The organism is Pseudomonas sp. NFACC02 (assembly GCF_900110765.1).
Lineage (GTDB): Bacteria > Pseudomonadota > Gammaproteobacteria > Pseudomonadales > Pseudomonadaceae > Aquipseudomonas.
The window spans coordinates 114,125-168,987 of record NZ_FOEO01000007.1 but is presented as its reverse complement, the minus strand read 5'-3'; the positions used below and the strand labels follow the sequence as shown (position 1 = coordinate 168,987).

General features: G+C 59.6%; 55 protein-coding genes, 1 tRNA gene, 1 pseudogene and 1 riboswitch (2 of these 58 running past the window's edge). Of the genes and pseudogenes, 25 read left to right on the top strand and 32 right to left on the bottom strand.

Annotated elements, in window-relative coordinates; all coding sequences use genetic code 11:
- Positions 1-432, top strand: the 3' portion of a protein-coding gene (locus BMY73_RS09165; RefSeq protein WP_092406605.1) for a glutathione S-transferase family protein. 273 nt of this gene lie to the left of the window's left edge; only the last 432 of its 705 coding nucleotides appear in the window; the start codon falls outside the window, past its left edge; it ends in the stop codon at positions 430-432.
- A gap of 101 nt (positions 433-533) precedes the next feature.
- Here the strand turns inward: BMY73_RS09165 and ychF are convergent, their stop codons facing one another.
- The 8 genes from ychF to BMY73_RS09125 all read right to left on the bottom strand — a co-directional run bounded on the left by ychF (position 534) and on the right by BMY73_RS09125 (position 7,361).
- Positions 534-1,634 (bottom strand): redox-regulated ATPase YchF, encoded by a 1,101-nt coding sequence (ychF, locus tag BMY73_RS09160; RefSeq protein ID WP_062387042.1) that lies wholly within the window; start codon positions 1,632-1,634, stop codon positions 534-536.
- Positions 1,635-1,655: 21 nt separating this feature from the next.
- The gene (gene pth, locus BMY73_RS09155; RefSeq protein ID WP_062387041.1) at positions 1,656-2,240 is read right to left on the bottom strand and encodes an aminoacyl-tRNA hydrolase; all 585 of its coding nucleotides are present in this window, start codon (positions 2,238-2,240) and stop codon (positions 1,656-1,658) included.
- 75 nt (positions 2,241-2,315) lie between these two features.
- A complete protein-coding gene (locus BMY73_RS09150; RefSeq protein WP_062387038.1) occupies positions 2,316-2,921 on the bottom strand; it encodes a 50S ribosomal protein L25/general stress protein Ctc in 606 nt (201 codons plus the stop codon).
- Positions 2,922-3,059: 138 nt separating this feature from the next.
- Positions 3,060-4,001: a ribose-phosphate pyrophosphokinase gene (locus BMY73_RS09145; RefSeq protein WP_037018241.1), complete on the bottom strand. Its 942-nt coding sequence runs from the start codon at positions 3,999-4,001 to the stop codon at positions 3,060-3,062.
- A 47-nt stretch (positions 4,002-4,048) separates the two neighbouring features.
- Positions 4,049-4,123, bottom strand: a tRNA-Gln gene (locus BMY73_RS09140).
- Between the two features lie 35 nt (positions 4,124-4,158).
- Positions 4,159-5,010 carry a 4-(cytidine 5'-diphospho)-2-C-methyl-D-erythritol kinase gene (ispE, locus tag BMY73_RS09135; protein WP_092406568.1) on the bottom strand — a complete coding sequence of 284 codons (852 nt, stop codon included), beginning with the start codon at positions 5,008-5,010 and terminating at the stop codon, positions 4,159-4,161.
- Between the two features lie 2 nt (positions 5,011-5,012).
- Complete coding sequence (gene lolB, locus BMY73_RS09130; protein WP_092406566.1) at positions 5,013-5,630, bottom strand: lipoprotein insertase outer membrane protein LolB; 618 nt, start codon at positions 5,628-5,630, stop codon at positions 5,013-5,015.
- Positions 5,631-5,633: 3 nt separating this feature from the next.
- Positions 5,634-7,361 (bottom strand): tetratricopeptide repeat protein, encoded by a 1,728-nt coding sequence (locus BMY73_RS09125; protein WP_062387031.1) that lies wholly within the window; start codon positions 7,359-7,361, stop codon positions 5,634-5,636.
- A 258-nt stretch (positions 7,362-7,619) separates the two neighbouring features.
- Here BMY73_RS09125 and hemA point away from each other — a divergent pair, with 258 nt between their 5' ends.
- From hemA to BMY73_RS09095, 6 genes are all read left to right on the top strand, one after another.
- Positions 7,620-8,897 (top strand): glutamyl-tRNA reductase, encoded by a 1,278-nt coding sequence (hemA, locus tag BMY73_RS09120; RefSeq protein WP_062387028.1) that lies wholly within the window; start codon positions 7,620-7,622, stop codon positions 8,895-8,897.
- A complete protein-coding gene (gene prfA / locus BMY73_RS09115; protein ID WP_062387026.1) occupies positions 8,894-9,976 on the top strand; it encodes a peptide chain release factor 1 in 1,083 nt (360 codons plus the stop codon). The genes hemA and prfA overlap by 4 nt, the downstream gene beginning before the upstream one ends.
- The gene (gene prmC / locus BMY73_RS09110) at positions 9,977-10,810 is read left to right on the top strand and encodes a peptide chain release factor N(5)-glutamine methyltransferase (RefSeq protein WP_092406564.1); all 834 of its coding nucleotides are present in this window, start codon (positions 9,977-9,979) and stop codon (positions 10,808-10,810) included.
- Positions 10,804-11,556, top strand: a complete 753-nt coding sequence (locus BMY73_RS09105) for a molybdopterin-synthase adenylyltransferase MoeB (RefSeq protein ID WP_092406562.1) — start codon at positions 10,804-10,806, stop codon at positions 11,554-11,556. The genes prmC and BMY73_RS09105 overlap by 7 nt, the downstream gene beginning before the upstream one ends.
- Positions 11,557-11,582: 26 nt before the next feature.
- Positions 11,583-12,383: a glutamate racemase gene (gene murI / locus BMY73_RS09100; RefSeq protein WP_092406561.1), complete on the top strand. Its 801-nt coding sequence runs from the start codon at positions 11,583-11,585 to the stop codon at positions 12,381-12,383.
- Positions 12,384-12,496: 113 nt separating this feature from the next.
- Entirely contained in the window at positions 12,497-13,015 is a 519-nt protein-coding gene (locus tag BMY73_RS09095) for an acyloxyacyl hydrolase (RefSeq protein WP_062387016.1), read from the top strand.
- Positions 13,016-13,123: 108 nt separating this feature from the next.
- On the opposite strand, the gene BMY73_RS09090 is transcribed toward BMY73_RS09095, so the two are convergent.
- The 12 genes from BMY73_RS09090 to BMY73_RS09035 all read right to left on the bottom strand — a co-directional run bounded on the left by BMY73_RS09090 (position 13,124) and on the right by BMY73_RS09035 (position 23,196).
- Positions 13,124-13,441, bottom strand: a complete 318-nt coding sequence (locus tag BMY73_RS09090; protein WP_092406559.1) for a YkgJ family cysteine cluster protein — start codon at positions 13,439-13,441, stop codon at positions 13,124-13,126.
- 58 nt (positions 13,442-13,499) lie between these two features.
- On the bottom strand, positions 13,500-14,015 hold the full coding sequence (locus tag BMY73_RS09085) for a DUF2878 domain-containing protein (protein ID WP_092406557.1): 516 nt from the start codon (positions 14,013-14,015) through the stop codon (positions 13,500-13,502).
- Positions 14,008-15,270 carry an SAM-dependent methyltransferase gene (locus tag BMY73_RS09080; RefSeq protein WP_092406555.1) on the bottom strand — a complete coding sequence of 421 codons (1,263 nt, stop codon included), beginning with the start codon at positions 15,268-15,270 and terminating at the stop codon, positions 14,008-14,010. Before BMY73_RS09080 ends, BMY73_RS09085 begins: the two co-directional genes overlap by 8 nt.
- Entirely contained in the window at positions 15,257-16,054 is a 798-nt protein-coding gene (locus BMY73_RS09075; protein WP_092406553.1) for a DUF1365 domain-containing protein, read from the bottom strand. The genes BMY73_RS09080 and BMY73_RS09075 overlap by 14 nt, the downstream gene beginning before the upstream one ends.
- Complete coding sequence (locus BMY73_RS09070) at positions 16,051-17,298, bottom strand: NAD(P)/FAD-dependent oxidoreductase (protein WP_092406551.1); 1,248 nt, start codon at positions 17,296-17,298, stop codon at positions 16,051-16,053. The genes BMY73_RS09075 and BMY73_RS09070 overlap by 4 nt, the downstream gene beginning before the upstream one ends.
- Complete coding sequence (locus BMY73_RS09065) at positions 17,295-18,071, bottom strand: SDR family NAD(P)-dependent oxidoreductase (RefSeq protein ID WP_092406549.1); 777 nt, start codon at positions 18,069-18,071, stop codon at positions 17,295-17,297. Before BMY73_RS09065 ends, BMY73_RS09070 begins: the two co-directional genes overlap by 4 nt.
- Positions 18,068-18,493 carry a nuclear transport factor 2 family protein gene (locus tag BMY73_RS09060; RefSeq protein WP_092406547.1) on the bottom strand — a complete coding sequence of 142 codons (426 nt, stop codon included), beginning with the start codon at positions 18,491-18,493 and terminating at the stop codon, positions 18,068-18,070. The genes BMY73_RS09065 and BMY73_RS09060 overlap by 4 nt, the downstream gene beginning before the upstream one ends.
- On the bottom strand, positions 18,486-19,931 hold the full coding sequence (gene phrB / locus BMY73_RS09055) for a deoxyribodipyrimidine photo-lyase (RefSeq protein ID WP_092406545.1): 1,446 nt from the start codon (positions 19,929-19,931) through the stop codon (positions 18,486-18,488). The genes BMY73_RS09060 and phrB overlap by 8 nt, the downstream gene beginning before the upstream one ends.
- 9 nt (positions 19,932-19,940) lie before the next feature.
- The gene (locus BMY73_RS09050) at positions 19,941-20,849 is read right to left on the bottom strand and encodes a MerR family transcriptional regulator (RefSeq protein ID WP_370588196.1); all 909 of its coding nucleotides are present in this window, start codon (positions 20,847-20,849) and stop codon (positions 19,941-19,943) included.
- Positions 20,850-20,877: 28 nt separating this feature from the next.
- Positions 20,878-21,858, bottom strand: a complete 981-nt coding sequence (locus BMY73_RS09045) for a YbgA family protein (protein ID WP_062386981.1) — start codon at positions 21,856-21,858, stop codon at positions 20,878-20,880.
- Positions 21,859-21,997: 139 nt separating this feature from the next.
- Entirely contained in the window at positions 21,998-22,213 is a 216-nt protein-coding gene (locus BMY73_RS09040; protein ID WP_092406543.1) for a TIGR02450 family Trp-rich protein, read from the bottom strand.
- Positions 22,210-23,196, bottom strand: coding sequence for an NAD(P)/FAD-dependent oxidoreductase (locus BMY73_RS09035; RefSeq protein WP_062386975.1), 987 nt, complete (start codon positions 23,194-23,196; stop codon positions 22,210-22,212). Before BMY73_RS09035 ends, BMY73_RS09040 begins: the two co-directional genes overlap by 4 nt.
- 301 nt (positions 23,197-23,497) lie before the next feature.
- On the opposite strand from BMY73_RS09035, the gene BMY73_RS09030 reads away from it, so the two are divergent.
- On the top strand, positions 23,498-24,400 hold the full coding sequence (locus BMY73_RS09030) for a TIGR01777 family oxidoreductase (RefSeq protein ID WP_092406541.1): 903 nt from the start codon (positions 23,498-23,500) through the stop codon (positions 24,398-24,400).
- 14 nt (positions 24,401-24,414) lie between these two features.
- Complete coding sequence (hemH, locus tag BMY73_RS09025) at positions 24,415-25,443, top strand: ferrochelatase (RefSeq protein WP_062386970.1); 1,029 nt, start codon at positions 24,415-24,417, stop codon at positions 25,441-25,443.
- 161 nt (positions 25,444-25,604) lie between these two features.
- On the opposite strand, the gene BMY73_RS09020 is transcribed toward hemH, so the two are convergent.
- Together BMY73_RS09020 and upp are read right to left on the bottom strand one after the other, a co-directional pair.
- Positions 25,605-26,885: a uracil-xanthine permease family protein gene (locus BMY73_RS09020; protein ID WP_062386967.1), complete on the bottom strand. Its 1,281-nt coding sequence runs from the start codon at positions 26,883-26,885 to the stop codon at positions 25,605-25,607.
- Positions 26,885-27,523, bottom strand: a complete 639-nt coding sequence (upp, locus tag BMY73_RS09015) for a uracil phosphoribosyltransferase (RefSeq protein WP_062386964.1) — start codon at positions 27,521-27,523, stop codon at positions 26,885-26,887. Before upp ends, BMY73_RS09020 begins: the two co-directional genes overlap by 1 nt.
- 352 nt (positions 27,524-27,875) lie before the next feature.
- On the opposite strand from upp, the gene BMY73_RS09010 reads away from it, so the two are divergent.
- The 4 genes from BMY73_RS09010 (at position 27,876) to BMY73_RS08995 (ending at position 30,077) form a co-directional block, all read left to right on the top strand.
- The gene (locus BMY73_RS09010) at positions 27,876-28,433 is read left to right on the top strand and encodes a hypoxanthine-guanine phosphoribosyltransferase (protein ID WP_062386961.1); all 558 of its coding nucleotides are present in this window, start codon (positions 27,876-27,878) and stop codon (positions 28,431-28,433) included.
- A gap of 141 nt (positions 28,434-28,574) precedes the next feature.
- On the top strand, positions 28,575-29,060 hold the full coding sequence (locus tag BMY73_RS09005) for a hypothetical protein (protein WP_092406539.1): 486 nt from the start codon (positions 28,575-28,577) through the stop codon (positions 29,058-29,060).
- A 67-nt stretch (positions 29,061-29,127) separates the two neighbouring features.
- Positions 29,128-29,415, top strand: coding sequence for a PA4642 family protein (locus tag BMY73_RS09000; protein WP_062386956.1), 288 nt, complete (start codon positions 29,128-29,130; stop codon positions 29,413-29,415).
- A gap of 197 nt (positions 29,416-29,612) precedes the next feature.
- Positions 29,613-30,077: a hypothetical protein gene (locus BMY73_RS08995; protein ID WP_092406537.1), complete on the top strand. Its 465-nt coding sequence runs from the start codon at positions 29,613-29,615 to the stop codon at positions 30,075-30,077.
- A 91-nt stretch (positions 30,078-30,168) separates the two neighbouring features.
- On the opposite strand, the gene mqo is transcribed toward BMY73_RS08995, so the two are convergent.
- A complete protein-coding gene (mqo, locus tag BMY73_RS08990) occupies positions 30,169-31,674 on the bottom strand; it encodes a malate dehydrogenase (quinone) (RefSeq protein ID WP_062386950.1) in 1,506 nt (501 codons plus the stop codon).
- 732 nt (positions 31,675-32,406) lie between these two features.
- A complete protein-coding gene (locus BMY73_RS08985; RefSeq protein WP_092406535.1) occupies positions 32,407-32,640 on the bottom strand; it encodes a hypothetical protein in 234 nt (77 codons plus the stop codon).
- A 243-nt stretch (positions 32,641-32,883) separates the two neighbouring features.
- Here BMY73_RS08985 and BMY73_RS08980 point away from each other — a divergent pair, with 243 nt between their 5' ends.
- Positions 32,884-33,465 carry a YajG family lipoprotein gene (locus BMY73_RS08980; RefSeq protein ID WP_062386944.1) on the top strand — a complete coding sequence of 194 codons (582 nt, stop codon included), beginning with the start codon at positions 32,884-32,886 and terminating at the stop codon, positions 33,463-33,465.
- A 91-nt stretch (positions 33,466-33,556) separates the two neighbouring features.
- Here the strand turns inward: BMY73_RS08980 and BMY73_RS08975 are convergent, their stop codons facing one another.
- Positions 33,557-33,760 carry a hypothetical protein gene (locus tag BMY73_RS08975; protein WP_092406533.1) on the bottom strand — a complete coding sequence of 68 codons (204 nt, stop codon included), beginning with the start codon at positions 33,758-33,760 and terminating at the stop codon, positions 33,557-33,559.
- A gap of 138 nt (positions 33,761-33,898) precedes the next feature.
- On the opposite strand from BMY73_RS08975, the gene BMY73_RS08970 reads away from it, so the two are divergent.
- Positions 33,899-34,168, top strand: a complete 270-nt coding sequence (locus BMY73_RS08970) for a hypothetical protein (protein ID WP_092406531.1) — start codon at positions 33,899-33,901, stop codon at positions 34,166-34,168.
- Between the two features lie 547 nt (positions 34,169-34,715).
- On the opposite strand, the gene BMY73_RS08965 is transcribed toward BMY73_RS08970, so the two are convergent.
- Complete coding sequence (locus BMY73_RS08965) at positions 34,716-35,879, bottom strand: 1-acyl-sn-glycerol-3-phosphate acyltransferase (protein WP_175500156.1); 1,164 nt, start codon at positions 35,877-35,879, stop codon at positions 34,716-34,718.
- 129 nt (positions 35,880-36,008) lie between these two features.
- On the opposite strand from BMY73_RS08965, the gene BMY73_RS08960 reads away from it, so the two are divergent.
- Genes BMY73_RS08960 through BMY73_RS08950 form a run of 3 tightly spaced genes read left to right on the top strand, consistent with a single transcriptional unit; the run spans position 36,009 to position 37,141 of the window.
- Complete coding sequence (locus tag BMY73_RS08960) at positions 36,009-36,200, top strand: CPXCG motif-containing cysteine-rich protein (protein ID WP_062386935.1); 192 nt, start codon at positions 36,009-36,011, stop codon at positions 36,198-36,200.
- Entirely contained in the window at positions 36,200-36,460 is a 261-nt protein-coding gene (locus BMY73_RS08955; RefSeq protein ID WP_062386932.1) for a putative signal transducing protein, read from the top strand. Before BMY73_RS08960 ends, BMY73_RS08955 begins: the two co-directional genes overlap by 1 nt.
- Before the next feature lie 51 nt (positions 36,461-36,511).
- On the top strand, positions 36,512-37,141 hold the full coding sequence (locus BMY73_RS08950; RefSeq protein WP_092406527.1) for an SOS response-associated peptidase: 630 nt from the start codon (positions 36,512-36,514) through the stop codon (positions 37,139-37,141).
- A 461-nt stretch (positions 37,142-37,602) separates the two neighbouring features.
- On the opposite strand, the gene BMY73_RS28795 is transcribed toward BMY73_RS08950, so the two are convergent.
- On the bottom strand, positions 37,603-38,346 hold the full coding sequence (locus BMY73_RS28795; protein WP_370588395.1) for a methyl-accepting chemotaxis protein: 744 nt from the start codon (positions 38,344-38,346) through the stop codon (positions 37,603-37,605).
- Positions 38,347-38,460: 114 nt separating this feature from the next.
- Positions 38,461-38,661: pseudogene (locus tag BMY73_RS28790) on the bottom strand (HAMP domain-containing protein); the annotation flags it as partial.
- A 1,376-nt stretch (positions 38,662-40,037) separates the two neighbouring features.
- Here BMY73_RS28790 and BMY73_RS08940 point away from each other — a divergent pair.
- A complete protein-coding gene (locus tag BMY73_RS08940) occupies positions 40,038-40,856 on the top strand; it encodes a M48 family metallopeptidase (RefSeq protein ID WP_062386923.1) in 819 nt (272 codons plus the stop codon).
- A gap of 153 nt (positions 40,857-41,009) precedes the next feature.
- Here the strand turns inward: BMY73_RS08940 and BMY73_RS08935 are convergent, their stop codons facing one another.
- The 3 genes from BMY73_RS08935 to BMY73_RS08925 form a co-directional block, all read right to left on the bottom strand.
- Positions 41,010-41,594: a TMEM165/GDT1 family protein gene (locus BMY73_RS08935; RefSeq protein WP_062386920.1), complete on the bottom strand. Its 585-nt coding sequence runs from the start codon at positions 41,592-41,594 to the stop codon at positions 41,010-41,012.
- Between the two features lie 90 nt (positions 41,595-41,684).
- Positions 41,685-41,804: riboswitch (yybP-ykoY riboswitch) on the bottom strand.
- A gap of 40 nt (positions 41,805-41,844) precedes the next feature.
- A complete protein-coding gene (locus BMY73_RS08930; RefSeq protein WP_092406525.1) occupies positions 41,845-42,843 on the bottom strand; it encodes a class I SAM-dependent methyltransferase in 999 nt (332 codons plus the stop codon).
- Positions 42,844-42,991: 148 nt separating this feature from the next.
- Positions 42,992-43,957 (bottom strand): 2-hydroxyacid dehydrogenase, encoded by a 966-nt coding sequence (locus BMY73_RS08925; protein ID WP_092406523.1) that lies wholly within the window; start codon positions 43,955-43,957, stop codon positions 42,992-42,994.
- Positions 43,958-44,045: 88 nt separating this feature from the next.
- Between BMY73_RS08925 and BMY73_RS08920 the strand changes: the two genes are divergently transcribed.
- Positions 44,046-44,675, top strand: a complete 630-nt coding sequence (locus tag BMY73_RS08920) for a LysE family translocator (RefSeq protein ID WP_062386907.1) — start codon at positions 44,046-44,048, stop codon at positions 44,673-44,675.
- 44 nt (positions 44,676-44,719) lie between these two features.
- On the opposite strand, the gene BMY73_RS08915 is transcribed toward BMY73_RS08920, so the two are convergent.
- A complete protein-coding gene (locus tag BMY73_RS08915; RefSeq protein WP_092406603.1) occupies positions 44,720-45,487 on the bottom strand; it encodes an AraC family transcriptional regulator in 768 nt (255 codons plus the stop codon).
- Between the two features lie 91 nt (positions 45,488-45,578).
- On the opposite strand from BMY73_RS08915, the gene BMY73_RS08910 reads away from it, so the two are divergent.
- The 5 genes from BMY73_RS08910 to BMY73_RS08890 form a co-directional block, all read left to right on the top strand.
- Positions 45,579-46,781 carry an MFS transporter gene (locus BMY73_RS08910; RefSeq protein ID WP_092406521.1) on the top strand — a complete coding sequence of 401 codons (1,203 nt, stop codon included), beginning with the start codon at positions 45,579-45,581 and terminating at the stop codon, positions 46,779-46,781.
- Between the two features lie 143 nt (positions 46,782-46,924).
- A complete protein-coding gene (locus BMY73_RS08905) occupies positions 46,925-48,601 on the top strand; it encodes a fatty acid--CoA ligase (protein ID WP_092406519.1) in 1,677 nt (558 codons plus the stop codon).
- Positions 48,602-48,967: 366 nt separating this feature from the next.
- Positions 48,968-50,827: a DUF1302 domain-containing protein gene (locus BMY73_RS08900; protein ID WP_092406517.1), complete on the top strand. Its 1,860-nt coding sequence runs from the start codon at positions 48,968-48,970 to the stop codon at positions 50,825-50,827.
- A gap of 15 nt (positions 50,828-50,842) precedes the next feature.
- Positions 50,843-52,207: a DUF1329 domain-containing protein gene (locus BMY73_RS08895; protein WP_175500155.1), complete on the top strand. Its 1,365-nt coding sequence runs from the start codon at positions 50,843-50,845 to the stop codon at positions 52,205-52,207.
- Positions 52,208-52,501: 294 nt separating this feature from the next.
- Positions 52,502-54,863: the 5' portion of a helix-turn-helix transcriptional regulator gene (locus BMY73_RS08890; RefSeq protein WP_092406513.1), read on the top strand. Its footprint extends 398 nt past the window's final position; 2,362 of the gene's 2,760 nt are visible here — the first part of the coding sequence; it begins with the start codon at positions 52,502-52,504; the stop codon falls past the right edge of the window.

The following is a 54,863-nucleotide window of genomic DNA, read 5'->3' as shown; positions in this document are numbered from 1 at the left end:
AAGCCTGAACTGCTGTCGTGGCTGTTCTTCATTGCTTCAGGCTTGGGGCCGTTCTCGGGGCAGGCGGTGCATTTCCAATACGCTGCGCCGGAAGGAAATGACTATGCGGTGAACCGCTACCGCCGCGAAATCGAGCGGCATTACGAAGTTCTGGACCAGCATCTGGCGGGGCGCGACTACATCGTCGGAAACGAATACACCCTCGCCGATATCTCCACCTGGGGCTGGCTGATCCGCGCGCCGCGCGTCATGAAAGGGGCCGAGGACGCACTGGCGGACTACCCGAACCTCAAACGCTGGTTCCAGAACGTAGACGCCCGTCCCGCGGCCTCTCGCGCGAAAGACGTGGGCAAGGATCACGTATTCAAGAAGGACATGGATGAACAGGCGAAGCGCGCGCTGTTTCCGTCGAATTATCCAAAGGCGAATTGAGGCGTTCCTGATGGCGGTTCGAAAAGCGACCGCTTAATAAAAAGCCCCCGAAGGGGGCTTTTTCGCGAGGCACTTTCTGGAGAACCAGACGCTGTCTCCGATTAGACGTTGAAGCGGAAGTGCAGCACGTCGCCGTCTTTGACAATGTAGTCCTTGCCTTCCAGGCGCCATTTTCCGGCTTCTTTCGCTCCGGCTTCGCCCTTGTACTGGATGAAGTCGTTGTAGGCGATGCACTCGGCGCGGATGAAGCCTTTTTCGAAGTCGGTGTGGATCACGCCAGCGGCTTGGGGGGCGGTAGCGCCGACGCGGACGGTCCAGGCGCGAACTTCTTCGACACCGGCGGTGAAGTAGGTTTGCAGGTGAAGCATTTCGTAACCGGCGCGGATAACGCGGTTCAGACCTGGTTCTTCGAGACCCAGCGCTTCGAGGAACATGTCTTTCTCTTCGCCGTCGTCGAGTTCGGCGATTTCGGCTTCGATCTTGTTGCAGACCGGCACCAGCATTGCGCCTTCTTCTTCGGCGATCGCACGAACCACGTCCAGGTGCGGGTTGTTCTCGAAACCGTCTTCGGCGACGTTGGCGATGTACATGACCGGCTTGGTGGTCAGCAAGTGGAAGCCTTTGATCACGGCTTTCTCGTCAGCGCCCATGCTCTTCATCAGGCTGCGCGCAGGCTTGCCTTCGGTGAAGTGCGCGATGAGTTTTTCCAGCAGGCCTTTCTGGACCACTGCGTCCTTGTCACCGCCTTTGGCGTTACGCGCCACTTTCTGCAGCTGTTTTTCGCAGCTGTCGAGGTCGGCGAAGATCAGCTCGAGGTCGATGATCTCGATGTCGCGTTTCGGGTCAACGCTGTTGGAGACGTGAATCACGTTGTCGTCTTCGAAGCAGCGAACCACATGCGCGATGGCGTCGGTTTCTCGGATGTTGGCCAGGAACTTGTTGCCCAGGCCTTCACCTTTGGAGGCACCCGCGACCAGACCCGCGATGTCGACGAACTCCATCGTGGTCGGCAGGATGCGTTTTGGATTGACGATGTCAGCCAGCGCCTTGAGGCGCGGATCGGGCATCGCCACGATGCCGCTGTTCGGTTCGATGGTGCAGAAGGGAAAGTTCTCCGCCGCGATACCAGATTTGGTCAGGGCGTTGAACAGGGTGGACTTGCCGACGTTGGGCAGGCCGACGATGCCGCAGTTGAATCCCATGGTGTTTCCCCTCGAGTGATGTCAGGCCTTCTGGCTGTGCAGGACGCGCATCGCCTTGGCGAAGTCGCCAGCGAGTACGTCCGGCAGCACGCCGAGGGCAAAGTCGATACTGGCGTCCAGCTTTTCCTGCTCGGCGCGCGGCGCGCGACCCAGGACAAAACTGGACACCATGCTGGCGTCGCCCGGATGGCCGATGCCGAGCCGCAGGCGATGGAAGCCGTTCTGGTTACCGAGCTGCGCGATGATGTCGCGCAGGCCGTTATGCCCGCCGTGTCCGCCACCCAGTTTGAGTTTGGCGACACCCGGAGGCAGGTCGAGTTCGTCGTGGGCCACCAGAATGGCTTGCGGAGGAATCCGGAAGAAACCCGCCAGCGCCGCAACGGACTGACCGCTACGGTTCATGTAGGTGGTGGGAATCAGCAGACGAACGTCTTGGCCCTGATGACTGAATTTAGCCGTCAGGCCGAAATATTTGCGGTCAGCGGTCAAATTGACGCGCTGCGCGCTGGCAATACGCTCAACGAAAAGAGCCCCTGCGTTATGCCGGGTCTGTTCGTATTCGGGGCCGGGGTTTCCCAGGCCGACGATCAGTTGGATGGCGGTCACGTCAGGGGCTCTTCCTTGGGTCGAGTGTGATGGCGCAGGGCGCCATCACGGGTTCAACCGGCTAGCGAGTAATGATTACTCTGCTTCGCCTTCTGCGGTGCCTTCTTCGTCCTGAACGACGCGAGGAGCGTGGACGTTTGCGATGTCCAGATCCTTGCCGTGCGCCAGAGCGACGAATTCAACACCTTTAGGTGCTTTAACGTCGGACAGGTGAACGTTGTCGCCGATTTCCAGCGCGCCCAGATCGACTTCGATGAACTCAGGCAGGTCTTTAGGCAGGCAGGACACTTCCAGCTCAGTGGTCGTGTGCGAGATTTCGCCGCCTTTCTTGACCGGTGCTTCTTCGTTGATGAAGTGCACAGGCACGGTAGCGGTCAGTTTCTGGCCAGCGACGACGCGGATGAAGTCGGCGTGCATGATGAACTGCTTGGCAGGGTGACGTTGCATCGCTTTAACGATTACGTTCTGCTTGGCGCCATCAACGCTCAGTTCGATAACGTGGCTGAAAGCCGCTTCGTTTTCGAACAGCTTGGCCATTTCCTTGGCTTCGATGGTGATCGAAGCGGCTTCTTTGTTGCCACCGTAAACAACGGCTGGAACTTGTTTCGCGTGACGCAGGCGGCGGCTCGCACCTTTCCCCAGGTCAGTACGCGCTTGGGCGTTCAGAGTAAAGTCAGTCATTTTGCATCTCCAAAATAGCCATTCCCGAGTGACGTTTGCGACCAGCGCCAACACGGTATGGGCAAAAAAGCCCCGCCCCAGCAATGATTGCTGGGGCGGGGCGCTTTTCGTCAACGGTGTCTGAAAAGGGCAAGGCCCTTAACGAAACATCGCGCTGATCGATTCTTCGTTGCTGATGCGACGCATCGCTTCAGCGACTACCGGTGCGATATCCAGTTGACGGATACGGTCACAGGCTTGTGCGGCTGCGGACAACGGGATGGTGTTGGTCACCACCAGTTCGTCCAGCACGGAATTTTCAATGTTCTCGATCGCACGGCCCGACAGCACAGGGTGTGTGCAGTAGGCAAAGACCTTGGCAGCGCCATGTTCTTTAAGGGCTTTGGCCGCGTGGCACAGGGTGCCGGCGGTATCGACCATGTCGTCGACGAGAATGCAGGTACGGCCTTCGACGTCACCGATGATGTGCATCACTTCGGAGTGATTGGCTTTCTCGCGGCGTTTGTCGATGATTCCGAGATCCACGCCCAGGGATTTGGCAACGGCACGTGCACGCACGACGCCGCCGATATCCGGGGAAACGATCATCAGGTTTTCGAAGCGTTGGTCTTCGATGTCATCCACCAGAACCGGGGAGCCGTAGATGTTATCTACCGGAATATCGAAGAAGCCTTGAATCTGGTCAGCGTGCAGGTCAACGGTCAGCACCCGGTCGATACCGACGACGGTGAGCATGTCCGCAACCACTTTAGCGCTGATCGCCACGCGAGCGGAACGCGGACGGCGATCCTGGCGGGCATAACCAAAGTAAGGGATAACAGCTGTGATACGAGTAGCCGAGGAGCGACGGAAGGCATCAGCCATCACGACGAGTTCCATCAGGTTATCGTTGGTCGGAGCGCAGGTCGGCTGAATAATGAATACGTCTTTACCGCGAACGTTTTCATTGATCTCAGCGGTAATTTCGCCGTCGGAAAACTTACCGACAGAAATGTCACCGAGAGGGATATGCAGCTGACGTACGACACGCCGAGCCAGATCGGGGTTGGCGTTCCCCGTAAAGACCATCATCTTGGACACGCGCAGTACCTGGAGGCTTAGGGTATGCCTGGATGACTATAGGAAAATGGCAGGGGCGGCTGGATTCGAACCAACGCATGGCAGGATCAAAACCTGCTGCCTTACCGCTTGGCGACGCCCCTGTATCTGTTGCACGAGTGCCTGGCACTCGGTTCTCTTAGAGCAGTGTCTGTAACTTACGGTGCAACATCGAGATGTTGCTGCCTTTTGCTACAAACCCTGTAAGGGTCTCTGTAAGAAGGGCCGAGACTTTATCAGCTTCAGCTTTGTTTGGGAAGGCCCCAAACACACAACTTCCAGTTCCGGTTAATTTTGCTTCGGTAAATTTACCTAGCAAATTCAAAGCGTTACGAACATCTGGATAACGCCTTGCTACAACCGGTAAGCAGTCATTTCGACTGTTTCCCTTGGGAACGGGGCGCACTTTAATGGGCGGCGTGTCACGTGTCAACAGCGGATCTGAAAAAATTTCTGCTGTACTTACAGATACTTGCGGCACAAGCACGACGTACCACGGTTCTTCGGGGGTCACAGGGGTGAGGATTTCGCCCACGCCCTCAGCAAATGCGGCGTGTCCGCGTACGAAAACCGGCACGTCAGCCCCGAGCTTGAGCCCCAGCCCCGCAAGACGATCTTCGTCCCAGCCCAGTTGCCAGAGGTGATTGAGGCCGAGCAGGGTGGTCGCCGCGTCCGAGCTTCCGCCGCCGATCCCGCCGCCCATGGGCAGCACTTTATTCAGCCAGATATCGACGCCCTGTTCGCAGCCGGATTGTTCTTTAAGCGCGCGGGCTGCCCTAACGATCAGATTACTGTCGTGAGGAACGCCTTCGATTTCGGTCTGAAGACGAACTTCGCCGTCTTCACGAAGCGCGAAGCTGAGTTCGTCGCCGTAATCGAGAAACTGAAAGATCGTTTGCAATTCGTGATAGCCATCTGGCCGCCGACCAAGAATGTGCAACATCAGATTGAGTTTGGCCGGCGCGGGTAGCGTCAGAACGGTCCGGGACATGCTTACTGACCCAGCTTGCGTGGTTGCCAGTCTTTGATGACCAGCGTGACGTCCAGATCCTGGCCGTGCAGTTTCATTCGTTCAGGCAGCGTGTAGCCGTTCTGTTCGGTGTAGCTCAGGTATTCGATCTGCCAGCCATCCTGCTCCAGGTTGGACAGGTGACTGTCGCCGTCCAGCGTCAGGCTGCTCTTGCTGTCAGGTGCAGGGAGGCCGCGGACCCACCAGACCAGATTTGATACGGGAAGCTTCCAGCCGAGTTGATCCTTGAGCAGGGTTTCAGGATCCGGCGCGTCGTAACGGCCTTGATTGGCGACTTCCAGCGACACCGCGCCCGGGCGGCCGGTCAAGCGTGCCGCACCCCGGCCCAGCGGGCCAGACAGGCGAATGTCGTAATAGTCCTGGCGTTGCAGCCAGAACAGCGTCCCGCTGCCAGAGTCCTTTGGCGCACGGATGCCGACCTTGCCGTTGATTTGCCAGCCGTCGAGGCTGGCGAGTTGTTCTTTGTTGACCCGCCATTGGCTGGCGTTGCCTTTGCCTTGAACGGCTTCGTGGGATGTGATGCCGGCGCAACCGGCGAGCAGGGCGATCAGGCTGAATGCAAGTACGTGGCGCAATAACATAAATCAGAGGGTCTCGGAGCCGGTCAGGCGCTTGAGGGTGCTGCGCAGGACCGGGCTGTCAGGTTGCTGTTCAAGGGCCTTGCCCCACACTTTTCGAGCTTCGCGCTGCTGACCCTTGGCCCACAGCACTTCGCCCAGGTGCGCGGCGACTTCGTGATCGGGATAGCGCTCAAGCGCCTCACGCAGCAGGCGTTCGGCTTCGTCGAGATTGCCCAGGCGGTAATTGACCCAGCCCAGGCTGTCGAGCACCGCGGGATCTTCCGGGTTCAACTGGTGCGCGCGCTCGATCAATTCCTTGGCTTCGGCATAACGCGTCGTGCGATCGGACAAGGTGTAGCCCAACGCGTTAAGCGCCATGGCGTTGTCCGGCTCGCGCTTGAGAATCGCCCGCAGATCGGTCTCCATCTGCTTAAGGTCATCGCGTTTTTCGGCAAGCATCGCACGGGTATAAAGCAGGTTCAGGTCGTCCGGGTATTGCTTCAGCGCCTGGGTAAGTACCTGCCAGCCCCGGTCGCTCTGGTTGTTGTTGGTCAGGGTTTCCGCTTCGATCAGGTACAGCTGAATGGCGTAGTCCGGTTGGTCGGCGCGGGCCTGAGCCAGGCGTTTCGAGGCTTCGGCGGTGCTGCCGTTGCTCATCAGAATATCGGCCTGACGCAATTGCGCCGGCAGGTAATCGTTGCCTGGACCGACCTGTGCATATTCGCTCAGGGCATTCTGCGGGTCGTTTCGTTCTTCATAGATACGACCCAGGTTCACATGGGCCGAATCAACATGACTGCCCCGTGCGACCAGGTCTTCCAGATAGCCTTGCGCTTCATCCCACGCCTTGGCTTCGAGGCAGACCAGTGCCAGCGAGTAGCGCAACTCGTCGTCATCCGGGTACTGCTGAACCAGGCTTGAGAACTGGACCTTGGCGTCTTCCATGCGGTTCTGTTCGACCAGCATGCGCGCATACGTGAGCCGCAGACGTTTGTCGTCCGGGTACTTCTTGATGCTTTTTTCCAGCAGCGGCAGCGCTTCCTTGCCGCGATTCATGCTTTGCAGCAGGCGCGCGCGCAGCAGAATCGGAGCGACTTCGCCTTCGCCCGGCGGGTTGTCTTCCAGCAGTTTCAACGAGGCCGAGTTGTCGCCTTCCTGTTGCAACAGAAGGGCTTTACCGAAAATAAGCTGGCCGTTTTTCGGGTACTTGGCCAGCAGGCGATCAAAGCTGGCGAGCAGGCCTTTGCGCGTGTTGGAGTCCGTTTCGGCGGCGGACAGTGCCAGGAAATCGAAGTGAGTATCGCCCTGGCCTTGCAGCACTTTCTCCATGTAACGCATGGAGTCGTCATAACGTCCGGCACGCGCCAACTGGATAGCGGCAGCACGTTGCGCTTCGAGGTTGGTCGGGTCGTTTTTCGCCCAGATCATCGACGTGTCCAGTGCGGCCTGATCGGCGCCCAGGTATTCAGCGATGCGGAAGGCGCGCTCGGAGATTCCCGGATCCTGCGTCTGGATCGCCTGGGTCACGTAGTTGTCCAGCGCAATGTCGAAACGATTGCGTTGCCCGGCAAGCTCGGCGGTCAGCAGGCTGACGACCGTTTCCTGGGTGAACGAACCGTATACCTGCGGCTTGGCTTCAGGTGCGGGCGTCGCTTCTTTCGCCGGAGCAGCAGGCTCCGTGGAAACAGGGGCCGTAGACTGACAGCCACCAAGAACGACAAGGGCAAGGAACAACGCGGAGGATTTATTCATAGAGAAGAGAGGGCGGCTTACCTGCGGTTTGAAAGCATCATGACACAAGGCAGGGAGCAAACCCACAGCCCACGAAAAAACTACAGACCCTTAATCCATGGCCTGCGCTTGGACAATTTGTCGCAGGCGCAGGGCGGCGAAGCGGATCTCTATAGGGACAATAGACTGTGCGGGTCGTTCTGAATGTATTGCGGTGGTTGTCCTGAATCTATTGAAGTAGGACAATTGCCGGCTTCACGTCACTATCAGCGACCTTGAATGGCCTTTCTTGCTCTGGGTATCAACCATAAGACTGCATCAGTGGATGTCCGCGAGCGCGTGGCATTTACGCCTGAGCAGTTGGTTGAAGCGTTACAGCAGCTGTGCCGCCTGACCGAGAGTCGGGAAGCGGCCATTCTGTCGACGTGCAATCGCAGCGAGCTTTATATAGAGCAGGATCGCCTCACGGCTGACGTCGTTCTGAAATGGCTGGCCGATTATCACCAACTGAACATTGACGAGCTGCGGGCCAGTGCCTATGTGCACGAAGAAGACGCCGCGGTGCGCCACATGATGCGGGTCGCTTCCGGGCTGGATTCGCTGGTGCTGGGCGAGCCGCAGATTCTCGGCCAGATGAAGTCCGCCTACGCGGTAGCGCGTGAGGCGGGGACCATCGGCCCGTTGCTTGGCCGTTTGTTTCAGGCCACCTTCAGCGCAGCCAAGCAGGTGCGCACCGATACCGCCATCGGTGAGAACCCGGTGTCAGTGGCGTTCGCCGCGGTCAGCCTGGCCAAACAGATCTTCAGTGACCTGCAGCGTAGTCAGGCGTTGCTGATCGGGGCTGGTGAAACCATCACGCTGGTCGCCCGACACCTGCACGATCTGGGGGTCAAGCGTATCGTTGTCGCCAACCGGACGCTGGAGCGCGCAAGCATCCTGGCCGAAGAATTCGGCGCGCACGCGGTGCTGCTGGCCGATATCCCGGCCGAACTGGTCAATAGCGACATTGTCATCAGTTCCACTGCCAGCCAGTTGCCGATTCTGGGCAAGGGCGCGGTGGAAAGTGCCTTGAAGCTGCGCAAGCACAAACCGATTTTCATGGTCGACATTGCTGTCCCGCGCGACATCGAGCCGGAAGTCGGCGAGCTGGACGACGTTTACCTCTACACCGTGGACGATTTGCACGACGTCGTTGCGGAAAACCTCAAGAGCCGCCAGGGCGCAGCCCAGGCCGCTGAAGAACTGGTCAGTCTGGGCGTCAACGATTTCATGTCGCGCCTGCGCGAACTGGCGGCGGTCGATGTGCTCAAGGCGTATCGTCAGCAAAGCGAACGCCTGCGCGATGAAGAGTTGCAAAAAGCCCAGCGGATGCTCGCCAACGGCAGCAATGCGGAAGATGTACTGATGGCGCTGGCACGAGGCCTGACCAATAAATTGATGCATGCGCCAAGCGTGCAACTGAAAAAGCTGTCCGCCGAAGGCCGCGTCGATGCGCTGGCCATGGCCCAGGAACTCTTTGCCCTCAATGAGGGCTCCACGGATAAACCCCCGCAATGAAAGCTTCACTGCTCAACAAGCTGGACGTGCTCAGCGACCGTTTCGAGGAATTGACCGCGCTGCTGGGTGATGCCGAAGTCATTTCCGATCAGACCAGATTCCGCGCCTACTCCCGCGAGTACGCCGAAGTCGAGCCGGTCATCCAGGCCTACAAGCAGCTGCAGAAAGTGCAGAGCGACCTCGAAGGGGCTCAGGCACTGCTCAAGGACAGCGATCCGGACATGCGCGAAATGGCCGTCGAGGAAGTGCGCGAGGCCAAGGAGCAACTGGAAGTCCTGGAGAGGGACCTGCAGAAGATGCTGCTGCCCAAGGATCCCAACGACGGTCGCAACGTGTTTCTCGAAATTCGTGCGGGCACCGGTGGTGACGAGGCGGCAATTTTCTCCGGCGACTTGTTCCGTATGTATTCGCGCTACGCCGAGCGTCGCGGCTGGCGGGTCGAAATCCTGTCGGAGAACGAAGGCGAACATGGCGGCTTCAAGGAAGTCATCGCCCGGGTCGAAGGTGAGAATGTCTACGGCAAACTGAAGTTCGAGTCCGGCGCGCACCGTGTTCAGCGCGTGCCTGAAACCGAGTCCCAGGGTCGCATCCACACCTCGGCCTGCACCGTGGCGGTATTGCCGGAGCCCGACGAGCAGCAGGCCATCGAGATCAACCCGGCGGACCTGCGTGTCGACACCTACCGGTCGTCCGGTGCGGGTGGTCAGCACGTCAACAAGACCGACTCGGCGATTCGCATTACTCACTTGCCGACCGGTATTGTCGTCGAGTGTCAGGAAGAGCGCTCCCAGCACAAGAACCGCGCCCGCGCCATGGCCTGGTTGTCGGCCAAACTCAACGATCAGCAGACGGCGGCCGCCGCCAACGCGATCGCCAGCGAGCGTAAGCTGCTGGTGGGATCGGGCGATCGTTCGGAGCGTATCCGCACGTACAATTTTCCACAGGGACGAGTGACGGACCATCGCGTGAACCTGACGCTGTACTCGCTGGATGAAGTGTTGGCGGGTGGAGTCGATGCCGTGATAGAACCGTTGCTTGCCGAGTATCAGGCAGATCAACTTGCGGCACTGGGTGAGTAAATGACCATCATCGCCAGCTTGTTAAGAAACGCTGAGCTGCCGGATTCTCCGACAGCCCGTCTGGATGTCGAACTGCTGCTCGCGGCTGCTCTGGGCAAGCCGCGCAGCTTTCTGCACACCTGGCCGGAGCGTATCGTCAGCACCGAAGCCGCGCAGGCGTTCGATGGTTTTCTGAAGCGCCGTCGTACCGGCGAACCCGTCGCCTACATTCTGGGCCAGCAGGGTTTCTGGAACATCGACCTCGAAGTCGCGACACATACGCTGATTCCTCGTCCGGAAACAGAAATGCTTGTAGAGACCGCGCTGGAGCTGTTGCCGGGTGCGATCCCTCATCGGTTGCTCGACCTGGGCACCGGGACCGGGGCCATCGCCTTGTCGCTGGCCAAGGATCGTCCTCAGTGGACTGTCACGGCGGTGGATCGCGTCGACGAGGCGGTCGAACTGGCCGAACGCAACCGCCAGCGTCTGCAGCTGGATAACGCGCACGTCATGCGTAGCCATTGGTTCAGCGCAGTGGACGGTCAGCGATTTGACCTGATTCTGAGCAACCCTCCGTACATACCCTCTAACGACCCGCACCTGGTCGAAGGTGATGTGCGGTTCGAACCCAGCAGTGCGCTGGTGTCGGGCACTGACGGCCTGGACGACCTGCGGCTCATCGTTTCGCAGGCACCGGCGCACCTGGAAGCCGGTGGCTGGTTGCTGCTCGAGCACGGCTACGATCAGGGCCCGGCCGTACGTGAGCTGCTCAGTCGTCATGGTTTCGAGCAGATCCAGACTCGCCGCGATCTGGGCGAGCACGAACGCATTACCTTCGGACGCGTGCCGTGCTGACCGACGAAGAACTGCTGCGCTACAGCCGGCAGATTCTGTTGCAGCAGGTGGACATCGACGGCCAGTTACGCCTCAAGCAAAGCCGTGCGCTGGTTGTCGGCGTGGGCGGTCTGGGGTCCCCGGTCGCGCTTTATCTGGCCGCAGCCGGTATTGGCGAGTTGCATCTGGCCGATTTTGACACCGTCGACCTTACCAACCTGCAACGCCAGATCATTCACGACACGCAAAGCGTGGGGCAGGGCAAGGTCGACTCGGCGATCGCTCGACTCACCGCGATCAACCCTGAAATCAAGCTGGTGCCGCACCGCACGGCGCTGGATGTCGACTCTCTCGCCGCAGCCGTCGACGCCGTGGATCTTGTCCTCGACTGCTCGGATAACTTTTCCACCCGCGAAGCTGTCAACGCCGCCTGTGTGGCGGCTGGCAAGCCGCTGGTCAGTGGCGCCGCGATTCGCCTGGAAGGGCAGTTGTCGGTGTTTGATCCGCGCCGCGCCGAAAGCCCGTGCTACCACTGTTTATATGGGCATGGCAGCGAAGCCGAACTCACCTGCAGCGAGGCGGGCGTCATTGGTCCACTGGTCGGTCTGGTAGGCAGCCTGCAAGCGCTCGAAGCCTTGAAACTGCTGGCGGGATTCGGTGAGCCCCTGGTAGGGCGACTGCTGCTGATCGATGCACTGGGCACCCGGTTTCGTGAGCTCAAGGTCAAACGGGACCCGGGCTGCAGCGTCTGCGGCGCGAGGGTTTAATAAAGCCATGAAGGGAGTCATCAGGCATGGCTAGGGACAGCGACGCGCCGATTGCGGTGTTCGACTCGGGTGTCGGCGGCTTGTCGGTGCTGGGCGAAATCAGTCGCTTGTTGCCGAACGAGTCCCTGCTGTACGTGGCTGATTGCGGCCATATCCCTTACGGCGAAAAGACCCCTGAGTTCATTCGTCAGCGTTGTGTCGCCATTTCCGAATTCTTTCGTGAGAAGGGGGCCAAGGCCTTGGTGCTGGCGTGCAACACGGCGACCGTTGCGGGGGTTGCCGATTTGCGCGAACGTTATCCGGACTGGCCGATTGTCGGCATGGAACCTGCGGTCAAACCTGCGGCGGCCGCGACCCAGAGCGGGGTGGTCGGGGTGCTTGCCACCACCGGTACCCTGCAAAGCGCCAAATTCGCAGCGCTGCTTGACCGTTTTGCCTCCGATGTCCAGGTGATCACCCAACCATGCCCCGGCCTGGTGGAACTGATCGAAACGGGCGATCTGGTCAGCCCCGCCATCCGCCAACTGTTGCACGGTTATGTTCAGCCGCTGCTGGCGGCGGGTTGCGACACGATCATCCTGGGCTGCACCCATTACCCCTTTCTCAAACCACTGTTACGGGAGATTATCCCGGCTTCGATCACCCTGATCGACACCGGGGCTGCGGTCGCCCGTCAATTGCAGCGCTTACTCAGTCAACGCGACCTGCTCGCGAGCGGCCGTCCCTCACCCGCCCAGTTCTGGACCAGCGGTGATCCAGAAAATTTCAGAAACATCCTACCGTTGCTATGGAAAAAATCTGACAGTGTGCGAAGCTTCGGCTTGTGAAAAAAACGTGAATAGCGCTGTTTTGGGCTGAACTAATGTTCACCAGCAGATTTCTACAGCACATCTGTTGATATAAAAAATTTCTAACTGCATTCGGAAATGGGAAGTTTCAGATGAAGCGACTGTTTTGTTTGGCTGCGATTGCGGCCGCTTTAGCGGGACAAAGTGCGATTGCACAAGCTGACGGGGTCGAATTTTCGGTGGGTCACACTGGCGAATCAACGATGACCTATCGTTTGGGCGCGCAATTTGATTGGGACAAGAGCTGGTGGCAAACCAGCGTGGGTCGTCTGACCGGGTACTGGAGCGGCGCCTACACCTATTGGGAAGGTGACAAGAATTCCAGCAACAACAGCCTGTCGTTCTCTCCGGTCTTCGTTTACGAATTCTCTGGCGATAGCGTCAAGCCTTACATCGAAGCGGGTATCGGTGCAGCGGTATTCCAACGCACGGAAGTGGAAGGCAACAAGTTGGGCAGTGCATTCCAGTTTGAAGACCGTCTGGGCTTCGGTCTGCGTTTTGCCGGTGGTCATGAAGTCGGCTTGCGCGCGACTCACTACTCCAACGGTGGCCTGACCACGACAAACGACGGTATTGAAAGCTACGCCATTCATTACACGATGCCGTTTTAAGCGTTCAGTCGCTTGAAGGATAGGAGCGCGCTCGCGATTGCGGTGTGTCAGGCAGAACTCTGGCACAGCCAGAAAGCAATCGTGGGCAAGCGCGCTCCTACAGATCCGTTACCGATACGCCGTCGCGATGCCTTCGCGCTCGGTGATGCATTCTGGCGCACCCATTTCGAACTCCCTGCAGATCAACGGTCGTTTGTCGTAGATCGTACACATCATCGTGTCGCGATCCAGTGCCGCGCACCAGCCGTCGTCCAGGCGCAGCATCACTTCGCCGCCCCAGTCGTCGGTGTCGATAAACCGTTCAGGTACGCCCGTGTCGGTGATCAGCATCACCTCAAGCTGGCAGCAGCACGCGGCGCAGGTCGAACAGGTGATAGCAGGTTCGGCAGGTTCTTCGGGAAGTTGAATCAAGGGAATGGAGGTCATGTGGCGCAGTGTAAATCAGTGTTGAGCAAGCCGGTGGCCGGGCTGACGGACGCGGCCTTCACGCCGAGACTTCATCGGTGCGGGTTTGGCGGAAATAGCGGGCCAGCCGGTGCAGCAACGGGAAGATGACAGCCCAGACGGCGCCGATGATCAGGACGCTGGGCCACACGCCCAGCGGTAACTGAACGTACGTGAGCTGGGCCCCGGCGATATAAGAAGCAGGTCCACCGATGGCGCCGAGCAAGCTCGCCAGCCACCAGGGTGTGGCCGACCACGCCAGGCAATGCCCCAGCGTCGTGGCCAACAGGGGCCACATCAATGCAAGCCACAGAGGAATGACTTTGCCGGCTTCCCCGAAATCGAAAACACCGAGCTTGATCAGCGCGCTGTCGAGCACGCAGCCCAAAGCGAACACGGTCAACAACAGCTTGCCCTCGCTGCGCCACGAGCCGATCAGGCGCAGGTGGACGATAAGTATAAGGAGCGTGATCAGCAGCCAGCCGCTGTTCCCACCCAGCACGCAGGTGAACCAGCCGAGTTGAAACAGCGCGGCATTGACCAGGTTCTTAAGCATTGAACCGTCCCAACAGTGGCTGCGGCATGGCCTTGGGTTTTGCCAGTAACAACTGCGCCGTGCCGATGGTGCGTTCCATGAAGCCGCCCTCGCAGTAGCACAGGTAAAACTCCCACAGACGCAGGAAATAATCGTCGTAGCCCAGCTCAGTGAGGTAGCCGGCCGCGTGGCGAAAGTTCTCGTGCCAGAGGCGCAAGGTCTTGGCGTAGTGCAGCCCGAAATCTTCCATGTGCAACAGGTTCATGTCGGTGTCATCGCTGACGATCTCCAGCATTCGGGTGACCGAAGGAAGGGCGCCGCCGGGAAAGATATACCGCTGGATGAAGTCGACGCTGCGTTTCGCCTGCTCGTAGCGTTGTTCACGGATCGTGATCGCCTGCAATAGCATCAAGCCGTCGTCCTTGAGCAGTTGCGTGCACTGCTTGAAATAGGTCGGCAGAAAGCGGTGACCGACCGCTTCGATCATCTCGATGGACACCAGCTTGTCGTATTGCCCGGTCAGGTCGCGGTAGTCGCTGAGCAACAGCGTTACCTGATTGTGCAGACCGAGGTCGGCGATACGTTTTTCGGTGTAGGCGAATTGCTCTCTGGACAGGGTCGTGGTGGTGACCTTGCAGCCATAGTGCTGTGCGGCATAAATCGCCATGCTGCCCCAGCCGGTGCCGACCTCCAGCAAATGATCGGAGGGTTTGAGCGCAAGCTTCTGGCAGATCCGCTCCAGCTTGTTCAACTGGGCCTGCTCCAGCGTGTCATTGGGCGTCAGGAACTGCGCGGCCGAATACATCATGGTCGGATCGAGGAATTGCTCGAACAGGTCATTGCCCAAATCGTAGTGAGCGGCGATATTTTTCTGCGAGCCTTTGCGTGTGTTGCGATTGAGCCAGTGCAGGCCTTGGACGAAAGGGCGACCAAGACGCGCCAGACCACCTTCCAGTGCGTCCAGCACATCCAGGTTACTGACGAATACACGGATGACCGCGGTCAGGTCCGGACTTGTCCAGTGACCATGAATGAACGCCTCGCCAGCGCCGATCGAGCCATTGCTGGCGACCAACCCCCACACGGCCGCATCGTGTACGTGAATCTCGCCCAGAAGCGCCGCGTCCGCCGCGCCAAACACCTGCCGCTCATCGCCCTCGTACACCACTAACTGTCCGTGGCGCAGATGCGCGAGTTGCCGCAGCACGCCACGTCGCAGCAGGTTCGAGGTCAGGTTGTGGGTGCTGAAACCGGCGGTGGCGCTACTGCTTTTCATGGCGTCTGTCCTTTTGAACGGTAGCACTGCGATACGAGCCTTCGGCGGCTTGATGGGGAAAGATCGGTAGGCGTTTGACGAAAAGGCGCAATGCCTGCCAGTAGATGGCGAGACCAGTTTTGGCGGTCATCCACGGGAAACTCAGCAGGTGACGGTGCAGGGCGGCACGACTCAGCGGTAGACGCTGCAAGTTCAGCGTGGCGTCGAACACTTTATGCTCACCGTGCCAGTCCGCCATATGAACCCCCAGGCGGTCGCCCGGCTGGCTGAAGCTCATGCGGTATTCCAGGTCCCGGTGCAGAAAGGGCGAGACGTGAAAGCCTTTCGCCACCGAGAAATGCTGGTGGCCTTCGGCATTGGCTGGCAGCACATAGTGATAGCGCTCACGCCAGGGCGTGTTGGTGACTTCACAGACAATGGCGGCCAGGTTGCCGTTACGTTCAAAGCAATAGAAAAAACTCACGGGGTTGAACGACAGGCCCCAACTGCGTGCCTGGGTCAATAGACAGACGCGGCCCAGCGGTGTACGGCCCAGCGCATCACGGACAATGTCTCGCACGGCCGTCGTCAGCGAGACGCCACGTCCCGTGTATTCGCGCAGGTAGTCGCCGGGTCGAAACGAAAAGGGTGCCAGACGGCTACCCCCGGCGAGCGGCGATAACTGCATCACCGCGTCCTGCTCTTCCAGGTCGAGATAGAGCATGCCGATGCGATACCTGAAGGCATGCGCTTTGGGCGAAAAGCGCCGATGGCTCACCCAGCCGCTGTACAGAGCGCTGTTCATAGCGACTCGCCGAAGGCAGAGGCAACGCGCAGCGCGCTGACCACGCCGTCCTCGTGAAAACCATTGGCCCAGTAAGCGCCGCAATAATAAGTGTGTCGGGCGCCGAACACTTCTTGCCAGCGCGCTTGAGCCTCGATGCCTTTGAGGCTGTATTGCGGATGGGCGTACCTGTAGCGCGCGAGGATCTTGTCCGGGTCGATGGCGGATGTCTGGTTGAGGCTGACGCAGAAGGTGGTATCGCTTTCGATCCCTTGCAGAATGTTCATCGCGTAGGTCACGGCCGCCGATTGATCGCCCGCGCCGCCCAGCCGATAGTTCCAGCTTGCCCAGGCCAGTGGGCGGCTGGGGAGCAGCCGGGTGTCGGTGTGCAACACCACATCGTTGTCGGCATAGGGCAGCGCGCCGAGGATTTCTCGCTCGTTGGCACTCGGTTCTGCCAGCATCGCCAGCACCTGATCGCTGTGGCAGGCAAAGACCACTTTGTCGAAGCGTTCGCTGCCGTGGGCGCTATGGATCATCACGCCGTCTTTGTCACGCTCGACTCGGGTGACCGGGCATTTCAGACGGATACGGTCGCGAAACGGCGCAGTTAGCGGTTCGATGTAACGGCTGGAGCCGCCCTCGATCACGCACCATTGCGGGCGATTGCTGACCGAAAGCAGCCCGTGATTCTTGAAGAAACGCACAAAGAACTGCAGCGGAAAGGCGAGCATGTCGGCCAATGACATCGACCAGATGGCTGCGCCCATGGGCACAATGTAATGCTCGGTAAACCGTCGGCCGTAGCCTTCCGCTTTCAGGTAGGCGCCAAGCGTCGTGTCCGCGGCGATGCGCTGCGTCTGCAGATCGACCAGTGCCTGTTTATTGAAACGGAGGATGTCCCGCAGCATGCCCCAGAATGCCGGCGATAACAGGTTGCTGCGTTGAGCGAACAGGCTGTTGAGGTTGTTGCCGTTATATTCGGTACGGCTGTGCGGGTCGCAGACTGAAAAACTCATCTCGGTGGGTTTAAAGGCCACGCCCAGCTTACCCAGCAACTTGATGAAGTTGGGGTAGGTCCAGTCGTTGAAGACAATGAACCCGGTGTCGATGGCGTGCTGTTTACCGTTCACGGACACGTTGACAGTGTGCGTGTGGCCGCCGATCCAATCATCGGCCTCGAACACGGTGATCTCATGCATGCGGTTGAGCAACCACGCACTGGTCAGGCCCGAGATACCGCTGCCGATGATCGCGATTTTCATGAGGTCGCCCCGGTCTTGGCCGGTGCGCGGACCATGCGTTTGCACAGCGCCAGTTGCAGCCGCGCGGGGAGGATGGCCATCGCTTTGAGCAGCAGAATGAATACGAACGGAAAGGCGATTTCGAACGGTCGACGGGATTTTTCCAGACGCTCGGCGATGTACTGCGCGGCTTTCGGCGCAGACCAGCGCATGGGCATGGGAAAGTCGTTTTTGGCGGTCAGCGGGGTGTCGACGAAGCCGGGGCTGACGATCGTCACGTCGATGCCTTCTTGCGCCAGATCGATGCGCAAGGATTGAAGCAGATACCGCAAGCCGGCCTTTGATGCGCCGTAGGCTTCGGACCGGGTCAGCGGCAGCAGGGCAACCGAGCTGGCTACCCCGACCAGATGAGGACGTTCGCCCAGACGCAGCAGGACCAGCGCTTCTTGAATGCAGTACGCGGTGGCGATCAGGTTGGTCGTCACCACGCGCTCGACCAGACGAGCGTCGAATTGCCTGGCGTCGATGTACTCGCAGGTGCCCGCGTTGAGGATCACGGTGTCCACGGCTCCCCAACCCTGAGCGATGCGCTGGCCGATTGCGGTCACTTGTTCGGGATCGGTGACGTCGCCAGGCGCAAGCAACACGTGTTGCCCAAAGCGTTGATGCAACGCTTCAAGCGGCTCGAGGGTACGCGCTGTGAGCGCGACCCGATGACCCGCTTTCAACAGCTCCTCGGCCAGCGCCAGGCCGATCCCGCTGCTGGCGCCGGTCAGCCAGAACCTTCGGTTCATGCCAGTCTCCCCTTGAGCCAGCGGATCATTCTGCCCATCACCGGCAGGTGCTCATAAAGCAATGCGCCGGCATCGAAGAAGTCGCGATGCTGAAACACCTTGTTGTCTGCCCACAGCAAATGCGAACAGCCCGGAACGACGATCGGCTCACCTTGCTTCAGGCGGGGATGACGGTAGGTCATGGTCCAGCGCAAATAGCCTTTGCCTTCGCGTACCTGATCGAAGGCGTGAAACTCGAACTGCAAACCGGTGACGTTTGCGTACAAGTCCTCGAAGTACTTGCGCAGGTCGGGCAGCCCATGCACCTCATGCAGTGGATCGGCAAAGGCGATGTCATCGCTGTACAACTCACCGAGCAGGTGCAGGTTGTCCTTGTCGAGTTCGGCGAAGCGCCGGGCGTAATCGCGCAGGAATTCACTCATGGTCTTGAGTCTCTGCTTGTCGATGGGGCAGCGATCTGAAGGCGGTCAGCGCGCGTTCGCGACTGGATTTCAGGTCTACGATCGGCGCTGGATAACCGTCGACGCCAAAGAGTCCGCCCAACGCCGAGGGGTTGTGAATATCCCGTTTGCTGAGGTCGGCCAGTTCCGGAATCCAGGCTTTGATGAACCGGCCTTCCGGGTCGAAGCGTTCGGACTGACTCTGCGGATTGAAAATGCGGAAATACGGTGACGCGTCTGTGCCGGTGGACGAACTCCACTGCCAACCGCCGTTGTTCGCCGCCAGATCCCCGTCGATCAGGTGCTGCATGAAAAAACGTTCGCCTTCACGCCAGTCGATCAGCAGGTTCTTGGTCAGGTACATCGCCACGATCATGCGCAGACGGTTATGCATCCAGCCGGTTGCCAGCAACTGACGCATCGCCGCGTCGATGATCGGCAGTCCGGTGCGTCCTTGTTGCCAGGCTTCCAGCTCCTCTGGCGCATGCCGCCAGTTCAACGCTTCGGTTTCCGGGCGGAACGCGCGATGGCGCGAGACGCGAGGAAAACCGACCAGCACGTGTTTATAAAACTCGCGCCATAGCAGCTCGTTGATCCAGGTCACCGACCCTGCGTTTCCCGTTTCGAATTCGCCGTTGTTGCTGCGCAATGCCGCATGCAGGCATTGGCGGGGAGAAACGACGCCAGCCGCCAGGTACGCCGAAAGCTGACTGGTCCCCGGCTTTGCCGGGAAATCGCGCTCATCCTGGTAGTAATGCACCTGTTCATCGGTGAAGGCTGCTAGGCGTCGGCGAGCTTCGTCTTCGCCCGCAGGCCACAGTGCGCGCAGCGCGTCGGACGGGATGGCGAAACCTGTCACATGCTCCGGCACGGTGTCGCTTTTGATCTGCAACGGCGATTGTTTCTCTGGCATGCGCACCACTGCGGGCACCGAGTAGTGCATACGCGCGTAACAAACCTTGCGAAACTGGGTAAAGACCTTGAAATACCCGCCGCTTTTGGTCAGTACGCTGCCGGGTTTGAAGAACAACTGGTCGAGATGACTGTGGAAGCCGATGCCCTGTTTTTCCAGCGCTGCGGCGACGTCCTTATCACGTCGAGTCTCGTTGACCCCGTATTCTTCGTTGACATGAACCTGCTCGATTCCATGGGTCGTGCACAGTTCGAGCAGAGCAGCCGGCGCCTTGTCCCATGCAGCGGCCTGCACGATCAACAGTGGAACGTTGAGCGTTTCGAGGGCGGCTTTGAGCGCGGCGAGGTTGCGCAACCAAAAGTCCACCTTGCATGCCGCGTCGTCATGGCTGCGCCACTGCGCGGGGCTGATCATGTACACGGCCAGCGTGGGGCCCTGCTCCATGGCAGCGCTCAATGCGGTGTTGTCGTGTACGCGTAAATCGCTGCGCAGCCAGATGAGTTGCATGATCATTCCTTAGATAAGGCCCAGGTTCTGCAGCATGGCCAGGGCGGTCAAAGGGTCTTCGGCAAGCGTGAGCCCAGGGACCTCACTCACTGATACGGATAATTCGGCCGAATGGATGCGCACCGTGGGACCGATAATCAGCGTCGGACAGTCGATGTTGTTCAAAAGGCGGGGGAGCTGAGCCAGGTTCAGAGACTTGCTGGAGTACAACAGCACCGCGCGCGGTTTGAGGTACTCGCACGCAAGCGGTAACTCGCCCGGTGGCAAGGGCCAATCGAAAACCTCCACGGGGCAATCGGCGCTGCTCAACAACCAGGCGGTCAGCCACAGATGAGGTTCCATGGGCACGTCGGACTGGTTGATCAGCAACAGCGGGGCGCCGTTGACCTGGCGGTTGTTGTGATAAAGCCGTGCGCCGAATTTGCTGCGCAGCCAGGAATAGAAAAACACCCGCTCCAACTGGGCACCGAACTGACCCTGCCAGCGCTGCTCCAGCGAGGCCAGTAAGGGCACCAGTAGCTGTTCGCACAGGGTGCGCGGCGGGTACAGCGACATTGCCTGATTGAGTGTGTCGTCCAGCCGCCGCTCGGCCAGCGCAGTGATGGCCTCCTGCAGGTTTTGTCGCAGTCGGTCCCAATCGTTTTCAACGCTCGGCGGCGGGGCCTGCTCGTTGTCGATCAAGTGTTTGACCTGGCTGACGGATACGCCGCGATTGAGCCAGGTCAGAATGGCCAGCACGCGATCCACGTGCGATGTGCCGTACAAACGGTGCCCTTTGGGCGTTCGATGAGGAACGATCAGCCCATAGCGGCGCTCCCAGGCGCGCAGGGTCACGGCATTGACGCCGGTCAGCCGGGCAACTTCGCGAATCGGCAACCAGCCGTCTTCGAAGGCTTCGGCCTGAGAATCGTCATTCAGGGGAGCAGAGGTGATGTTTTTCATGAGGTCAGATCGCGTTACGCAGGCTGAGATTTTCCGGATGCGGTTGCAGGTAAACCTGTAACGCGATGTACGGGTCGGGGTGTTGGCGGAAGTGGTGTTTGAGCAGGGTCAGCGGCACGACCAACGGTACGATGCCTTGGTGGTACTGACGGATGACCGCCTGGATTTCCTGTTTGTCCGAGCCGCTGATGGTTTCTCGCAGGTAACCGCACAGGTGCTGCAGAACATTGGTGTGGGTCCGGCGCGTGGCGGGCTTCTTCAGGGCCTCCATCAGCTCGCTGAAATAACGAGGCGCGACCTCGACAGGGTCGCTGCGGCCCATGTTGCCCAGCATATTGCCCAAGGCCTTGTATTGAATCGGATCATTGGCCATTAGCTGGTATTTGTAGCGCGAGTGGAACTCGATCAAGGCCCGTCGCGTAACGCCGTTTTTCAGCAACGCCTGCCAGGCGGCGTAGGCGTAGACCCGCGTGATGAAATTTTCCCGCAGCACGGGATCGTTCAGCCGGCCGTCTTCTTCCACGGGCAGATCCGGGTGCTTTGCGCAGAACGCCTGGGCATAAATGCCGCGTCCACCGGCATCGAACGGTGCGCCGTTGTCGCGGTAGACCTTCACCCGCTCAAGCCCGCAGGAAGGCGATTTCTGCATGAAGATGTAGCCACAGATGTCATCCATTTCCCTGGCCATGTGCTCGCCGTATTCGGCGAGCGCCCGGGTGACATTCAGTTCTTTACGAACGGTGCCCACGGCTTGCGGGCGCTCCGGATCGCCCACGAGACGAATGGCTTCACGGGGAATTCCCATGCCAATCGCGACTTCGGGACATGCAGGCACGAAATCAAAGTATTCGTTGAGGGCGCGGGTCAGCAGGTGCGATTCCTTGTGCCCGCCATTGAAGCGAACCTCAACACCCATCAGGCAAGCGCTGACGCCCAGCTTGGGTTTTGACGCGGGTTGACAGGGTGGGGGCGCTGACGTGGACATGGCAAAACCTCGATCAACATCTTGTACAACCTTGGTTAGCTGTACAACTTTTGCTCATCATAGGTTCACGGTTGTACAAGTACAAATTATTTGTACAAGGTTCGTGCGCAGAGGTCTGTGGTTTGTAGGGCAGGGGCGCTTACTTCCAGCCCATGCGCCACGTTTGCTCATCCTGCAGCGTCTGCCAGGTCAGTCGTTCGCTGCGCTGGGTGAGCACGGCCTGTAATTCGATTTCCAGCACGGTGCCTTCTTCGTTGCAGAAGAGTTCGGTGACCAGGAAATGCTTTTCGCGGTGTTGAGGATGGGCTGCTGTCCATTTCGACAGCAGCAATTTACGAGGGTTGATGCGATTCACTTCAAGTGTTCGAGCAAACGACGTGCCGCCTCCTGGCCGCTGAGCCACGCGCCTTCGACACGGCCGGACAGGCACCAGTCGCCACACACATACAGACCCAGATCCGGATCGGACAACGCCCCCACTTCACGTCCTCCGGCAGGCCGGGCATACAGCCAGCGGTGGGCGAGGGTAAAGGCCGGTGCAGGCATCGAGCAGTTGATCAACTCGGCAAACGCGCCGTGCAAGTGGTCGATCACCTGCTCCTTGGGCATGTCCAGATGCTGACGGCTCCAGGCGCTGGTGGCGTGCAAGACCCAGGTGTCCATCTTGTGGTCACGTCCCGGTTTGCTGCGATTGCGCGCCAGCCAGTCAATAGGGCTGTCTTGCACGAAGCAACCTTCCAGCGGCGTATCCAGAGGGGTGTCGAAGGCCAGTGCGACCGCCCAGGTCGGCTCCATCTTCACGCCTGCAACCACGCTGGCCAGCTTCGGCGCGGCAGCCAGCAGCGTGGAGGCCTGCGGCGCCGGAATCGCGATCACCACCTGGCTGAACGGCCCATGGCTGCGACCGTCGGCGTCCAGCAGGTTCCAGTGTTCTTCGCCCCGGAATACTTCGGTGATGCGGCAGGAAAATGTGACCGGCATATCACCCAGCATGGCGCGGGTAATCGCACTCATGCGCGGTTTGCCGACCCAACGCACTTGCTCGTCGGGTGACAGGCTCAATTGCCCGCCATGGAAGTTGTAAAGCAGTGGCGCCCATTCGGCGACGTGACCGTCGGCCTGCCACTGCTGAACGGCGGCAGCGAAACGGCGATCGCGCGCGGTGAAATACTGCGCGCCCATGTCCAGCGCACCCGCATCGCTGCGCTTGCTGGACATTCTGCCGCCGCTGCCGCGGCTCTTGTCGAAAAGGTGAATGGCATGCCCGGCGGCTTGCAATGCTCGGGCAGCGGAGAGTCCGGCGATACCGGTTCCGATGATTGCGATGGGTACAGTCATAGGGGCCTCGTTACCTTGTCTTCACAGACTACGCCGTAGTTAAAACCTGTACAATGCCGATTTTCGGTATAACTTATCGCCCTTCGACGCGCAGGACGTTGACCCGTTCTCAGGGCTCATTCTTGATTCTGACGCTTCACCAGAATCGTTCAACTGTTCAAACGAACAATCGAACGGACGAGTGAGGAGCCGTTCTCTATAGCGTGGCCTATGGTTCAATTATTCGCTTCGTTCACAAGCGCAGTGTTTGTGAAGAAATAGACTACCGATTTGCGATGAACGCCACGCGAGGAACTCAGTCATGCACATCTTGCTGACCGGCGGTACAGGGTTGATAGGCCGTCGTTTGTGTCGGCACTGGCGCGATCAAGGCCATCAACTGACGGTGCTGAGTCGTACGCCCGAACAGGTGCCGGGTCTCTGCGGCGCGGGCGTGCGCGGGATTGCGCATCCGGACGACATCCGCGACCAGGCAGTGGATGCCGTGATCAATCTGGCGGGCGCGCCGATCGCCGATCGGCCCTGGACGCGCAAACGCAAAATGCTGTTGTGGGACAGCCGGATTACCCTCACCGAACAGCTGATGGCCTGGCTTGAGCGACGGGAGCAGAAACCCCGCGTGTTGATCTCCGGATCTGCGGTGGGCTGGTACGGCGACGGTGGAGAGCGCGAGCTTGATGAAGACGCCGCGCCGGTCAGCGAAGATTTTGCCAGCCGTCTGTGCATTGCCTGGGAAGAAACCGCGCAGCGGGCGGAGGGCTTGGGCATGCGCGTCGTATTGCTGCGCACAGGCCTGGTATTGGCCCGTGACGGCGGCATGATGCAGCGCCTCTTGCCACCGTTCAAACTCGGCATGGGCGGCCCGATCGGCAGCGGACGGCAATGGATGCCGTGGGTTCATATCGACGACCAAATCGCAGCGATTGATTTTTTGTTGAACCGGGATGATGCCCAAGGTCCTTATAATATCTGCTCGCCATCACCGGTTCGCAACCGCGACTTTGCCAGGACGCTCGCCGCGATCCTGCACCGTCCGGCATTCATGCCCATGCCCGCTTTCGCGTTGAAGGTGCTAATGGGTGAGTTGTCGATATTGCTGTTGGGCGGCCAGCGCGCCAGCCCGAGCCGGTTGCAGGCCGCCGGGTTCACTTTTCGATTCACCGATCTGCACGCGGCCCTGGAAAATCTTTTGGGCCGCCACTGACATCAAGGTGTTGCATGACCGATCACGCGTTGTTGCTGGTTAACCTGGGTTCGCCAGCCTCCACCGAAGTAGCGGATGTCCGTCGCTACCTCAATCAGTTCCTGATGGACCCCTACGTTATCGATTTGCCATGGCCCGTCCGGCGCCTGTTGGTGTCGCTGATCCTGATCAAACGTCCTGAACAGTCTGCCCATGCGTACGCCTCCATTTGGTGGGACGAGGGATCACCGCTGGTGGTGCTGAGTCAGCGCTTGCAGCGGGCCATGGCTCGGGAGTGGACGCAGGGCCCGGTCGAGCTGGCGATGCGTTATGGCGAACCGTCGATTGAAACCGTGCTGACCCGCTTGGCGACGCAAGGCATCAAAAAGGTCACTCTGGCCCCGCTTTATCCGCAGTTTGCCGACAGCACCGTGACCACGGTGATCGAAGAGGCGAAGCGGGTCGTGCGGGACAAGAAGCTGACATTCGATTTCTCGTTGGTTCCGCCTTTCTTCAATCAGCCCGAATACCTTGAGGCATTGGTGGAGAGCGTGCGTCCTCATCTGACTCAGGATTTCGATCACCTGTTGTTGAGCTTCCACGGGTTGCCTGAACGCCACATCACCAAACTGGACCCCACCGGCAACCATTGCTTCAAGAACGGTAACTGCTGTGAAAACGCTTCGCCTGAGGTGCTTGCCGTGTGCTATCGCGCTCAATGCATGCGCTCATCCGCCGAGTTCGCCAAGCGGATGGGGCTGCCTGATGGCAAGTGGTCGGTTTCTTTTCAGTCGCGCCTTGGGCGGGCGAAGTGGATCGAGCCCTACACCGAAGCGCATCTGGCTGAACTCGCGGCGCAGGGGGTTAAAAAGCTGCTGGTGATGTGCCCCGCGTTCGTCGCCGACTGCATCGAGACGCTGGAGGAAATCGGGGATCGCGGTGCGGAACAGTTCAGGGAAGCGGGGGGAGAGGAGCTGGTTCTGATCCCTTGTCTCAACGATGATCCAAACTGGGCGAGGGCGCTTAACACGCTGTGCGAGCGGGCGCCTGCGATGGTTGTTTGAACAGAGCAAGACGCGCGCGTGTGCTTCCGGATTGACTGACAGCATGCGTTCTACTGTAGTAGCCGGCTTGCTGGCGAATGTTGAGTGTCAGCCACTGGTGATGGTGCTGACCGTCGTATTCGCCAGCAAGCCGGCTCCCACAAAAGCAGAACTGCGAAAGACTACGGCAACTGATCATCCAGATGCTTGTTCTTCCAGGCATCGTTCCCCGGCAGAATCAGGTTCAACAGAATGGCCGTCACCGCACACAAGGCGATGCCCTTCATCCCGAAGTCATCCGGGCCGTTGCCCGTGCCGATCAGCACGCCGCCAATACCGAACACCAGCGTCACCGAAACGATCACCAGGTTACGCGCCTCCGCCAGATCAACCTTGTGCCGAATCAGCGTGTTCATGCCCACCGCTGCAATGGAGCCAAACAGCAGGCACAGAATCCCGCCCATCACCGGCACCGGAATACTCTGCAACAGCGCGCCAAACTTACCGATGAAAGCCAGCGCGATGGCGAAGATCGCTGCCCAGGTCATGATCTTCGGGTTGTAGTTCTTGGTCAGCATCACCGCACCGGTCACTTCGGCGTAGGTGGTGTTAGGCGGGCCACCGAAGGCGCCGGCGACCGTGGTCGCGATGCCGTCACCCAACAGCGTGCGATGCAAGCCCGGCTTTTTCAGGTAATCACGCCCCGTCACGCTGCCCACCGCAATCACGCCGCCGATGTGCTCGATCGCCGGAGCCAACGCCACCGGCACGATGAACAGGATCGCCTGCCAGTTGAACTCGGGCGCTGTGAAGTGGGGAATGTCCAGCCACGGCGCTGCTGCGATTTTGGCGACATCCACCACGCCAAAATAGAACGACAGGGCAAAACCCACCAACACACCGGAGATGATCGGGACCAGTCGGAAGATCCCTTTACCGAAGACCGCGACGATCAGTGTCGTCAGTAGCGCGGCCATCGAGATCGCGATTGCGGTGTGATACGGGATCAGTTCAGCCGCGCCGTCACCGGTTCTGCCCATCGCCATGTTCGCGGCAATAGGGGCCATCGCAAGGCCGATGGAAATGATCACCGGCCCGATCACCACCGGCGGCAGGAGCCGGTCTATGAAGCCGGTGCCTTTGATCTTCACGGCCAGGCCCAGAAAGGTGTAGACGAAACCTGCCGCCATCACACCACCCATAGTTGCCGCGAGGCCGAACTGGCCTTTTGCAAGAATGATCGGGGTGATGAAAGCGAAGCTGGAGGCCAGGAATACCGGCACCTGACGGCCGGTCACCAACTGAAAGCACAGCGTGCCCAAGCCTGCGGTAAACAGTGCGACGTTGGGATCGAGCCCTGTGATCAGAGGCATCAGAACCAGGGCGCCGAAGGCCACGAACAGCATCTGCGCGCCCGACAGCACGGTGCGCCAGAGTGGATCGTTAAACTCGTCCTGCTTCATCAGGCGTCCTTTTGTTTGGTGCCGAAAATTTTGTCACCGGCATCGCCCAGACCCGGAATGATGTAACCCTGGTCGTTCAGGCGTTCATCGATGGACGCGGTGTAGATGTTCACGTCCGGATGCGCTTTCTCGACAGTGTCGATGCCTTCAGGGGCCGCCACCAGGACCATGGCGCGGATGTCGCGGCAACCGGCTTTTTTCAGCAGATCGATCGTGGCGACCATCGAGCCGCCGGTGGCCAGCATCGGGTCGATGATCAGGGCCAGACGCTGGTCGATCTCGGGGGCAAGCTTCTCCAGGTAGGTGTGCGCTTCCAGGGTCTGCTCATTACGTGCGACACCCACGGCGCTGACCTTGGCGCCTGGAATCAGGCTGAGAACACCTTCGAGCATGCCGATGCCCGCGCGCAGGATCGGCACGACAGTGATCTTCTTGCCTGCGATCTTTTCAACCTGAACCGTACCGGCCCAACCCTGGATGTCGTAGGTTTCCAGCGGCAGATCCTTGGTCGCTTCGTAGGTCAGCAGGGCACCGACTTCCTGAGCCAGTTCACGAAAGTTCTTGGTGCTGATATCGGCTCGGCGCATGAGACCGAGTTTGTGACGGATCAGCGGATGACGGATCTCACGAATGGACATAAAGGGACGGCTCCAGCGGGCGGGCAAAAAAAACGGCTTAGATTAATCTATTCAGCTGTAACTTGTCTTACCGGTTAGGATCGCGTTTCTTACATTAATGGGACGAAGACTCTTCACGATAAAGTCGGCGAGCGAAGGTCAGGCAAGGCAAAAAGAGGCGAGCAACGGCCGGGGTCGCGTTCGACTTTAGGGGCCTAAATGAGCATTGCGAGCCTGTTTTTAACGCAGCATGGACGAGCGCAGCCACTTTTCGTGATGAGTCTGTGCAACGTTAGTCCAGAAAGACTTGCCCTGACGTTGTCCGATGCGTACCTTTGCCCGCTTTTCCTTCCACAGCCCCCTGGAGAGCGTCATGTCCGCTGATCTCGAGCATATCCGTCAAATCATGCGCGAGGCTGACTGCCTGTACACCGAGGCCGAAGTCGAGGCCTCCATCGCCCGCGTCGGTCAGCAAATCAACAGTGTGCTGTCCGAACGTAACCCGGTCGTATTCTGCGTGATGAACGGTGGGCTGATTTTCGCCGGCAAGCTGCTGACCCACCTGAACTTCCCGCTGGAAGCGTCTTACCTGCACGCGACGCGCTATCGCAACGAAACCAGCGGCGGCGAGCTGTTCTGGAAAGCCAAACCGGAAGTGTCGTTCATCGACCGCGATGTGCTGATCATCGACGACATCCTCGACGAAGGTCATACGCTTGGCGCAATCATCGACTTCTGTAAGCACGCAGGGGCGAGCGCCGTGCACACGGCCGTGCTGATCGACAAGGACCATAACCGCAAGGCCCGGCCTGACCTCAAAGCCGACTTCGTCGGTCTGCCGTGCATCGACCGTTACATTTTCGGATACGGCATGGACTACAAGGGTTACTGGCGCAACGCTGCGGGTATCTACGCCGTTAAAGGGATGTAAGGCCTTCTGTAGGAGCGCGCTTGCCCGCGAATGCGTCAGACCCGACGCCGCATGACGGATGAATTCTCATCGCAGGCGAGCGCTCTCCTACAAATCAACTGATCCCTGTTAGAGTGCTTCCCACTTTTTCGGGAGGCAATCATGACGTCATCGTTTCGTAGTAAAGCCGCGTTGATGCTGCTGTTGACCCTGCCGCTTCCTGCCCTCGCCGACCCCATGCACGCCCAGTACTTGCCGCCCGATGAACTGTCCGTGCGCGAAGGCGAGCCCGAGCAGCAACAATTGCTGCAGATCACCGACTATTCGGTGGTCGTGGGGAGCCAGCGTCAGTCCAATCAGCAACCCATTCCTGTTACCTCGCCGCTGATCCTGCGCCTCAAAGGCAAACCGATGAACAAAGGCGCGACGATTTCCGAGGTGCTGATTCATTTTGACGGCGAGAGTAAAAGCCTGAAAAAGCCGACCTATGATGAGTCAAGCCGCACCTTGAGCCTTTACTACCCGACCGCCCAATACCGCGTGCTGGTCGATCTGTTGCGCAACGAAAAGGTGTATTGCCAATTGCTCAGCTACGCCAACGGCCATGTCTGGGCTGATCTGCATACCGGCAGCGTACGCGCGCGTTGAGCCTGTGGCCGGGCCGGGGGTAAACTGCCCGCCCGTGAAATGTCCCGCAAGTCAGTTGGAGTCAGCAATGCGTAAAGATAAGAAGCAGGTGATCGGCGATGAAATCGGCGATGCCCAGATCAAACTGTTCCTGGACTTTGAACCGGTCGATGCGACTTCACCGTCCTTGCACAAGCTGATCAAGGCTTACCGCGGCCTGCGCATCGACGACTTCGAGCGTTTTCTGGTGTTCTTCCGTGAAGCGGGCTATGACCTTGACGGCAAGGATGCCCACGGCAATGACTTCATTGCGCTGGTCAAGGATCAGCGCAATGCCGAGGAATACATCGCGCTGATCAACAAGGCTCGGGGCTGAGCCCAAGACCGTCTTCTGCGGGCGCGTCCTCAAGCGCCCGTTCCATTTCGCTGACCCTTCCCTGCAACACTTCCTACCGCCCGCGTCGGTATTGACTGCTTTTTCACGACTCCGAGATGTTCATACTTGCTCGTGTGCCCTGTGGCACACATTCCGGGCAGGATGTTCGGACAATCAAACGAAAAGGAATTCAATGCATGAACAAGACACATCGTATTCTGGGCGGCTTCGCCGCTCTGCTTGCTGCTTTGGCAGTGGTGCCTGCGGCCCTGGCGGCCTATCCGAACAGCGTGAAGGTGGCCGTTGAGGTATGGAATGATGAAGCCCAAGACCTTCACATGACGTACGCCAGCTGGAGACCGAAAGGAAGCGGCGTTAGCGACTATTTGATCCATGCTTACCAGACCGGAAAAGGATTCAACGTAACGTTGAACGATCCTCGCAACGATGAAGGAACGTTGCGCTATGCCACGACAAGCGGCAAAAAGTGCGAGTTCAAATTTGCGCACAAAGCGACGTTTAAATGGTTCGGTATCAGCCCTGCGCCTGAAAAATCGGCAACGGCGAAGTCTATCGGTACTGTCCCAGCCGAATGCGCTGCCTTGGTGACCAAAGGCACGAATTCAATGGAAAGTTACACCGTCAGGTTCTCGATGAAGTGACTGGAAACCTGAAGAGGACGGGATAAAACTCAACCCTCCGCTGCGTGGGCGGAGGGCTGAGTCATCTCACTGATTCAGTACAGGCTCTGAATCAAGCGAAGCTTGCCGCCTGGCTGCTTGGAACCAGGTCCAGGCTTTCGTCGCTCTGGGCGCTGACACGCTGATACAGCTGCGCGTCGGTTTCCAGGGCTTTTTCGCGAGCCGGGAAGATCTCATTCAGTTTGGCGGCCCATTCGGTACGAGCCTTGTCAGGGAAGCAGCGTTCGATCAGGTCAAGCATGATCGAAACAGTGACCGAGGCGCCAGGCGAGGCGCCGAGCAGCGCTGCAAGGGAACCGTCCCTGGCCGAGACCAGTTCGGTACCGAACTGCAGAACGCCACCTTTCTTCGGATCCTTCTTGATGATCTGCACACGCTGACCGGCCACTTCCAGGCGCCAGTCTTCGGCTTTCGCTTCAGGGTAGAAACGACGCAGGGCGTCCAGACGCTGTTCCATGGACTGCCGTACTTCACTGATCAGGTACTTGGTCAGGTCCATGTTGTCGCGGGCTACGGCCAGCATCGGTGCGATGTTGGCGGCACGGATCGACAGCGGCAGGTCCATGAGCGAACCGTGCTTGAGGAACTTGGTGGTGAAGCCTGCGTACGGGCCGAACAGCAGGGAGGTCTTGCCATCGACGACGCGGGTGTCCAGGTGTGGAACCGACATTGGCGGGGAACCCACCGCAGCCTGGCTGTAGACCTTGGCCTGATGACGCTTGACCACTTCCGGATTGTCGCAGCGCAGCCACTGGCCGCTGACCGGGAAGCCCCCAAAACCTTTGCCTTCTTCGATGCCCGACATCTGGAGCAGCGGCAAGGCCGCGCCACCGGCGCCGAGGAACACGAATTTGGCGTCGATTTCGCGAGTGCCGCCGCTGTTGACGTCCTTGATGGTCACGCTCCAGCCAGTGCCTTTACGGCTCAGGCCCGTGACGCGTTTGCAGTACTTGACCTGCGCATCGGGCGCGCTGGACAGGTGCTTGAGCAATTGGTTGGTCAGATTGCCGAAGTTCACGTCAGTGCCGTGCATGACGCGTGTGGCGGCGATCGGCTCATCGGCCGGACGGCCAGGCATCATCAGCGGCATCCACTCGGCCAGCTTGGCCTTGTCTTCGGTGTACTCCATTGATGCAAAAGCGTGGTGCTTACGCAGCGCTTCATAGCGCTTTTTCAGGTATGCCATGCCTTTTTCGCCCTGAACGAAGCTCAGGTGCGGCACGGGTGTGATGAACGAGCGCGAGGAACCGAAGGTGCCCTTGCGAGCCAGATAGCTCCAGAACTGCTTCGACACTTCGAACTGGGTATTGATATGAACCGCTTTTTTGATGTCGATCGAGCCATCGGCCGCTTCCGGCGTGTAGTTCAGCTCGCACAGGCCGGCGTGGCCGGTGCCGGCGTTGTTCCATGGGTTGGAACTCTCGGCAGCACCGGAATCCATCAGCTCGACAACCTCAAGCTTGAGGCTTGGGTCGAGCTCCTTTAGCAGTACCGCGAGGGTGGCACTCATGATGCCTGCCCCGACCAGTACTACATCGACTGCTTCGTTATGCGCCATTAACGCGTCTCCAAAATCTGCAGCACCAAATTGACGGCATGGAACCCGAGGTCAATTGCCAGGTGCGGGCGGCGCGGAGTTCGCGCAGTGCCTCATACCACCCGGCCGGGATCGGCATGTCCGATTCTTCGCAATTTTTTGCATCTTCAGCGGACGCCACCGCAGGGGCCTGTTCGATGCTTTTGTCGTGCAAGCATGAACGCATTATTTGGCCCGAACAGCCATTCGACTATCGTCAAGACGCCCGGTTATGCAACCAAATCCGTAGTGGACAGGCTTCAGGCTCCGGTTGTGGAGGCTGCGCTGCAGTCGATCCTTTGCAAGGGGGCTGGGTCAGACTTTAATGGTGCATGTACAAACGCGTAACTATTCATTTGCTCGCCACACTCTTGTGAAGTTGTGAAAACCCGTTTTTTTTGCGCTCTTTTGGAGACGCAAACCTCAAAAAGGGCTGCGCAATGGCAGCTCTGGCAGATCAGGTTCAAACACAATGTGGGCATCGGCGCGCGCAAAAGGTTCGAGTGAATCGAGGTTTTCGCGCCTGCGCAGCGGACACACCGGGTTGCACATGTCTGTGTGGAAGGCTCTCTGTGGGCGATACGGAGGAGTTGATACGGCGTATCAACGATGCTGCGAGGCCCGATCAGGAGACGTCCTTATAATCGGGGGGAGATTATAGCGATGAAACGCGCAGAATTGATCCAGAAAAAATGACTTTTATTCGCCGTCTGGTCAGATGCTGAGCAATTGCCGGGCGGTAATCGCACGGGCGCGGGAACTGACGCGAGCGCTGGCAGGCAAAGGCTGGTGCAGCCAGGTCAGATTGGGTTCGGTGATCTCTACCCAGTCATGACCCTGAGGCGCCGCAGCGCAGTGTTTGAACGAAACGCAGATGCCATATTTATCCAGGCGGGCATAGTGACGATAGCCGCGACGTGCCGAGAACAGAGACCAGAGAAAGTCCATGGGAAGACTCCTTGCCATGAGAAGCGCTGTTGGGCGTACGGGGAAAGTATGCCGTGCGGCGATGACATCCCCGTGACGCGGACATTGCGCAATGGTGTCACTCGTCACGTTTGATTGTCGTGAGCGGCAGGAGGGCCGGGAACCGGCGCGATGGCACTTTGTCGTATCTTTACGCTAGTGAGCGGCCTTGCGAGGTCGTTATACTGCGGCACAATTTGTGCCTTGGCCCATGGAGAAATGAGCATGTTGCGTCGCGTTTTGTTCGGTTTGCTTGCTGTAGGCAGTCTGACGCTGGTGGGCTGTGCCCATAGTCCGCAGTCGCTTAGCCCGCAACCCAAGTTGAACAGTCAGCTGGCGCCTGTCGGGCATGGCCAGCAAGTGGTGGTTCGGGTGGTAGACGGTCGCCAGTCGCAGACGTTGGGTACCCGGGGTGGTCTGTACCCTGAGACCAGTTCGATTACGGTCAATAGCCAGCAAGTGGTTCCGCAGCTCCAGGCCCAGGCCGAAGCCGCGGTGCGTCTGCTGGGCTTTACGCCGGTCCAGGGCGGCAACGGACCACAGCTGACCATTACCCTCGCTGACCTCAAGTACCAGTCGCCCAAAGAGGGCCTGTACGTGACCGAGGCGAACATCAGCTCGACGTTCCGCGCCGATGTGCAGAACAATGGTCGCAGCTACAGCGGTCGCTACGCAGCGTCCCTGGACCAGCGTTTCGGCATGGCGCCGAATGAAGAGACCAACACCAAGCTGGTCAGCGATGTGCTCAGCGACGCGCTGACACGTCTGTTTCAGGATCAGACAATCGGTCGCACGCTGGGTCAGTAACTCAACTGGCTGTATGAAAAAAGCCCCCGGTTTCGAGAGGAACCGGGGGCTTTTCGTTTGAAGAGGGCTTGCCGATGCAAACGATGGGGGGTCAGGCCGCCTGATAAAAGTCCAGAAAACTGTAGCCTGTCTCAAGGTCCACTTCGGGCAGGTCGTTGTGCGGGTGTCCTCCCAGTGCGCAGTACACCAGCCAGTGCCTGTCCTGAACATTGAAGGCCAGTGCGTCGATCAACGCTTCCTGCTCGTCACTCTGGGCGACGAGGTAAAGGCGGTCCTGATTGTGGGCGTGCAGCATGACGCTCTCCGTATTCGGGTGTCGAGTCGAGGTGCTACACAGTGAACGGTTCAGGTGACGTTAAGGTGACACGCAGTACCTTTCTGCTCAGACCCACACCGAATTCGCGGCGCCCGGATCTGGCGCCATCGAGGCCCCATGTCACTCCTCCAGCACTCACCCGGAATGGTCCTCAACGCGTTGGCGCTGCTCGCCGCCGGTCCCGGGATCTGGCTGCTGCACACCACCCGCAATCTCGAACAGCGTGAAACCACTCATCTGAACAAACTCACCGAGCAGGCACCTGTCGACGAGCCGATGCACCTGATGGACGTGCCCACCCTGCGCATGATCCGCCTGAGTTATCGCATTGGCGCCGCGTGCCTGGGGTTTGCGTTGCTGTTGTCGTGGGTCAGCACCAAGCTTTGACGGCTATCGGGTATGAGCGGCTGTCGGCTATGCCCCGGAACACTGTGGGAACCGGCACCCCTGTCCAAGCCTCAGCCCCCGGTCCAGCCTCGGACCAGTGGGGGCCAGCTTGCTGGCGAATGCGGTGGGTCAGTTGGCATGTTCATCGCTGACCCACCGCCTTCGCTGCCCTCGTAACCTCGGACGTCTCCCACAGGGATCGGGTCGTTGACGAGCTTGAGGCCGTCCCTCAGATCCCTGTCCAGCCTCGGACCTGTGGGAGCCGGCTTGCTGGCGAATGTGGTGGGTCAGCTGACATGTTCGTGACTGACCCACCGCGTTCGCTGCCCTCGTAACCTCGGACGTCTCCCACAGGGACCGGGTTGTTGACGAGCTTGAGGCCATCCCTTAGATCCCTGTCCAAGCCTCAGACCCCGGTCCAGCCTCGGACCGGTGGGAGCCGGCTTGCTGGCGAATGCGGTGGGTCAGTTGGCATGTTCGTGACTGACCCACCGCATTCGCTGCCCTCGTAACCTCGGACGTCTCCCACAGTGATCGAGCTTTGCGTTTACAGCGGCAGGCCGGCCTTTACCCGGTACTGGTTGCGCACCGGAGTCGCGTATTGGAGCACCAGATATGGGCGGTGTTCTTCCGGGCACGCCTGGAGCCGGCGTTGCCATTCGTCATTGGCCCGCTCCAGCTCGTCCGCAGGAAACACCTCTGCAGCGCTCGGCACGTTCAGGCTGGGATCGGCCTCGGCCCATTGCTCATAGGCCAGGTAGTGCACCGGGAACAGGCGATAGCCACCGAGGATCTGCTTGTCCATCTCGATCGCCAGTTGCTTGGTGTCTTCGAACAACTCGGTGATCGGCGGGGCGAAGTTGACGTGGACGCGGCCTTTATAACCGGTGATGCCCAGTGCGATGCTGACGTCATCCTCGCCCGGCGCTTTGGTGTAGCTGCCGGTGGTCGCCCGGATATACAACTCGCGGGCTTTCGCCTGATCGCAGGGATCGTATTCGTAGCTGATCGAAACAGGCGTCAGGTTCAGCGATTGAATCACTTCGCCAAACGGCTCGTCCTTGCGGCTCATGTGGAACATCTTGAGGATCGCCGACTCGGTACGGTCGTCGCCGTCTTTGGCACGACCTTCGGCCTGCGCGATCCAGATGGACTGGCAGTCGTTGCGGATCGAGTGATTGATGTAGGCCGACAGCAACTGGTACGCCGCCATTTTTTCTCGGCGCCCGGTGATGGAACGATGAACGATAAAACTCTTGTTCAGGCGCATCAGGTCGCTGACAAAGGGCTTTTGCAGCAGGTTGTCCCCAATGGCGATACGTGGCGTCGGCAGGCCTGCGTGGTAAACGGCATAGTTGACGAACGCCGGGTCCATCACGATATCCCGGTGATTGGCCAGAAACAGGTAAGCCACGCCGGACTTGAACTGCTCCACGCCGGTATAGGTCACACCATCGGTGGCACGCTCGATCGTATGATCGACGTAGTGCTCCACTTTGTCCTGCAACGCAGCGACGGTGTCGATGCCGGCAAACTGGCGGCGCAGCTTGCGGGCGATGGCCGGCTGCAGGATCCAGCCGAGCGAGCCGGCCAGACGTGGAAAACGGAAATGCGTGAGGATCGCGAGGAACGCCTTGTCACCCAGTAGCCGGTTGAGTACGGCCTTTACTTCGGTGTCGTCGTACGGTCGGATGGCATCGAATTCGCCCATCATGCTCTCTTGTCGGAAACGGCTAGGGTAAAGGTAGGTCGAGTCCGGCATACGCCCGGATGTTGAGAAATAAAGCTCGGCCTGCAAACGAGTCGGCGATTATACGCAAAACTGCTCTCGGAGACTGTGATGCACGAAATACAACCTGCAGCGCCTTACGAGTGTCCCTATTGCGGCGAACCGGGCGAGACGGTTCTTGATCTGTCGGAAGGCGACCACAATTTTATTGAAGATTGTCATGTGTGCTGTCGTCCCATCGAATTTCACCTGGAGACCGATGGCGAACAATGGGATCTGGATGTCCGTGCCGAGAACGACTGATGCGCAAAATCTATGAACCGGAAAACATGATGGAAGGCGAGTTGTTGCAGTCCATGCTTGCCAGCGAGGGTATCGAGTCGCATATCACCGGGCGCCACTTGCTGGGCGGCATCGGCGAGTTGCCGGTATTCGGCCTGCTAGGGCTGGCGGTCGAGGATGAGCAGGCTGAGCGGGCGCGGCAGTTGATCACTGAGTACAATGGCGCCTTTCCGTTGTCGGGCGACGAACCTGACAGTTACCCTGATGTGTTGTTGTGCTGAGGCTCGTCCTGCGCCGCTTCATTCGCTTTTCAGAAGAGTTGCCCTGAGCCCATGTGTGGACGTTATGCGCTGTTTCGTTGGACGCCCGCGTTTGCGGCCTTGCCCGGATTTCCAGCGGATCAGCAGGCGCAGTGGAATATTTCCCCCGCCGATTCGGTGTTGATGGTGCGTGCGCTGGCGGGAGAAGAGGGCGCGCGAGGCGTCGCGCGGGCTCGCTGGGGGCTGACCCCGCCGTGGCTGACCGACCTGTCGCGCACGCCTGCCCACGCGCGGGCGGAAACCCTGGCCGAGCAACCCATGTTCCGTCAGGCGTTTCGTGAGCGCCGGTGCCTGCTCCCCGCCAACGGTTTCTACGAGTGGCGCGGCTCGGTGCGCAAGCGGCCATTCTGGCTGACCCCTGCGGAAGGCTCCACGTTGTATTTCGCGGCGATCTGGGAGGCTTATCCGGTGGAAGAACACGTCTATTTGAGCGTGGCCGTGGTGACGCAATCGGCCATGAGCCAGCGCCGGCCGTTGATTCTCAATGCCGAAGGGCAGGCTGCCTGGCTTGACCCTGACAGCTCGCTGGTGACGTTGCAGTCGTTACTGGCGGCCCCCCAGATGCCGCTGCGTGAGCGTCCCTTGGCCAACCTGGTGAATGACCCGAAGCTCAATGCGCCGGAATGCCTGACGCCGCTTTAATACGGGTGCCTATCTCAGGCTGTGCGCCGAACCTGTGGGAGCTGGCTTGGTCTGGGCCGGCATTCCGACGAATGCGGTGAGTCTGTGACATCGAGGATGAATGAACCACCGCGTTCGCGGCCCTCGTAACCTCGGACTGCTCCCACAGGTATTGCAGCGTTACCCGGATTGGCGGCTGTGCGCCGAACCTGTGGGAGCCGGCTTGGGATGGGCCGGCATTCCGACGAATGCGGTAAGTCTGTGACGTCGAGGATGAATGAACCACCGCGTTCGCGGCCCTCGTAACCTCGGACTGCTCCCGCAGGTATTGCAGCGTTACCCGGATTCGCGGCTGGCGCAGTACCTGTGGGAGCCGGCTTTCTGGCGAATGCGGTGCATCATTCACGAATATGTTGACTGACACCCTGCATTCGCCAGCAAGCCGGCTCCCACTCAGAAAGCTGGCGCCCTACTGAAACTCATCACACCCTGAACTGATTGATCAGCCGGCGCTGCTGCTCTGCAAGTTTGGTCAATTCGGCGCTCGCCTGGCTCGATTCATCCGCGCCGCTCGCCACTTCGTTCGCCACCTGGCCGATGTTGATCACGTTACGGTTGATGTCATCGGCGACCGCGCTTTGCTCCTCCGCCGCGCTGGCGATCTGAGTATTCATGTCGTTGATCACCGATACGGCCTGGGTAATGCTTTGCAGCGCCTGCGCAGCCTCGGCGGCATGACCCACGCTCTCGTCGGTCTTGCTCTGGCTGTCTTCCATGACCTTCACCACCTGCCGCGTTCCGCTTTGCAACTGCTGGATCATGGTCTGGATTTCTTCGGTCGCTTGCTGAGTTTTCTGCGCCAGGTTGCGCACTTCGTCGGCCACCACCGCAAACCCGCGCCCCTGCTCGCCGGCACGAGCGGCCTCAATCGCAGCGTTCAGCGCCAGCAGGTTGGTCTGCTCGGCGATCCCGCGAATGGCTGTGAGGATCGCATTGATGTTTTCACTGTCCTTGGCCAGTGTCTGCACCACGCCCACCGCCCGGCCGATCTCCACCGCGAGCTCGCTGATGGAGGTCGAGGTGTTGTGGACGATGCGCATGCCCTGATTGGCGGCGTCGTCTGCATGGTTGGCGGCTTGCGCGGCCTGAGTCGCGTTGCGCGCGACGTCTTGCGCGGTCGCCGTCATCTCGTGCACGGCGGTCGCGACCAGATCGATCTCCGCCATCTGTTTGTGCACACCGTTGTTGGTGCGAATCGCAATGTCGGCGGTGTGCTCGGACGAATCGCTGACCTTCTGCACCGACGTCACCACCTGACTGATCATGACCTGCAGCTTGCTCAGGAAGGTGTTGAAACCGTTGGCGATCGCGCCAAGCTCGTCGGCGCGATCACTGGTCAGGCGGCGCGTGAGATCACCTTCGCCCTGAGCAATGTCGTCGAGCATGGCAACCATCTGCTTCAGCGGACGGGCGATGCCACGACCGACGAACCAGACGATCAGCAGGCCCAATGCGGCGATCAACAGGCCGACCACGGTCATTCCGAAAATGTCCGTGTCGCGCTGATGCGACAGATCGCTCTGCAGCTTCTGCAGGTCGGCCATTACCGCGCTGACCGGCATGCGAATCATCAGTGTCCAGCGCGCGTCCGTGTTGCCGATGCCAAAGGGCAGGTACAGCTCGATGTGGCCATGTTCCCTGTCGATGTCGTAGCGCACTTCCCCTTTTGTGAGGTTCGTCAGGTTGGCGGCTTCGTTCGCATCAAGGATGTCGCTGGCCTTCTCCCCGAGTTTGCTGGTGTCATGGGTGTAGGCGACGAGGCGTCCATTGGTGGCGATCAGCGCCAGGTCGCCAGCGCCGTCATAGAGCTTTTTGTCCGCGTTTTCGAGCATGTCCTGAATGAAGTTCACCGACAGATCGGCCCCGACGATGCCCTGAAACTGGCCGTCCAGCATGATCGGCTCGATGAACGAGGAGAGCATGACCATCTTGTCGCCCACTTTATAAGGCGCCGGATCGATCACGCAGGGTTTGCGGGTTTCCCGAGAGCACAAGTAATACTCACTGGAGCGAATACCCGTGGACAGGATTTTCTGGTCCTCCAGGCTCGCCAGTTTTTCCAGGTTGAGGCTGCCGTCAGGCTTGCGATACCACCAAGGCATGAACCGGCCGTTCTTGGGGTCCACGCCGTTGATCGGTGCTTCGGCGTAAGCGGCGTCGTTGTGGTCGAGAGCGTTAGGCTCCCAGCCGATGTAGGCGCCCAGAATTTTCGGGTTGCGCGCGACCGTTTCATGCAGAACGTTGAGCAACTGTTCCCGGCTGATCTTCAACTGGGGTTCGCCCTTGGCGTCCTTCATGCCGATGACGGCGTTGGTCGTGGCCAGTCCGGCGGCCGTGTTGAGCGGAGCTTCCAGTTCGCGCTGAATGTCGCTGGCTTGCGCACGGGCGATGGCCGTCAGGCGTTGCTCGATGGCTTGCTCGAATTGGGCGGTGGTGCGTTGTTCCACCAGCGCCTGTGTGCGCGCCCCGGAAAAGAGCGCATAAAGAACGAGCGCCACCACGACGCTGAGTACGATGGCGCCCGCCAGTGCGGCCACGGAAAACTGGATCGACTTGAACTTCATAGGGACTCCGGACGTGGAATTACGCCTGAATGAGGTATCGTCTCGCCCCGGTCTTCCATGAGGCAAAACCGATGAAATGGCCGTTTTTAGTGTCTGAGGGTCGCTTTTGGAAACGTTGGCTGAACAGCCCGGATTCAAAGGAGAGTGATGAGTCTCGAAAGAGAGAAAAGTGTGTCTTGAGGCTGTTACAGATGTGCTTTTTTTGACATCGAGTTGCGTGGCAATCGACTGCTATCTGGCACTCAAGCCGCGTACCGCCTAGGATGGGCGCCTTGTTTTCATGGAGATACACCATGCGTAAGACCTTTGCTCTTTGTGCGCTGAGCGCAGCGCTGCTGGTCGCAGGCTGTCAGGCGGTCAACACCACCAGTGGAGATTCGGTGGGAGTCGAGCGCAAGCAATACATGTTCAGCATGCTGTCGACCGATCAGGTCAATCAGATGTACGCGCAGTCCTATCAGCAGACAGTCGCCGAGGCCACGACCAAGGGCGTGCTGGACAAAAGCAGTGCCGAGGCCAAGCGCGTCCAGAATGTCGCCAATCGCTTGATCGCCCAGGCGCCCAAGCTGCGTCCGGACGCGGCGCAGTGGCAATGGGAAGTGAACCTGATTAAGAGCGATGAGTTGAACGCCAATTGCGGCCCGGGCGGCAAAATCATCGTCTACACTGGGCTGATCGACACGTTGAAGTTGAGTGATGATGAGCTGGCGGCGGTGATGGGCCATGAAATCGCTCATGCCTTGCGCGAACACGGGCGCGAAGCCATGTCCAAGGCATACGGCATTCAGATGGCGAAGCAGGGCGCAGGGTCGTTGCTGGGCCTGGGGCAGGACAGCCTCGCGTTGGCTGACACCGTGGTCAATTACAGCCTGACCCTGCCGAACAGCCGGGCCAACGAGAATGAAGCGGATCTGTTGGGGCTGGAGTTGTCGGCGCGTGCCGGTTACAACCCGAATGCCGCGATTACCCTTTGGCAAAAGATGCAGGCTCAGGCCGGGGCATCGCAACCTGAGTTCATGAGCACTCACCCGGCTTCCGCGAACCGTATTGCCGCTCTGCAGGCCGCGATTCCGAAAGTGATGCCTCTGTATGAGCAGGCGCCGAAGTCGTAAGGCGTTGAACTGGCTCCGCTGAGACCTGCTGTGGGGCGAGCTTGCTCGCTCCCACAGAGTGGACAGCCCAGGAGCCTGGATGGGTGGCCAAATTCTCGGGGCAGTCCAGAACTCCAGAGGCGCCACGGGAAAAGCCTGAGCTTGCGCGCCGGCTTACACCCAGCCGCTCACCTGCATCGCCTTGTACACCGCCACGATTGCCAGGATGAAGAACGCACCTGCCGCCAGACGGCGAATCAGCGTGAGCGGCAGTTTTTCCGCCGCGAAGTTACCCGCCAGCACCACCGGCACGTTGGCGATCAGCATGCCCAGCGTCGTGCCCAGAATCACCAGCCACAAGTAGGAATACTGCGCCGCCAGCATGACCGTAGCGATCTGCGTCTTGTCACCGATTTCGGCGAGGAAGAACGCAATCAACGTGGTCATGAAGGGGCCGAACTTACGCGCGGTGTTGGCTTCGTCGTCATCCATCTTGTCGGGAACCAACGTCCACAACGCAGTAGCGGTAAAGCTCGCGGCGAGTATCCAGTGAAGCATGGCGTCGGAAAAGAAACTGCTGAACCAGGCACCGACGGCGCCAGCTGCGGCGTGGTTGGCCAGCGTAGCCGCGACAATACCGGCGATGATCGGCCATGGCTTGCGAAAGCGGGCAGCGAGGATGAGCGCAAGGAGTTGGGTCTTGTCACCGATTTCGGCCAGTGCGACGACCGCGGTAGGGACCAGCAGGGATTCCAGCATCAGGATTTTCCTAAGGGGCGGGTCGACACGGCTATGACACGTACAACCTCCCCGCCCCGGGTCAGGATGTTCGTGTCATAGGTCTTGTCAAACCTCCGATCCGTCTAGGCAGATCTGGGGTCGCACGCACCATGGTCTGGGGACCAAGTATGTTGATGCGTGCCGGACGAGCGTGGCGCTCGTGGGAGACTACTCCCCTAGGACGGAGCGGATTCTGCCTACACGGATCGTATTCGGCAAGCGCTAATTTTCACGCACGTTTCGCGCGGTAAATCCGGAAGCCCTGACCTTCAGCCATGACGGCACATACGCCAAGGTGCTGTTCGATAATCGGTTGGTAGCGTAGAAAACTGTTGGCAACCAAGCGCAATTCGCCGCCTTTTTTCAGATGTTCGCGTGCTTTTCGCAGCAGGTTTTCCGTGGCCGCATAGTCGGTGTGAACGCCGGTATGAAAGGGCGGATTGGTCAGAATGATGTCCAGATGGTGGGGCGCTGCGTCGATGCCGTCACCGGTCAATACCTCACCTTCCAGCCCATTGGCAGCCAGGGTCAACCGACTGCTGGCGGTGGCGAAGGCATCCACATCAAGCAGGGTGACGTTCATGTCCGGGTTGCGGCGTTTGACCGCAGCACCCAGCACGCCCGCACCGCATCCAAAATCCAGCAAGTGACCCGTGGGCAAGCGGTCAAGGTTCTCCAGCAAGAGCGCCGAACCCCGGTCAAGCCGGCCGTGGCTGAACACGCCCGGCAGACTGATTATCGTGAGTGGTGCGCCTTCCATGTCGATTTCGAAGTGTCTGGCGAGGCTGTTCAGCTCAACCGCTTTCGGTGCCTCTTCCACCGTGACTTGCCAGAGCTGACAGTGGCGGGCGCTGTCCAGTTTGCGCGCGCGTCCAAACGGGCTCAGTTGACGCGCGGCCGCCTCGATGCCTGCCCGTTTTTCGCCAACCAGAAACAGTTCGCGGCCCTGCAAACGCGAAGCCAGGGCGTTCAGCAGGTAGTCGGTGAGATCTTTAGCTTTAGGCAGGAACAGCACGGCAGCGTCGAACGCTTCAACCGGCGCCTCGGTGCCGAAGTGGGTGCGGCCGGTGAAGCGTGCGTCCAGCGCCGAAAAGTCACCGGCATGCCAGCTCCAGCCGCGAGCGTTGGGCAACGTGCCCATCAGGTCGTCGGCAGGCAGCCCGGTCAGCAGCAATGAACCCTGAAACAAATCGGCCTGACGGAGTAACACTTCACTGCGCGGGTCCATCTTGGGCTCCTGGACAAAAGGCGAAGTTTATCAGGGAAGTGCTGTTCTTGATTCCCGGCCTGCTGCTTTTGATTCCGGGCGCAGGCCGGGGGACGCCACCCCGCAAGCTCCGCCCGCCGGGCAGGATCTTTACCGATGACACCGAGCCTTAGCTGACAACCCGGACCGGCTTGCCCGCATAAAACGCCAGCGCATTCTCGTTCACCTGGCCCACGATACGCTGCCGTGCTTCCTGACTGCCCCAGGCGCTGTGCGGGGTGATGATCAGGCGAGGAATGTCGCCCGACAGCAGAGGGTTGCCGTTCACCGGAGGCTCCACGGTCAATACGTCGGTCGCGGCGCCAGCGAGGTGGCCGTTGCGCAGGGCGTCGGCCAGCGCCTGCTCATTGATCAGGCCGCCCCGGGCCGTGTTGACGATGAACGCTTTGGGCTTCATCAGGCTCAGTTCGTGGGCGCCGATCATGTCGCGGGTGTGCTCGTTGAGTGGGCAGTGGAGCGTCAGGGCGTCCACTTGCGGCAACAGTTCGTGCAATGGAACACGGTCCGGGCGAGCAGCGCGGCCAGGAATCTGGCCCAGCAGAACACGCATGCCGAAGGCTTCGGCGAGCTTCGCGACAGCCCCACCCAACTCGCCGTGCCCCAGCAGGCCCAAGGTCTTGCCTTCGAGTTCCACTATCGGGAAATCCAGCAGACAAAACTGTCTGGACTTCTGCCACAGGCCCTGATGAATGGCTTGCTGGTAGTCCGGCAGTCGCGTGGCCATCGCCAACAGCAGCATCAAGGTGTGTTGGGCCACCGACGGCGTGCCGTAGCCTTGGCAGTTGCTCACCACGACGCCGTGCTGGCGGGCGGCTTCAAGGTCAATATTGTTGACCCCGGTCGCTGTCACCAATATGAGCTTGAGGTCGGGACAGGCTGCGAACGTGGCGGCATCAATCACGATCTTGTTGGAGATCGCCACTTGCGCGCCTTGCAGCCTTTCGATCACCTGATCCGCCGTGGAACTGGCATGCAGGATCAACTCGCTGAAGGTTTCACGCCAGGGGGCAAGGTCCAGATCGCCGAGGTCCAGGGAGGTGTGATCCAGGAAAACGGCTCTGCTTTGACTCGACATTCAGCTGTACCTTTTGCTCGGTGAGTGGGAGGCGTAAGGTAGCGAGCCTACCAGAGCCTGCCGCTCGTAAAAACGCCTGGAGTCCCCTATGTACTGGACCGAGTTTCTTACCGTTGCCCTTATCCACCTGTTGGCAGTCGCCAGTCCCGGTCCCGACTTCGCCGTGGTGGTACGTGAAAGCGTGACCCATGGCCGCAAGGCGGGTACTTACACCGCCATGGGCGTGGGGACGGCGATTTTTCTGCACGTCGGCTACTCGCTGCTCGGTATCGGGCTGATCGTTTCGCAATCGATCGTGCTGTTCAACGCTTTGAAATGGGCGGCTGCCGCTTATCTTTTGTACATCGGGATCAAGGCCCTGCGCGCCAGGCCCGCGAGCGCCTCGGATGCGCCAGTGGACATCGCCAAGGGTGAGCGCACGGCGCGCGGTGCCTTCACGGCCGGCTTCGTGACCAACGGCCTGAACCCCAAGGCGACGTTGTTCTTCCTCTCGTTGTTTACCGTGGTGATCGATCCGCACACGCCGATGCTGGTTCAGGCGGGCTATGGCGTCTATCTGGCGATCGCGACAGGCGTCTGGTTCTGCCTGGTGGCGCGTCTGTTCAGTCAGCCACGGGTGCGTGCAGGCTTCGCCCGCATGGGGCACTGGTTTGACCGCGCGATGGGCGGGGTTCTGGTGGCGCTGGGTGTGAAGCTGGCGTTTACCCAGGCCAGTTGATTGCCTCCGGCGGGCGTGGGCTTTGGGGTGTTTCAGGGGGGCAGTTATTGCTTCAATTCACTGAGCTGCTTCAAAGCCCCCAGATAATCCCGGGGGCTTTCTCCCAACAGTCGGCTGAACATCGCACTGAATGCCCGTGCGCTGCCATAGCCCAGATCATTCGCCACGCGCTGCACGCTTTCGCCGCCCAGCAACCTGGGCAGCGCCTCCATGAGTCGCACTTGTTGGCGCCATGCGTTGAAGCTCATGCCCAATTCCTGATTGAACAAACGCGTCAACGTGCGTGAACTGGCGCCGACTTCTTGCGCCCAGTCCTCCAGCGTGTGGCTCTGATCCGGCCTCGTGAGCAGCGACATGCAGATCCCTTGCAGTCGGCGGTCGCGGGGCATCGGGATGTGCAATGGCAGGTTTTCCAGCGCAGCGATTTCTTCCAGCATCAACTGCTGGATCAGCGGATTGCTCGTATGTTCATCGCTCTGCGTTGCCCTCACGATCAATTCGCGCAGCAATGGCGTGACGGCCAGAACGCAGCAATTGCCCAGACCCGGCGGGCAATGCTCGGCGGCAACGAACAGGGAGCGCATCAACACCTCGCCGGACATGAAAATCTCGTGTTCGACCATGGGGGGAATCCACACCGCGCGCGTGGGCGGGATCACCCAGGCGCCACGGGCGGTGATCAACCGCATCACGCCGCTGACCGCATACAACAGCTGCGCTTCGGCGTGGACATGCCGCGGTTGATGCGCGCCGTCGGGGTAGTCCTGCGGGTGGGCGGTGACGGGGCTGTGGCTGAGCAAGCTGATCAACATGGCGGGTTTGATGACTTTGTTGTCTGAAATACGATTTATCGCCAACTTAGCATGAGCGTCCACCTACACTGCAAGCTCAGGATGCGCTGCCATGAGTCAATCCTTACGCCCCAATCGTCCACGAACGGTGATTCACTTCATCAACGCTGCTCACATCATCGATCACATGTTCATGCTGATATTTCCCGCCGCCGTATTGGGGATGACCCAAACGTTCACGGTGGATTACGCGCAGTTGATCGGCCTGTCGCTGGGCGGTTTCATCGCCTTTGGCGCCTGTTCGCTACCCGCGGGCTGGATGGGGGATCGCTGGAGTCGGCGCCACATGATGCTGTTGTTCTTCTTCGGCATTGGCGCAGCGTCGATCATCACGGGCATCAGCACCAGTACCACCCAACTGGCCGTCGGCATGACACTGGTCGGCGTGTTTGCGGCGATTTATCACCCGGTTGGCACGGCCATGCTGGTGGCTTACGCACAGAATCGCGGGCGCGAGATCGGCGTCAACGGCATGTGGGGGAACCTTGGGGTGGCGTTTTCAGCGCTGTTGACGGGCTTCCTCATGGCACAGTTTGGCTGGCGCTCGGCATTCATTCTGCCAGGGTGCGTGTCGATTCTGATCGGGGTTCTGTTTGCAATTCTGGTCAAGGATGAGCCGATTCCCATGCGCGCTCACACGATGCCCAAGGGCGGCGCCGGACAGCGCATTTCCCTGGTGAGGGTCTTTAGTGTGCTGGCGATCGCCACAGCCACAGGGGGAGTGGTGTTCAATGCGACGACCATGACCTACCCGAAGCTGTTTCAGGATCGCCTGCATGACCTGCTCGCGTCGCCGCAAACCCTTGGCGTCGTCGTCAGCCTTGCGTATGCCTTCGGTGCGGTCGCGCAATTGACCATAGGCCGCTTTCTGGACCGCTTCAGCCTGAAATGGCCGTTCGTGATCCTCACCGTGTGCCAGGCGCCTTTTCTGTTTGCGTTGGCGTATGTCGACAGTTGGCCGGTGATGTTGCTTGGCGCGGGTTTCATGTTCGCGGTGTTCGGTCAGGTCACTGTTAACGATGCGATGGTTGCCAACTTCGTCGCGCCGCAATGGCAGTCTCGCGTCTTCGCATTGCGGTACTTTTTGTCGTTCGGGGCGAGCGCTACGGCCATCCCTTTAATCGCCTTTATCGAGCCTCGTCAGGGACTTGCCGGCCTCTATGTGATCCTTGCGGCGTTTGCAGGGCTGACCTTTGCCGCTTCGCTGATGTTCCCTCGAACACCGGCAGAGAGCACCGCCGCGCAGCCCGCTTAAGACCGTTTTGCCCTGTCAAATGGCGTAATGCCTGCATGGTCACTCGTCATTCGAATCATCCCTTTGGCTGATTTGACTGGCGAGTGAAGGCTCTAGAGTGCATATTTTTCAGCACCGCACATGCATCTTGAAAAGGGATTCCTATGCTGCAGACACGCGTGATTCCGCCAGCCGAGGGCGCATACCAGTACCCTCTGTTGATCAAACGCCTGCTGATGTCCGGCAGCCGCTATGAAAAAAACCGGGAAATCGTTTACCGGGACCGATCACGCTACTCGTACCTGACGCTCAACGAGCGCATCTGTCGCCTCGCGAACGTGCTGACAGAGGCAGGGGTGAAAGCGGGCGACACGGTGGCTGTCATGGATTGGGACAGCCACCGGTATCTGGAATGCATGTTTGCGATCCCCATGATTGGCGCGGTGATCCACACCATCAACGTGCGCCTGTCTCCCGATCAGATCCTGTTCACCATGAACCACGCCGAAGACAAGCTTGTATTGGTCAACAGCGAGTTCCTGCCGCTCTACAAATGCTTTGAAAGCAAGCTCACCACCGTTGAAAAGACCTTGCTGATCAGCGACACCGGCGACAAGACCGCCGACTTGCCAAACCTGGTGGGTGAGTACGAAACGCTTTTGGCCGCAGCCAGTCCGAAATATGATTTCGAGGACTTCGATGAGAACTCGGTGGCGACGACGTTCTACACCACCGGCACCACCGGCAATCCAAAAGGTGTGTATTTCACCCATCGCCAACTGGTGCTGCACACCATGGCCGTCGCCACGATAATGGGCAGCGTCGAGGGGTTGCTGTGTACCGACAAGGTGTACATGCCCATCACGCCGATGTTCCACGTTCATGCCTGGGGTGTGCCCTACGCGGCGACCATGCTCGGGGTGAAGCAGGTTTATCCTGGCCGGTACGACCCGGAACTGCTGGTCGAATTGTGGAGCAAAGAGAAGGTGAACTTCTCGCACTGCGTGCCCACCATCATGCAGATGGTGCTCAACGCCAAGGCCGCCAAAGACGTGGATTTTACCGGCTGGAACATCATCATCGGCGGCAGCTCGCTCAACCGTTCGCTCTACGAAGCGGCCAAGGCCAAAGGCATTCAGCTGACCGCGGCCTATGGCATGTCCGAGACCGGTCCGCTGGTGTCGGTGGCGCACCTGAACGACGAATTGATGGCGGGCAGCGAAGACGAGCGCACCACGTACCGGATCAAAGCCGGCGCGCCGGGCGTACTGGTTGAAGCGGCGATCATTGATGGCGATGGCAACTTCCTGCCATCCGATGGCGAGACGCAAGGCGAACTGGTGCTGCGCGCGCCGTGGCTTACCGAAGGGTACTACCGCGAACCCGAGAAGGGCGCCGAGCTGTGGGCGGGCGGCTGGCTGCACACCGGAGATGTCGCCACGCTGGACAGCATGGGCGGCATCGACATCCGTGACCGCATTAAAGACGTGATCAAAACCGGCGGCGAGTGGGTGTCATCGCTGGAGCTGGAGGACCTGTGCAGCCGTCATCCGGGCGTGCGTGAAGTGGCGGTGGTGGGCATTGCCGATCCACAGTGGGGCGAGCGGCCTTTTGCGCTGCTGGTCGCGCACGAGGGGCACGTTATAGATGCCAAAGCGTTGAAGGACCATCTCAAGCCGTTCGTGGAACAGGGGCACATCAACAAGTGGGCGATTCCGAGCCAGATCGCCCTTGTTACCGAAATTCCCAAGACCAGTGTCGGCAAGCTCGACAAGAAGCGGATCCGTCTCGACATCATCGAATGGCAGAGCACCAACAGCGCTTTCCTCTCTACCCTCTAACGTTGTTTTTCGCGCACATTGCCCTGATTCCGGTCATGGCAATGTGCTGCGAGGGCTCTCGCCCGGCCTCTCCCTTGCCAAATCCCGAAATTCAGTCATCCTCCCCCTGCCGCGCCGGTCAGCACGTCGAAATCGCCGTTCCAGACGCTTCGACGCTGCAAATCACACTTTAGAGGGATCAAGCAGTAGCACCTGCTGGCTATAGTCGGCAGTAGGTTGGGACCGGAGAAAAACGCCACGTCGTTTAGCAGCTTTACATGGGCTGCCCGAACAAGCGTTGACACCCAGGCACTGCGGACCCGTGCGCCTGAATCGTTTCTGGAAGCACCCACTGCCATAAAAATAAAAGCACATGGAGTAGCGTCGATGACATCAGCAAACCTGTTCTGGCGCCAGGCAAAACTGCCTCTGGCCGTCAGTCTCGCTTCTACGCTCGCCGGTCCTGCATTCGGCGTCAGTTTCAACATCGGTGAAATCGAAGGTAGTTTCGACTCGTCGCTCTCCATTGGCGCCAGTTGGTCGACCGCCAAGCCCAACAAGGATCTAATCGGCGTAAACAACGGCGGCAGGGGGCTGTCGCAGACTTCCGACGACGGTCATTTGAACTTCAAGCGGGGTGAAACCTTCTCGAAGATTTTCAAAGGCGTACACGATCTCGAGCTGAAATACGGGGACACGGGCGTGTTCATGCGTGGGAAGTACTGGTACGACTTCGAGCTTAAGGATGAAGGCCGCGAGTTCAAGGACATCAGCGATTCAGGTCGCAAAGAGGGCGCCAAGTCCTCGGGTTTCCAGTTGCTCGACGCATTTGTATACCACAACTACTCCATTGCCGATGAGCCAGGCTCCGTGCGCTTCGGTAAGCAGGTCATCAGTTGGGGTGAAAGTACATTCATTGGTGGCGGTATCAACTCGATCAACCCTATCGATGTGTCCGCGTTCCGCCGTCCTGGCTCGGAAATCAAGGAAGGCCTGATTCCCGTCAACATGTTCTATGTGTCCCAGAGCCTGACCGAGAACCTGTCGGCCGAAGCGTTCTACCAGTTGGAGTGGGATCAGACCGTTGTCGACAACTGCGGAACCTTCTTTTCGCAACCTGACGTCATTGCCGACGGTTGCAGCGATAACCTGCGCGTCTTGAACAAACGCTCGACCATTCCAGCGGCAGCCTTGCCCACCCTGACTGCACTCGGCGTGAACGTGAACAACGAAGGTGTGCTCGTACGTCGTGGTCCAGACCGTGACGCTCGAGACAGTGGCCAGTTTGGTGTGGCCATGCACTATAACTTCGAGCCGCTGGATACCGAATTCGGCGCTTATTTCATGAACTACCACAGCCGTAGCCCAATTTTCAGTGCGCAAGGCGCGCCTGGGGCAGCGTTTACCCGTCCATTGGGACCATTGGCGGCGTTGCGCCCACTGGTCGTCGCGGGCAACTCCAACTACTTCGTTGAATACCCGGAAGACATTCGCCTGTACGGTTTGAGCTTCTCGACCACGCTGCCTACCGGCACGGCATGGAGCGGAGAGTTGAGCTACCGCCCTAATGCGCCCGTGCAGTTGAGTACCACCGATATCCTCTATGCGGGCGTCACGCCGATCCCGGGTTTTGCAAATGCTTCCGTGCTTTCCGGCACACCGGGTCAGGACCTCCACGGCTACAACCGTAAGGAAATTACTCAGTTCCAGACGACCTTGACGCACTTCTTTGATCAGGTAATGGGCGCAAGCCGTCTGACCACCGTGGCGGAAGTTGGCGTTACACATGTGGGTGGACTGGAAAGCAAATCCGATGCGCGTTATGGCCGGGACCCCGTATTCGGCCCCGGATCGCTGCCCGGCAATTTCTGTAATGTGCTCAATAATTCGACCGCTCAGGGCGGCGGCCTGCCCAATGCGGCCGGCTTGAACACTAACTGCAATAACGATGGCTACACGACGTCCACGTCCTGGGGCTACCGCGCTCGCGCCATCTGGGACTACAACAGCGTGTTCGCCGGCGTGAACCTCAAGCCAAGCGTGGCCTGGTCCCATGACGTCAGCGGCTATTCGCCCGGCCCTGGCGGCAACTTCGAAGAAGGCCGCAAGGCAGTCAGTCTGGGGGTGGAAGCGGAATATCAGAACACCTATACCGCCAACCTTTCCTACACCAACTTCTTCGACGGCAAGTACTCCACAGTGGATGACCGCGACTTCGTGGCGCTCAGCTTCGGTATGAACTTCTAAGGACGACTTATGAACATGAAAATAAAAAAGGGTCTGTTGCACATTGGGGTTCTGAGTCTGTCGTTACTGGCGACCGGCGTGATGGCGGCAGTCTCTGCCGATGAAGCCGCCAAGCTGGGCACGACGCTGACGCCAATGGGCGCGGAAAAGGCGGGTAACGCTGCCAACACCATTCCGGCCTGGAGTCCGATGCCGACCAATGCGGGCGCAGTGGATGCGAAAGGCTTCCTTGCCAACCCGTACGCTAACGAGAAGCCGTTGTTCATCATCACGGCGCAGAACGTCGAGCAGTACAAGAACAATCTGGCACCGGGCCAATACGCGATGTTCAAGCGTTATCCGGACAGTTTCAAAATGCCGGTCTATCCGTCCCATCGGGGCGCGACCGTGCCCGCTGACGTATTCGCCGCGATCAAGAAAAATGCCGTCAACACCAAGCTGGTGGGGGGCGGAAACGGGCTGGAAAACTTCGAAACAGCGGTGCCGTTCCCGATTCCGAAAGACGGCCTGGAAGTGATCTGGAACCACATCACCCGCTATCGCGGCGGCAGCGTGAAGCGGCTGGTGGTGCAGGTCACGCCGCAGACCAACGGTTCGTTCAGCCCGGTGTACTTCGAGGACCAGTTTGTCTTCCGCGACAAGATGAAGGACTTCAACCCGCAGAATCCGGGGAACATTCTGTTCTACTTCAAGCAGGAAGTGACCGCACCCGCACGCTTGGCAGGCTCCGTGTTGCTGGTGCACGAAACCCTCGATCAGGTGAAAGAGCCGCGCGCGGCGTGGGTTTACAACGCCGGTCAACGTCGAGTGCGTCGTGCGCCTCAAGTGTCCTATGACGGCCCGGGTACGGCGGCTGATGGTCTGCGGACTTCCGACAACCTGGACATGTACAACGGCGCGCCGGATCGCTACGACTGGAAACTGATCGGCAAGCAGGAGATGTACATCGCTTCGGACAGCTACAAGCTCGACGACCCCAAGCTCAAGTACGCCGACATCGTCAGGGCTGGCCACATCAACCAGGACCTGGCGCGGTATGAACTGCGCCGCGTCTGGCACGTGACCGCCACGCTGAAAGAAGGTCAACGACACATCTACGCCAAACGTGACTTCTTTATCGACGAAGACACCTGGCAAGCGGCGGTGATCGACCACTACGACGGTCGTGGTCAGCTGTGGCGTGTCGCCGAGGCCCATGCCGAGAACTATTACGACAAGCAGGTGCCGTGGTATGCCCTGGAAGCCCTGTACGACCTGCAGTCCGGTCGTTACCTGGCGCTGGGCATGAAGAACGAAGAAAAGCGTGCTTACGACTTCGGCTTCACGGCCAGCACCAGCGACTTCCAGCCAAACGCCCTGCGTCAGGAAGGTGTTCGCTGATCGTGTCACCGATTGGGCGGAGAGTCGTGCACCGTTGATCACAGCGACAGCGCACTGTTGTCCTCCGCCGCTTTACCCTATGGTTGAACCCCATAGCGCAAAAAGAAAACGCCCCGATTCGTCGGGGTGTTTTTTCAGGTCCCCCTCCCCAAACATATAAAGCAACATTCGCCCTGTTGATTGGATATGTTTTCTTACAGTCTTTCGTCTAACAAACTTCAAAAGCGCTGACTTAGCCGCTAGTCTCCCGACATCTGAACGCCGAATAACAAGCACTTCTAACAAGAGCCGGCCATGACTGATCTGTCGCGTTTGCAAGGATTCGCAAATCACGCAGTCACTGCGTTGGAAGGACGTTTCTTCCGTCCACCCCTCCCCGAAGGCTATGTTGCCCGACCGCGACTGTGCGAACGGCTGAGTGCGGGATTGTCTGGCCGCCTGTTGTTGATCAGCGCGCCGGCCGGCTTCGGCAAGAGCTCGCTGGCCGTGGAATTCTGTCAGAACCTTCCTGAACAATGGCAAAACCTCTGGCTGGGTCTGAGTCAGCGCGACAGTGAACCCGGGCGTTTTCTTGAGCGCCTGTTGGCCGGTCTTCAACAGTTTTTTCCCCAGCTCGGCGGTCAGGCACTTGGCCTGCTGAAAATGCGTCAGCGTCATCAGCCCTTTGCTTTTGAAGAGTGGCTCGACAGCCTGCTGGACGAACTGGCGATGCACCTGATGTTGAGCAAACCCCTGTTGCTGGTGCTCGACGACTATCATCTCGTTCAAGGCCCGGTGCTCGATCGTTGCCTGCAGTTTCTGCTCAACCACCTCCCCGCCGGCCTGATCGTCATGGTCACCAGCCGTCAGAGGCCGGACTGGCACCTGGCGCGGCTTCGCTTGTCACGCCAGTTGCTGGATCTGTCCGAGCAAGACCTTCGCCTGACTGACGACGAGTCCCTGGCGGTGCTCGATCATCACAGCAGTGCCCTCACCGAGGAGGCGCTGCACACGCTGCTGCAGCGCAGTGAAGGCTGGGTGGCCGGTTTGCGCTTCTGGCTGCTGGCCGCGGCTGAGGCCGGCAGCAACACGCTGACCCAGGAGCTCAATGGTGGCGAAGGGCTGATCCGTGATTACTTGCTTGAGGAGGTCATCGATTGCCTGCCTGCGGATGTTCAGGCCTTCCTTTATGAGACAGCATGTCTGGAGCGCTTCTGCAGTTCGCTGTGCAACGCGGCGCGGGACAGCCATGACAGTGCTGAGATGCTGAGCTTTCTGCAAGCCCATCAGGTTTTTCTCGTGCCGCTGGACGAGCACGGGCGCTGGTTTCGCTACCACCATTTGTTCTCCGACCTGCTGCGTGCGCGCGCCGGCACCAGCGTCGCGCCACAACAACGACGTCTGCACTTGAATGCCTGCCGCTGGTTCAGCGAGCAAGGTTTGCTCGACGAAGCGATTGAGCAGGCATTGCGCGCCGGTCATCTGGACGTCGCAGCCAACCTCGTGCAAAACCTCTCGGAAGAGCAACTGCTTGCCGAGCAAAACGTCGGCATGCTACTGCGCTGGAAGATGGACTTGCCCGACAGCCTGCTGGTCAGCACGCCGCGTTTGATCGTGTTGTATGCCTGGGCGCTGGGGCTGGCCTGCCAACTCGACGCTGCAGAAGAACTGGGCAATCAGCTCAGCCGGTTCCTGCCTGCCCCGTCTGCGACGGCGCAGAAATCCATGCTCGCCCAGTGGCTGGCGCTCAGCGGCATCATCGCCCGAGGCCGTGGTGACAGCGAAACCGCGCACCGTTATTGCAGTGAGGCGCTGGCAAGCCTTCCGCAAAAACGCTACGGGCAACGACTGCTGTGCTTGTCGACCCTGGCGAATCTGGCGATTACTGAAGGCGACCTGTGGCGAGCCCGGGCGTTGAATCGAGACGCGCTGGAGCTGGCACAACGGGTCGCGAATCCCTTGTTCGAATCATTGGCGCACTACGATCGCGCGCGGACCTTGCACGCCAGGGGCGAAGCGTTGCGCTCGCTTGATGAGGTGCGCCAAGGACTGCGCCGTCTGAACGGGCTTTCTTCCCAGCGTTTGTACGCGGTGCGCGCGCGACTGACGCTGTACGAGGGCTATCTGCTCGTGCAGTTTCTGCAACCCGATGCCGGACGCGCCCGACTGAATGCCGGTCTGGCCGAGGCCCGTGCCTGTCGCGACATCAGCGTGCTGATCGGCCATTGCGTGATCGCAGGGCTGGAAGGGCGGGAAGGGCGCTTCGCTGAGGCCTTCGCCGAGCTTGCCGAGGCTGAGCGGCTGATGCACATCTGGGACGTGCCGCCGGTGTACTACCTCGCCATGATTACCCTCTCCAAGTGCGAGCTCTGGCTGGCGCAGGGGCGTATCGACCTGGCCGATGCCTGGCTGCTGCGTCTCGGGCAGACCTACGGTGGCGATCACCCGGCAGCGGCCCCGGAATGCTTTCCGCAAATGCCGCAACACATCGAATTGCTGAGTGCGATGCTCGATACGGTTCAGGGTCGGGCCGAGCAGTCCATCCAGCGTTTGACCCGTCTTGAAGAGCGCGCCCGGCACATGGGGGCCGGGCTGCTGGGGTTGAGTGCGATGAACCAGCACATCCTGCTGGCGCTGGACATGGCCGACCGGCCCAAGGCTCAACGCCTGCTTGAGC

Bases quoted from the DNA above. Each gene is read 5' to 3' on its own strand.
- ychF (WP_062387042.1), bottom strand. From the start codon at position 1,634: ATGGGATTCAACTGCGGCATCGTCGGCCTGCCCAACGTCGGCAAGTCC.
- BMY73_RS09150 (WP_062387038.1), bottom strand. From the start codon at position 2,921: ATGACTGACTTTACTCTGAACGCCCAAGCGCGTACTGACCTGGGGAAA.
- ispE (WP_092406568.1), bottom strand. From the start codon at position 5,010: ATGTCCCGGACCGTTCTGACGCTACCCGCGCCGGCCAAACTCAATCTG.
- lolB (WP_092406566.1), bottom strand. From the start codon at position 5,630: ATGTTATTGCGCCACGTACTTGCATTCAGCCTGATCGCCCTGCTCGCC.
- BMY73_RS09125 (WP_062387031.1), bottom strand. From the start codon at position 7,361: ATGAATAAATCCTCCGCGTTGTTCCTTGCCCTTGTCGTTCTTGGTGGC.
- hemA (WP_062387028.1), top strand. From the start codon at position 7,620: ATGGCCTTTCTTGCTCTGGGTATCAACCATAAGACTGCATCAGTGGAT.
- prfA (WP_062387026.1), top strand. From the start codon at position 8,894: ATGAAAGCTTCACTGCTCAACAAGCTGGACGTGCTCAGCGACCGTTTC.
- prmC (WP_092406564.1), top strand. From the start codon at position 9,977: ATGACCATCATCGCCAGCTTGTTAAGAAACGCTGAGCTGCCGGATTCT.
- murI (WP_092406561.1), top strand. From the start codon at position 11,583: ATGGCTAGGGACAGCGACGCGCCGATTGCGGTGTTCGACTCGGGTGTC.
- BMY73_RS09095 (WP_062387016.1), top strand. From the start codon at position 12,497: ATGAAGCGACTGTTTTGTTTGGCTGCGATTGCGGCCGCTTTAGCGGGA.
- BMY73_RS09090 (WP_092406559.1), bottom strand. From the start codon at position 13,441: ATGACCTCCATTCCCTTGATTCAACTTCCCGAAGAACCTGCCGAACCT.
- BMY73_RS09085 (WP_092406557.1), bottom strand. From the start codon at position 14,015: ATGCTTAAGAACCTGGTCAATGCCGCGCTGTTTCAACTCGGCTGGTTC.
- BMY73_RS09080 (WP_092406555.1), bottom strand. From the start codon at position 15,270: ATGAAAAGCAGTAGCGCCACCGCCGGTTTCAGCACCCACAACCTGACC.
- BMY73_RS09075 (WP_092406553.1), bottom strand. From the start codon at position 16,054: ATGAACAGCGCTCTGTACAGCGGCTGGGTGAGCCATCGGCGCTTTTCG.
- BMY73_RS09070 (WP_092406551.1), bottom strand. From the start codon at position 17,298: ATGAAAATCGCGATCATCGGCAGCGGTATCTCGGGCCTGACCAGTGCG.
- BMY73_RS09065 (WP_092406549.1), bottom strand. From the start codon at position 18,071: ATGAACCGAAGGTTCTGGCTGACCGGCGCCAGCAGCGGGATCGGCCTG.
- BMY73_RS09060 (WP_092406547.1), bottom strand. From the start codon at position 18,493: ATGAGTGAATTCCTGCGCGATTACGCCCGGCGCTTCGCCGAACTCGAC.
- phrB (WP_092406545.1), bottom strand. From the start codon at position 19,931: ATGCAACTCATCTGGCTGCGCAGCGATTTACGCGTACACGACAACACC.
- BMY73_RS09045 (WP_062386981.1), bottom strand. From the start codon at position 21,858: ATGTCCACGTCAGCGCCCCCACCCTGTCAACCCGCGTCAAAACCCAAG.
- BMY73_RS09035 (WP_062386975.1), bottom strand. From the start codon at position 23,196: ATGACTGTACCCATCGCAATCATCGGAACCGGTATCGCCGGACTCTCC.
- BMY73_RS09030 (WP_092406541.1), top strand. From the start codon at position 23,498: ATGCACATCTTGCTGACCGGCGGTACAGGGTTGATAGGCCGTCGTTTG.
- hemH (WP_062386970.1), top strand. From the start codon at position 24,415: ATGACCGATCACGCGTTGTTGCTGGTTAACCTGGGTTCGCCAGCCTCC.
- BMY73_RS09020 (WP_062386967.1), bottom strand. From the start codon at position 26,885: ATGAAGCAGGACGAGTTTAACGATCCACTCTGGCGCACCGTGCTGTCG.
- upp (WP_062386964.1), bottom strand. From the start codon at position 27,523: ATGTCCATTCGTGAGATCCGTCATCCGCTGATCCGTCACAAACTCGGT.
- BMY73_RS09010 (WP_062386961.1), top strand. From the start codon at position 27,876: ATGTCCGCTGATCTCGAGCATATCCGTCAAATCATGCGCGAGGCTGAC.
- BMY73_RS09005 (WP_092406539.1), top strand. From the start codon at position 28,575: ATGACGTCATCGTTTCGTAGTAAAGCCGCGTTGATGCTGCTGTTGACC.
- BMY73_RS09000 (WP_062386956.1), top strand. From the start codon at position 29,128: ATGCGTAAAGATAAGAAGCAGGTGATCGGCGATGAAATCGGCGATGCC.
- BMY73_RS08995 (WP_092406537.1), top strand. From the start codon at position 29,613: ATGAACAAGACACATCGTATTCTGGGCGGCTTCGCCGCTCTGCTTGCT.
- mqo (WP_062386950.1), bottom strand. From the start codon at position 31,674: ATGGCGCATAACGAAGCAGTCGATGTAGTACTGGTCGGGGCAGGCATC.
- BMY73_RS08985 (WP_092406535.1), bottom strand. From the start codon at position 32,640: ATGGACTTTCTCTGGTCTCTGTTCTCGGCACGTCGCGGCTATCGTCAC.
- BMY73_RS08980 (WP_062386944.1), top strand. From the start codon at position 32,884: ATGTTGCGTCGCGTTTTGTTCGGTTTGCTTGCTGTAGGCAGTCTGACG.
- BMY73_RS08975 (WP_092406533.1), bottom strand. From the start codon at position 33,760: ATGCTGCACGCCCACAATCAGGACCGCCTTTACCTCGTCGCCCAGAGT.
- BMY73_RS08970 (WP_092406531.1), top strand. From the start codon at position 33,899: ATGTCACTCCTCCAGCACTCACCCGGAATGGTCCTCAACGCGTTGGCG.
- BMY73_RS08965 (WP_175500156.1), bottom strand. From the start codon at position 35,879: ATGGGCGAATTCGATGCCATCCGACCGTACGACGACACCGAAGTAAAG.
- BMY73_RS08960 (WP_062386935.1), top strand. From the start codon at position 36,009: ATGCACGAAATACAACCTGCAGCGCCTTACGAGTGTCCCTATTGCGGC.
- BMY73_RS08955 (WP_062386932.1), top strand. From the start codon at position 36,200: ATGCGCAAAATCTATGAACCGGAAAACATGATGGAAGGCGAGTTGTTG.
- BMY73_RS08950 (WP_092406527.1), top strand. From the start codon at position 36,512: ATGTGTGGACGTTATGCGCTGTTTCGTTGGACGCCCGCGTTTGCGGCC.
- BMY73_RS28795 (WP_370588395.1), bottom strand. From the start codon at position 38,346: ATGGCGGAGATCGATCTGGTCGCGACCGCCGTGCACGAGATGACGGCG.
- BMY73_RS08940 (WP_062386923.1), top strand. From the start codon at position 40,038: ATGCGTAAGACCTTTGCTCTTTGTGCGCTGAGCGCAGCGCTGCTGGTC.
- BMY73_RS08935 (WP_062386920.1), bottom strand. From the start codon at position 41,594: ATGCTGGAATCCCTGCTGGTCCCTACCGCGGTCGTCGCACTGGCCGAA.
- BMY73_RS08930 (WP_092406525.1), bottom strand. From the start codon at position 42,843: ATGGACCCGCGCAGTGAAGTGTTACTCCGTCAGGCCGATTTGTTTCAG.
- BMY73_RS08925 (WP_092406523.1), bottom strand. From the start codon at position 43,957: ATGTCGAGTCAAAGCAGAGCCGTTTTCCTGGATCACACCTCCCTGGAC.
- BMY73_RS08920 (WP_062386907.1), top strand. From the start codon at position 44,046: ATGTACTGGACCGAGTTTCTTACCGTTGCCCTTATCCACCTGTTGGCA.
- BMY73_RS08915 (WP_092406603.1), bottom strand. From the start codon at position 45,487: ATGTTGATCAGCTTGCTCAGCCACAGCCCCGTCACCGCCCACCCGCAG.
- BMY73_RS08910 (WP_092406521.1), top strand. From the start codon at position 45,579: ATGAGTCAATCCTTACGCCCCAATCGTCCACGAACGGTGATTCACTTC.
- BMY73_RS08905 (WP_092406519.1), top strand. From the start codon at position 46,925: ATGCTGCAGACACGCGTGATTCCGCCAGCCGAGGGCGCATACCAGTAC.
- BMY73_RS08900 (WP_092406517.1), top strand. From the start codon at position 48,968: ATGACATCAGCAAACCTGTTCTGGCGCCAGGCAAAACTGCCTCTGGCC.
- BMY73_RS08895 (WP_175500155.1), top strand. From the start codon at position 50,843: ATGAAAATAAAAAAGGGTCTGTTGCACATTGGGGTTCTGAGTCTGTCG.